The sequence below is a fragment of the Haladaptatus pallidirubidus genome (genome assembly GCF_020700235.1).
GTDB lineage: Archaea > Halobacteriota > Halobacteria > Halobacteriales > Haladaptataceae > Haladaptatus > Haladaptatus pallidirubidus.
The window spans coordinates 225843-276260 of record NZ_CP085304.1 but is presented as its reverse complement, the minus strand read 5'-3'; the positions used below and the strand labels follow the sequence as shown (position 1 = coordinate 276260).

General features: G+C 51.7%; 49 protein-coding genes and 7 pseudogenes. 27 read left to right on the top strand and 29 right to left on the bottom strand.

Annotation, left to right across the window (positions count from 1 at the left end; all coding sequences use genetic code 11):
• Positions 1–209: 209 nt before the first annotated feature.
• Complete coding sequence (locus LIX15_RS26865; protein WP_227777941.1) at positions 210–518, bottom strand: helix-turn-helix domain-containing protein; 309 nt, start codon at positions 516–518, stop codon at positions 210–212.
• Here LIX15_RS26865 and LIX15_RS26860 point away from each other — a divergent pair.
• The 4 genes from LIX15_RS26860 (at position 495) to LIX15_RS26845 (ending at position 1942) form a co-directional block, all read left to right on the top strand.
• Positions 495–914, top strand: coding sequence for a hypothetical protein (locus LIX15_RS26860; protein ID WP_227777940.1), 420 nt, complete (start codon positions 495–497; stop codon positions 912–914). The two genes, LIX15_RS26865 and LIX15_RS26860, sit on opposite strands and share 24 nt — an antisense overlap.
• Positions 915–1108: 194 nt before the next feature.
• The gene (locus LIX15_RS26855) at positions 1109–1345 is read left to right on the top strand and encodes an AAA family ATPase (RefSeq protein ID WP_227777939.1); all 237 of its coding nucleotides are present in this window, start codon (positions 1109–1111) and stop codon (positions 1343–1345) included.
• Between the two features lie 27 nt (positions 1346–1372).
• Positions 1373–1687 carry a hypothetical protein gene (locus tag LIX15_RS26850; RefSeq protein WP_227777938.1) on the top strand — a complete coding sequence of 105 codons (315 nt, stop codon included), beginning with the start codon at positions 1373–1375 and terminating at the stop codon, positions 1685–1687.
• An 87-nt stretch (positions 1688–1774) separates the two neighbouring features.
• Positions 1775–1942: a hypothetical protein gene (locus tag LIX15_RS26845; protein WP_227777937.1), complete on the top strand. Its 168-nt coding sequence runs from the start codon at positions 1775–1777 to the stop codon at positions 1940–1942.
• Between the two features lie 121 nt (positions 1943–2063).
• On the opposite strand, the gene LIX15_RS26840 is transcribed toward LIX15_RS26845, so the two are convergent.
• Together LIX15_RS26840 and LIX15_RS26835 are read right to left on the bottom strand one after the other, a co-directional pair.
• Complete coding sequence (locus tag LIX15_RS26840) at positions 2064–2636, bottom strand: metal-dependent hydrolase (protein ID WP_227777936.1); 573 nt, start codon at positions 2634–2636, stop codon at positions 2064–2066.
• Positions 2637–2758: 122 nt separating this feature from the next.
• Positions 2759–3160: a DUF7522 family protein gene (locus LIX15_RS26835; RefSeq protein WP_227777935.1), complete on the bottom strand. Its 402-nt coding sequence runs from the start codon at positions 3158–3160 to the stop codon at positions 2759–2761.
• 234 nt (positions 3161–3394) lie between these two features.
• On the opposite strand from LIX15_RS26835, the gene LIX15_RS26830 reads away from it, so the two are divergent.
• Positions 3395–3748 carry a geranylgeranylglyceryl/heptaprenylglyceryl phosphate synthase gene (locus LIX15_RS26830; RefSeq protein WP_227777934.1) on the top strand — a complete coding sequence of 118 codons (354 nt, stop codon included), beginning with the start codon at positions 3395–3397 and terminating at the stop codon, positions 3746–3748.
• Between the two features lie 559 nt (positions 3749–4307).
• A pseudogene (locus LIX15_RS26825) lies at positions 4308–4508 on the top strand (transposase); the annotation flags it as partial.
• 94 nt (positions 4509–4602) lie between these two features.
• On the opposite strand, the gene LIX15_RS26820 reads toward LIX15_RS26825, so the two are convergent.
• Positions 4603–6261, bottom strand: a complete 1659-nt coding sequence (locus LIX15_RS26820) for a potassium channel family protein (RefSeq protein ID WP_227777933.1) — start codon at positions 6259–6261, stop codon at positions 4603–4605.
• Positions 6262–6458: 197 nt separating this feature from the next.
• Between LIX15_RS26820 and LIX15_RS26815 the strand changes: the two genes are divergently transcribed.
• Together LIX15_RS26815 and LIX15_RS26810 are read left to right on the top strand one after the other, a co-directional pair.
• Positions 6459–7541, top strand: coding sequence for a CNNM domain-containing protein (locus LIX15_RS26815; RefSeq protein ID WP_227777932.1), 1083 nt, complete (start codon positions 6459–6461; stop codon positions 7539–7541).
• A 64-nt stretch (positions 7542–7605) separates the two neighbouring features.
• Complete coding sequence (locus LIX15_RS26810; RefSeq protein ID WP_227777931.1) at positions 7606–8037, top strand: universal stress protein; 432 nt, start codon at positions 7606–7608, stop codon at positions 8035–8037.
• A 73-nt stretch (positions 8038–8110) separates the two neighbouring features.
• Here LIX15_RS26810 and LIX15_RS26805 read toward each other — a convergent pair whose 3' ends face one another.
• Positions 8111–8323: a cation:proton antiporter regulatory subunit gene (locus LIX15_RS26805; protein ID WP_227778103.1), complete on the bottom strand. Its 213-nt coding sequence runs from the start codon at positions 8321–8323 to the stop codon at positions 8111–8113.
• On the opposite strand from LIX15_RS26805, the pseudogene LIX15_RS26800 reads away from it, so the two are divergent.
• The 7 genes and pseudogenes from LIX15_RS26800 to LIX15_RS26770 all read left to right on the top strand — a co-directional run.
• Positions 8307–8522 (top strand): annotated as a pseudogene (locus LIX15_RS26800) (transposase); the annotation flags it as partial. The gene LIX15_RS26805 and the pseudogene LIX15_RS26800 sit on opposite strands and share 17 nt — an antisense overlap.
• A 183-nt stretch (positions 8523–8705) precedes the next feature.
• Positions 8706–9137: a universal stress protein gene (locus LIX15_RS26795; RefSeq protein ID WP_227777930.1), complete on the top strand. Its 432-nt coding sequence runs from the start codon at positions 8706–8708 to the stop codon at positions 9135–9137.
• A 423-nt stretch (positions 9138–9560) separates the two neighbouring features.
• Complete coding sequence (locus tag LIX15_RS26790; protein ID WP_227777929.1) at positions 9561–11534, top strand: acetylxylan esterase; 1974 nt, start codon at positions 9561–9563, stop codon at positions 11532–11534.
• 695 nt (positions 11535–12229) lie between these two features.
• On the top strand, positions 12230–13453 hold the full coding sequence (locus LIX15_RS26785; protein WP_227777928.1) for a sulfotransferase family protein: 1224 nt from the start codon (positions 12230–12232) through the stop codon (positions 13451–13453).
• Positions 13454–13538: 85 nt separating this feature from the next.
• Positions 13539–13700, top strand: coding sequence for a hypothetical protein (locus LIX15_RS26780; RefSeq protein WP_227777927.1), 162 nt, complete (start codon positions 13539–13541; stop codon positions 13698–13700).
• A complete protein-coding gene (gene cysC / locus LIX15_RS26775; protein ID WP_227777926.1) occupies positions 13700–14557 on the top strand; it encodes an adenylyl-sulfate kinase in 858 nt (285 codons plus the stop codon). The genes LIX15_RS26780 and cysC overlap by 1 nt, the downstream gene beginning before the upstream one ends.
• A 25-nt stretch (positions 14558–14582) precedes the next feature.
• Positions 14583–15326 (top strand): YqcI/YcgG family protein, encoded by a 744-nt coding sequence (locus LIX15_RS26770; RefSeq protein WP_227777925.1) that lies wholly within the window; start codon positions 14583–14585, stop codon positions 15324–15326.
• 103 nt (positions 15327–15429) lie between these two features.
• Here the strand turns inward: LIX15_RS26770 and LIX15_RS26765 are convergent.
• The 3 genes and pseudogenes from LIX15_RS26765 to LIX15_RS26755 form a co-directional block, all read right to left on the bottom strand.
• Positions 15430–15537 (bottom strand): annotated as a pseudogene (locus LIX15_RS26765) (low molecular weight phosphatase family protein); the annotation flags it as partial.
• Between the two features lie 40 nt (positions 15538–15577).
• Positions 15578–15895, bottom strand: a pseudogene (locus tag LIX15_RS26760) (helix-turn-helix domain-containing protein); the annotation flags it as partial.
• A gap of 63 nt (positions 15896–15958) precedes the next feature.
• Positions 15959–17209 carry an RNA-guided endonuclease InsQ/TnpB family protein gene (locus LIX15_RS26755; protein ID WP_227777924.1) on the bottom strand — a complete coding sequence of 417 codons (1251 nt, stop codon included), beginning with the start codon at positions 17207–17209 and terminating at the stop codon, positions 15959–15961.
• Between the two features lie 1090 nt (positions 17210–18299).
• Between LIX15_RS26755 and LIX15_RS26750 the strand changes: the two are divergent.
• Positions 18300–19314: pseudogene (locus LIX15_RS26750) on the top strand (permease); the annotation flags it as partial.
• Positions 19315–19418: 104 nt separating this feature from the next.
• Here the strand turns inward: LIX15_RS26750 and LIX15_RS26745 are convergent.
• Positions 19419–20567 carry an MFS transporter gene (locus LIX15_RS26745; RefSeq protein ID WP_227777923.1) on the bottom strand — a complete coding sequence of 383 codons (1149 nt, stop codon included), beginning with the start codon at positions 20565–20567 and terminating at the stop codon, positions 19419–19421.
• 855 nt (positions 20568–21422) lie between these two features.
• Positions 21423–21620: a heavy-metal-associated domain-containing protein gene (locus LIX15_RS26740; RefSeq protein ID WP_227777922.1), complete on the bottom strand. Its 198-nt coding sequence runs from the start codon at positions 21618–21620 to the stop codon at positions 21423–21425.
• 132 nt (positions 21621–21752) lie between these two features.
• Here LIX15_RS26740 and LIX15_RS26735 point away from each other — a divergent pair, with 132 nt between their 5' ends.
• The 3 genes and pseudogenes from LIX15_RS26735 (at position 21753) to LIX15_RS26725 (ending at position 25561) form a co-directional block, all read left to right on the top strand.
• Positions 21753–22343, top strand: a complete 591-nt coding sequence (locus LIX15_RS26735) for an AsnC family transcriptional regulator (RefSeq protein WP_227777921.1) — start codon at positions 21753–21755, stop codon at positions 22341–22343.
• Positions 22344–22461: 118 nt separating this feature from the next.
• Positions 22462–25053 (top strand): heavy metal translocating P-type ATPase, encoded by a 2592-nt coding sequence (locus tag LIX15_RS26730; protein WP_227777920.1) that lies wholly within the window; start codon positions 22462–22464, stop codon positions 25051–25053.
• A gap of 83 nt (positions 25054–25136) precedes the next feature.
• Positions 25137–25561 (top strand): annotated as a pseudogene (locus LIX15_RS26725) (CopG family ribbon-helix-helix protein).
• On the opposite strand, the gene LIX15_RS33475 reads toward LIX15_RS26725, so the two are convergent.
• Entirely contained in the window at positions 25465–25815 is a 351-nt protein-coding gene (locus LIX15_RS33475) for an AraC family ligand binding domain-containing protein (RefSeq protein WP_227778102.1), read from the bottom strand. The pseudogene LIX15_RS26725 and the gene LIX15_RS33475 overlap by 97 nt on opposite strands.
• A gap of 184 nt (positions 25816–25999) precedes the next feature.
• Between LIX15_RS33475 and LIX15_RS26715 the strand changes: the two genes are divergently transcribed.
• Together LIX15_RS26715 and LIX15_RS26710 are read left to right on the top strand one after the other, a co-directional pair.
• The gene (locus LIX15_RS26715) at positions 26000–27334 is read left to right on the top strand and encodes a M28 family peptidase (protein ID WP_227777919.1); all 1335 of its coding nucleotides are present in this window, start codon (positions 26000–26002) and stop codon (positions 27332–27334) included.
• A gap of 46 nt (positions 27335–27380) precedes the next feature.
• Positions 27381–27608 (top strand): hypothetical protein, encoded by a 228-nt coding sequence (locus LIX15_RS26710; protein WP_227778104.1) that lies wholly within the window; start codon positions 27381–27383, stop codon positions 27606–27608.
• 19 nt (positions 27609–27627) lie between these two features.
• On the opposite strand, the gene LIX15_RS26705 is transcribed toward LIX15_RS26710, so the two are convergent.
• The 7 genes from LIX15_RS26705 to LIX15_RS26675 all read right to left on the bottom strand — a co-directional run bounded on the left by LIX15_RS26705 (position 27628) and on the right by LIX15_RS26675 (position 34767).
• Positions 27628–28113, bottom strand: a complete 486-nt coding sequence (locus LIX15_RS26705) for a hypothetical protein (protein WP_227777918.1) — start codon at positions 28111–28113, stop codon at positions 27628–27630.
• Positions 28110–29144 carry an ABC transporter ATP-binding protein gene (locus LIX15_RS26700; RefSeq protein ID WP_227777917.1) on the bottom strand — a complete coding sequence of 345 codons (1035 nt, stop codon included), beginning with the start codon at positions 29142–29144 and terminating at the stop codon, positions 28110–28112. The genes LIX15_RS26705 and LIX15_RS26700 overlap by 4 nt, the downstream gene beginning before the upstream one ends.
• Entirely contained in the window at positions 29141–30205 is a 1065-nt protein-coding gene (locus tag LIX15_RS26695; protein ID WP_227777916.1) for an ABC transporter ATP-binding protein, read from the bottom strand. Before LIX15_RS26695 ends, LIX15_RS26700 begins: the two co-directional genes overlap by 4 nt.
• Positions 30202–31125, bottom strand: coding sequence for a nickel transporter permease (gene nikC, locus LIX15_RS26690; RefSeq protein ID WP_227777915.1), 924 nt, complete (start codon positions 31123–31125; stop codon positions 30202–30204). The genes LIX15_RS26695 and nikC overlap by 4 nt, the downstream gene beginning before the upstream one ends.
• 1 nt (position 31126) lies before the next feature.
• The gene (gene nikB / locus LIX15_RS26685; RefSeq protein ID WP_227777914.1) at positions 31127–32074 is read right to left on the bottom strand and encodes a nickel ABC transporter permease; all 948 of its coding nucleotides are present in this window, start codon (positions 32072–32074) and stop codon (positions 31127–31129) included.
• A gap of 17 nt (positions 32075–32091) precedes the next feature.
• Entirely contained in the window at positions 32092–33687 is a 1596-nt protein-coding gene (locus tag LIX15_RS26680) for an ABC transporter substrate-binding protein (protein WP_227777913.1), read from the bottom strand.
• A gap of 795 nt (positions 33688–34482) precedes the next feature.
• Positions 34483–34767 (bottom strand): hypothetical protein, encoded by a 285-nt coding sequence (locus LIX15_RS26675; RefSeq protein ID WP_227777912.1) that lies wholly within the window; start codon positions 34765–34767, stop codon positions 34483–34485.
• 582 nt (positions 34768–35349) lie between these two features.
• Between LIX15_RS26675 and LIX15_RS33470 the strand changes: the two genes are divergently transcribed.
• A complete protein-coding gene (locus tag LIX15_RS33470) occupies positions 35350–35430 on the top strand; it encodes a plastocyanin/azurin family copper-binding protein (protein WP_227778101.1) in 81 nt (26 codons plus the stop codon).
• A gap of 30 nt (positions 35431–35460) precedes the next feature.
• On the opposite strand, the gene LIX15_RS26665 is transcribed toward LIX15_RS33470, so the two are convergent.
• The 3 genes and pseudogenes from LIX15_RS26665 to ddfA all read right to left on the bottom strand — a co-directional run bounded on the left by LIX15_RS26665 (position 35461) and on the right by ddfA (position 37039).
• A complete protein-coding gene (locus tag LIX15_RS26665; RefSeq protein ID WP_227777911.1) occupies positions 35461–36072 on the bottom strand; it encodes a hypothetical protein in 612 nt (203 codons plus the stop codon).
• Between the two features lie 105 nt (positions 36073–36177).
• Positions 36178–36354: pseudogene (locus LIX15_RS33850) on the bottom strand (DUF7835 family putative zinc beta-ribbon protein); the annotation flags it as partial.
• Positions 36355–36709: 355 nt separating this feature from the next.
• The gene (ddfA, locus tag LIX15_RS26660) at positions 36710–37039 is read right to left on the bottom strand and encodes a DdfA family disk-determining factor (RefSeq protein WP_227777910.1); all 330 of its coding nucleotides are present in this window, start codon (positions 37037–37039) and stop codon (positions 36710–36712) included.
• Between the two features lie 682 nt (positions 37040–37721).
• Between ddfA and LIX15_RS26655 the strand changes: the two genes are divergently transcribed.
• From LIX15_RS26655 to LIX15_RS26640, 4 genes are all read left to right on the top strand, one after another.
• Positions 37722–38771 (top strand): LEA/WHy family protein, encoded by a 1050-nt coding sequence (locus LIX15_RS26655; RefSeq protein ID WP_227777909.1) that lies wholly within the window; start codon positions 37722–37724, stop codon positions 38769–38771.
• 429 nt (positions 38772–39200) lie between these two features.
• A complete protein-coding gene (locus LIX15_RS26650; protein WP_265338453.1) occupies positions 39201–39326 on the top strand; it encodes a hypothetical protein in 126 nt (41 codons plus the stop codon).
• Positions 39327–39398: 72 nt separating this feature from the next.
• Positions 39399–39737: a site-2 protease family protein gene (locus LIX15_RS26645; RefSeq protein ID WP_227777908.1), complete on the top strand. Its 339-nt coding sequence runs from the start codon at positions 39399–39401 to the stop codon at positions 39735–39737.
• A gap of 11 nt (positions 39738–39748) precedes the next feature.
• Entirely contained in the window at positions 39749–40126 is a 378-nt protein-coding gene (locus LIX15_RS26640) for a CBS domain-containing protein (RefSeq protein ID WP_227777907.1), read from the top strand.
• Positions 40127–40447: 321 nt separating this feature from the next.
• On the opposite strand, the gene LIX15_RS26635 is transcribed toward LIX15_RS26640, so the two are convergent.
• Positions 40448–40654: a hypothetical protein gene (locus LIX15_RS26635; protein WP_227777906.1), complete on the bottom strand. Its 207-nt coding sequence runs from the start codon at positions 40652–40654 to the stop codon at positions 40448–40450.
• Between the two features lie 50 nt (positions 40655–40704).
• Complete coding sequence (locus LIX15_RS26630) at positions 40705–43020, bottom strand: S8 family serine peptidase (RefSeq protein WP_227777905.1); 2316 nt, start codon at positions 43018–43020, stop codon at positions 40705–40707.
• 272 nt (positions 43021–43292) lie between these two features.
• On the opposite strand from LIX15_RS26630, the gene LIX15_RS26625 reads away from it, so the two are divergent.
• Entirely contained in the window at positions 43293–44561 is a 1269-nt protein-coding gene (locus tag LIX15_RS26625) for a DUF7504 family protein (protein WP_227777904.1), read from the top strand.
• 191 nt (positions 44562–44752) lie between these two features.
• Here the strand turns inward: LIX15_RS26625 and LIX15_RS26620 are convergent, their stop codons facing one another.
• The 6 genes from LIX15_RS26620 to gmd form a co-directional block, all read right to left on the bottom strand.
• Positions 44753–45598 (bottom strand): mechanosensitive ion channel family protein, encoded by an 846-nt coding sequence (locus tag LIX15_RS26620; RefSeq protein ID WP_227777903.1) that lies wholly within the window; start codon positions 45596–45598, stop codon positions 44753–44755.
• Positions 45599–45679: 81 nt separating this feature from the next.
• Positions 45680–46273: a YihY/virulence factor BrkB family protein gene (locus tag LIX15_RS26615; protein ID WP_227777902.1), complete on the bottom strand. Its 594-nt coding sequence runs from the start codon at positions 46271–46273 to the stop codon at positions 45680–45682.
• A gap of 443 nt (positions 46274–46716) precedes the next feature.
• Positions 46717–46884: a DUF1931 domain-containing protein gene (locus LIX15_RS26610; RefSeq protein WP_227777901.1), complete on the bottom strand. Its 168-nt coding sequence runs from the start codon at positions 46882–46884 to the stop codon at positions 46717–46719.
• A 396-nt stretch (positions 46885–47280) separates the two neighbouring features.
• The gene (locus LIX15_RS26605; RefSeq protein WP_227777900.1) at positions 47281–48543 is read right to left on the bottom strand and encodes a DegT/DnrJ/EryC1/StrS family aminotransferase; all 1263 of its coding nucleotides are present in this window, start codon (positions 48541–48543) and stop codon (positions 47281–47283) included.
• Positions 48536–49450 (bottom strand): NAD-dependent epimerase/dehydratase family protein, encoded by a 915-nt coding sequence (locus tag LIX15_RS26600; protein ID WP_227777899.1) that lies wholly within the window; start codon positions 49448–49450, stop codon positions 48536–48538. Before LIX15_RS26600 ends, LIX15_RS26605 begins: the two co-directional genes overlap by 8 nt.
• Positions 49443–50411, bottom strand: coding sequence for a GDP-mannose 4,6-dehydratase (gmd, locus tag LIX15_RS26595; RefSeq protein WP_227777898.1), 969 nt, complete (start codon positions 50409–50411; stop codon positions 49443–49445). Before gmd ends, LIX15_RS26600 begins: the two co-directional genes overlap by 8 nt.
• Between the last annotated feature and the right edge of the window lie 7 nt (positions 50412–50418).

Sequence of the window (50418 nt, the reverse complement as noted above, 5' to 3'; positions counted from 1 at the left end):
ATTCGTAAGAATCGTAAACATCGTGCGGATTTTACAGTACCAGACTTCCTGTCGTCAATTCTGAAAATGAAAAACAAAGCTGTGTCAACGAACTCCATAATTCGTACGAATCGCAAACATCGGACGAACTTCTAACATCGTAAACGGTGTTATACCAAGACCCATCCTGAAAGAGCGGCGATAACGCGGATACACTGTCCAAACGTATGCTAGTTTGTGTGGAGTTGCGATAGTTGCGCCATGACTGCATCTGTCCACATGTCCTGCTCGTGTTGTAGCCACTCCCTGGTTTCTGCGAGTGGTTGAGCGACATGAAGATACTTGACACCACCACTAGTGACAGTGCGCGGATATCGAGTGACCAACTCCCGTTCATACAGCGGTTGCAGTTGCTTCCCAATCGTACTCTGATCACGGTCGAGAATGTCCGCGATTTCGGCTCTTGTGCTGTGTGGATGATCGAGAACAGTGAGGTATACACGGAATTCCGCTTTATGGATTCCACAGACTGTGGCCATTGTCGTCGTGAGCTCCACATCGACAGTGATGACCCACTGGTTCTAGACCGATCTCACACGCTTGGTATTGGTATTTATGACGAACGGAAGGTTGCAATCGGCGCGTACAATCAGTTCGGGCGGGGCCAGCACATTGCGATGATTGTAAGTACAGATGATCGTGTTGTTGAATGGGCTAGTGATATGTGTAATCTTGGCTGGCACGGCACCGCCACATCACCATTATCCGTTGTTTCTTCGGCCATCAAGAGACATCTTGTGGTCAGCTATCGGTGGGACAAAGCCGTCTTCGATCTTCTTGAGAAGAGAGACACACGTCGTTTCCTGAGCTATCGGGTGGTAGAGGCTGTTTATTCACCTAATTCAGTCCTAAACAGATACACCAACGATGATTAGACGTGAAGGGGACACACACGTCATTTCCTGAGCTATCTTGAATTAGACTAGCTGTTTACTGAGGACTGGTTGACTTTGGTGGAAAAGCTCGGGAAACGACGTGTGTGGGGGTTACTTAAACTGGACTAGCTCAGGAAGCGGATGAAGCTCGGAAATTCCTACCTTTATGGCATGGTCATACGAGATGCAACCTAATGGGACTGGAGGAGTTCACTTTTGACGACCCGAGCTTCGAGAATGAGGATGTACTCCGCGATCACTACCGACCAGATGATCTCATTGAACGTGATCGGGAACTCGAAGAATACCAAGCCGCACTCAAACCCGTGATCAAGGGGAGCCGACCACGGAATATCTTCCTCTATGGGCAGACCGGTGTCGGAAAAACACTTGCCACCAACATGGTGCTGAATCGCCTACAGACTGACTAAGAGAAATATGACCATCTCGATGTCGAAGTGGTGAAGATCGTCTGTAAGTCGCTCACTTCATCCTATCAAGTCTCAGTCCGTCTCGTCAACGCACTCCGCGACTCGGGCAATAAAATCTCCAAACGTGGCCATGCGCCAGGCGATATCTACGAAATGCTCTGGGAACACCTCAACACCCTAGACGCCACACATTGCTTGTTCGTTCTCGATGAGATCGACAGTGTCGGAGACGACGACGATGTCCTCTACGAACTCCCCCGCTGCAACGACAACAACAACGTCACCGAAACCAAGGTCGGCGTCATTGGCATTTCTGCTTACTCGATGAAGGTGCCAGAATAATTGATGCGCGTCATTTCCGACACAATCACGAGTTGGAACAGTTACGCGAGCAGCGGATTAAAGACCTGAAAGCGCGAATGGATGACAATGAGTAATGAGCATGCCTCACTTGCATTCAAGAAGTTTGTCCTCGGGATAGTGATCGCCCTCATGCTCTTTGCCATCTTTCAGTCGGTCTTCCCACCGTTTGCGGTCGGTCTCACTTCTGCCTTCGTCGGTGGGCTGATCGCGTCCGTTTACTACAAGGACATGTGAACCGATGGCCGTCGTCGGTTCTGCCGGTTCTGCTTAGATCATAAGCGGCAGTGAACACTCTCTGGTACTCTCATCGCGACTATGCAGAGTTCGTGGTGTAGTTCCGCCATGTTCCCCCTTCCTATTTATTATCTGTTTGCCGCGCATATGGGATGCCTGGTGCACCATCGACTATCCAGAGCAGGAATGCCAGGAGATAGGGTATCGAGTAGATCGCCAGAAAAATAAAATGCTCTGGAGTCAGCATCTCATTAGAGAACTCACTAAAAATCCGATTAACTCGCCCGAGCAGTGATGTCTCATACTCGTATGGTGGAAGTGTGACAATGGGCCAGAACAGTCGATCATTTGGTGTCACACCAGATTTTGGAACTGCCAAGATCGCATCCCCGAGAAGATGTGACCAATAACCGACTGTGAACGCGGCACCAAGTTTGAATCGGCTTTTGGCAGTTGCCACGCCTAAAACAAGGAGCCCAATCGGTATGGCAACCAAGATTGAATGAGCGATTGAATACCCCTGTGGGAAGAGATGAAGTCCCCACGAGAGCGTTTTATCCACAAGATCCGGTAATTGAGTGCCAAACAATACTGCGAGGACTATTCCAAGCCCCGCTGGTGGTTTGCGTGTCACAAAACGATGCCCAAGTGAAAAGAGGACATATCCAAAAGCAGCGTGTCCCCATGGCATCATGCTGATATCCCCCCAAGTGCACAATCGCCCAATAATTTAGCGATGCTAGAAATATCTAAAGAACTGTTACTCCCTGGAGGGCTCATCACTAGTGAATAGCGACTCAAGCCGTAAAAGCGCTCTTACCCGACGTGGCGCTCGGACTGCGATGCAATTTCTTCGAGTACACTGCTGACAGCCTCTGCGACATCATTGAATCGATCCATTGTTATCGAATCCGTTGTCACATAGGTACCGTGTGTTCCGACGATGACACGAACGAGATAGCCGTTGTCGAATGTCCGCATCGTGTATCGGTAGTCACCGAGTTCGGACCATTCGTACGTGCGTTGGGAACTAAATCCCCCACGTTCATTTTCAACGAACGAGTGTGGATGGGTTCCGCGCTCAAGATCCTCTCGTAAGTAGAGGTGCTGATAGTCATTCGGTGAAAAGTACGTCACACTCCGGAGTTCATCACCGATTACCGTCCGACAAGTACGGAGCAACTGGTCTGTTTCGTTATCCGTGAGTGGAGGTGCCATACTTCCTCTCGTATGTAGTATGTTATCAATTTTCCTGCCACCTGTGAACCAGCTAACAACGCTACCAGACCACTTAGAATAATCTACCGTGCAAAAATGCTCGTGTATACGCTGGTGTAGTCTTGTGTTCGATTTAGTCTTAGCTAGACATCTCACTCGCACTTCTAGGGAGATACTGTTCAACCTACCTTTTAGAGGAAGAGCGGTTTAGCTGTGATAGCACTACGGTAAGTTATGTCGACTGTGTGGACGCAGTGGAAGCACATCACGAAGATCGACCCAGATAAAGCAATGCGAAACGGTGATTCCTATGATGGCATTGCCGACACAGGAACGGATGCAATCATTGTCGGGGGCACCATAAATGTCACAAAAGCACGCGTACAACTGATTCTCGATACACTCTCTTCTACCGAGATTCCAATATTCGTCGAGCCGACCTATCTTCCATCATCGTCTCATACCGAGGGACTCGCTGGCTATTTGCTTCCAATCGTTCTGAATGCCGATGAAACACTGTGGATTACAAGAGCACACCACGAATGCGTTCGCTCATCCCGATCTTGCCGGGTGGATGCGTGCTCATGAAGCGAACTCGAGAGGGAACTAACCACAAAAGAGCGGATTATACCGTTGTAATCACGGGGGTTCCGGGAACCCCCGTTCGTGGCGGCACCATCACACGAGATTCACACCGCTTTGTCGGTGAAATACGGTGGGAACGGTTGTACGGCTACTGTGGAGTGCGCCTGTTTCTGCGTCTGTTTCTGCGAAACGAGGGGGGTTGGCCGGGACAACCCCCCTTATTACAACGTTGTAATCGATCGTGCCCATTCGTCCCGCACAACCCAGCTACCTATCTTGTCTTCTTCGGTAGAAGGGATGAACGACAATGATTCGAAATAGTTGAATGGAACCAGCGGAGGGTCATCGACCAGGAAGACGTGCTAGCAGGCCGCCAGAGTCGGTGTCAGCGAGTTCTACTGATTAGAGCTTGTTCTCCGGAGTATTTACTTCCAGTTCTCCGTTTGCTCTGATCGTTCTCTCTTGCTCTAACTCTACGTTCTTGATCGAAGATTCGGTGCGAACATATACGCAAGAAGAACCACAGTGCACCTAGTCTCTGTTTTATTCAATAGATAAATAAAAGATGGTCAAACAGTTCGATCCTGAGAACCTAATCGATGGATTTCAACAGGCGACAGACCGGCTTTTGTCGGTAATTCTGTCGGAATCCTCGTTTCGTCGTCCAGTCACAGTAGCGATTGACATCACAACTATCGGCTACTACGGCTATGTCGTCGGAATGCCAATGGTCAGTGGTACGAAAGACGGCGAGGGAAGGTCAATATCGCTTTATGTCTTCGATACAGTACGGCCCGCTCGATATCCGAACTCATCATCAGACGTTTCGGCGATAGCGTACGTTGCGGCACGTCGTCTCACGAACTGTCTACTGTTTTTTTGAACTCCCGGAGCGCAGCATCGCTGCCGGCGACAAATATCTCATCTCCTGGCTCGATCGTGGTCTGCTCGTCGGTGTAGATAGTCCCATTACGGGAGAGACCGACTACAGTCCATCCACGCTCGGTGTCACGACGAGCGTCGATCAGCGACTCGCCAACGAACGGTACTGCATCGCCTCGGACGAGTCGAATCTGATTCACAGGATCCATCATCCGCTCTCCATACACCTCCGCTGCGACCAAACGCGCACACACCTGTTGGATCGAGAGGACGTAGTCAGCCCCCGCCCGGAACGCTGCTGATGCCTTCTCAGTGTCAGAGACACGTGTGAGGATTTCCACGTCGGGGGCGATCGAACGCGCCATCGCCACAGCCAACAGAGCGGTCGCATCGTCGTCGACGGTGACGACAAGCGCCGAGGCGTCACTAATTTTTGCAGCGTGAAGCGTTTCAGGTTCGGTGACATCGCCGATGATATCCGGATCGACATCCGGAGACTCGTCGATAGTTGTGACCGGCACGTCCTCCGGAAACGCCTCGACAGCGGCGGTTCCGCCCTCACCGAGGCCGGCAACGACAACCGCTGCGCGTGTCGAAAGCCGTGGACTCCGGATACCCGCCACCTCACTCGATACGTCGTCAATCGCGCTTTCCGGGCCGGCGACCACGAGCACAGTATTGGGTGTCAGTCGATCGTCGGGCGACGCTGGCAGCCGCAATTCTCCGTCGAACCACCCGGCAACGAGCGTGAGGTTCGGATGGTTCGCAAGGGGTGAATCCCCCACTCGGACGCCATGGAGCGGACTATCCCGCCGGATGAGAATCTCGCGGATAGCGACTGTCTTACTTTCGACCGCCGAATCCACCGAGATCGGTGTCGTTGCTTTCTCAGCGAGTCGTGTCCCGATGAGTGCGTGTGGCGCGACACTTCGGTCGACGCCGATTTCGGCGAGGGCAGCCTTGCGGCGTGTCGAGGCGGTGAAGCTGATGACGCGTAGGTCTTCGTTTGCTTCGAGCGCCGTCAGGACGATGCTCGCAGTCCTGTCTCGGGCGTCAGTGATGAGCAGTGATGCTTTCTCGATGCTGGCGCGGTCGAGGTCGGCCCGTTCCTCAGGATCGCCATTGATCGCTTGATAGCCATCGTCCGATAGACGTTTTGCTTCCGCTTCATCGGATTCGAGCAGTACGTAGTCGATGTCGAGTGCTTCGAGCTCGTCAAGAAGGACCTCGGTGTCGCGCTGATACTCTGCGACGACGACGTGCTCGTCCTTGATCGAAAGCCGATCGTCGAGATTGAGTGGTGTTCGCTCGAAGAGCGGGATGACGAGGACGCGTAACGTGATGAAGCCGATGACGACCCCTGTTACTTGCATCGTCGCCACGAACACGTTCATTGCTGGGGTCAACCACGGTGAATCCGCACCGTACCCCGTCGTGGTCATCGTTTCGATGACCGTATTGAACGCCTGAAAAATTGACCGGGGACGGTCTTCGAGTGAACGCATTCCCCAATAGTAGAGTCCTGTGAAAAGGAGGACAATCGAGACCAGACCAATGAGGTAGACCAGTACGAGGTGCTGGCGGCGCGTAAGATTGCGGGGGTGAACGTCGTCTAGATTCCGGAGTTCACGCATGTGATGATTACCTATCTATCCCTCGATATTGCTGGAGAATCCCTAAAGGCTCCCATTCGAGTTGCTGTTAACCGTACGCATTGAGGTTAAAGTCACTACATCAGGCTGTGGGATAATTAGTAGAGGCAATTGCTGGCCCGCTACCCTTAGCGACACTCATGAACTCATATACGGCTCGAAATCTAACGGTTAGCCTGATGAACTCCTTGGAGGTCGGAATTCGGCTCGTAGCAGGGGTATTCCTCATTCTGACGAATGGGTTCTTCGTCGCTATCGAATTCGCGCTGACGCGGGCCCGGCAGTTCAGTGAGGACGAGTTCGTCGGGGAGAATGACGGCGCATTGGAGCGGGCTTGGGAGATGACGCAGAACTTGGAACTGTACCTTACGACTTGCCAGGTCGGCATCACCGCCTCGAGTATCGCAGTGGGGATCGTCGCCGAGCCCGCACTGGCGGCCATCTTCGAACCGCTTTTTGCGGGTTCTAGACTCGCGGGCATCGGTGCTGGAGCGCTCATCGCGTTCCTGATTATCAACCTCGTCCACCTGACCCACGGTGAGCAGACCCCGACGTACCTTGGCGTCGAGCGGTCGCGGATGGTCTGCCGGTACGGTGCGGGACCACTGTACTGGTTCCATTATGCGATCACTCCCCTCATCAAACTCGGTGACTGGGTCGCGAAGTGGACGCTTCGACTGTTCGGCATCGAGATGACCGGCGCGTGGCTCGAGACCGAAGAGGACGTCATCGAATCGCGGGCCGAGCTCCGAAATCGGCTCGGATCCGTTCTTGAGCAAGGTGATCTCTCGGACGAACGCCACGAAGAGGTGATGAACGCCCTGCAGATCGGCGAGCGTCCCGTCCGTGAGGTGTTGATACCCAAAGACGACATCGTCCCGCTATCCACGGCGGTCGACTCCAAAGAGAACTTCCGGCGGATGGAGAAGAGTCCACATACACGCTATCCATTGGTCGGCGCGGACCTAACTGACTTCCGGGGAATCGTCTACTTCCCGCAGCTAGCCAGACATCGCGAGGAATTCGGGGATGGCAACATCAATTTCGAAGAACTGGCAGCACCGCCAATGACACTCTCTCCGGATGTTGACGTGAGTGATGCCATCGATCAATTCCAGGCCGAGAATCAAGAGCTCGCACTGGCCATCGAGGACGGGGACGTCGTCGGGATGGTAACGATTACTGACCTGCTGGAGTCGGTCACGGGCGATATCGAAGACCCCATCGACAAAGCGGACGGTGCGACGGTTGAAGACGATTGATGGCGTGTGGATCTAGCAGCGTGTCCGATCAATTTTTTTGCCACTCGAAGTCCAACGGTGTATCGTGTACAACGAAATACTGGTACCGACGGATGGGAGCGATGCAAGTATGGAAGCGGTAGAACAGGGAGTCATGATTGCAGACCGGTTCGGGGGGACGATCCACTTTCTGAATGTGGTCGACGTTGGAACGGAGATGTCCGCTTCTGGTGTCGGACATATCGCGGACGAACTCAGTAAATCTCTGGAGCAGATGGCTGATGATGCGCTTACTGACGCTGAGTCACGAGCCGAAGACGCGGACGTCCCATACGAACGGACAATCCTCGAAGGGTTACCACATGAAGCAACCGTCGAGTATAGCGATGGACACGACATCGACCTCATCGTGATGGGGGCGACCGGCCAGTCGGGGATTAAAGAGCACCTATTGGGAAGTACAACTGATCGTGTGACGCAGTCTGTCGATTCATCTGTACTGATAGCGCGACCATAGATGCAGGGGTTCGAGGAAACGCGCTCTCTTACCTATCGATTTCGCAGTAGAGTTCCTACCAGTCAGATAGGGATTAGCCCATTAGTTCATTGAAGTGATAGATGTCTTCATCCGTGCCTGCGATAATGAGTTCGTCTTCCGATTCGATACTGGACTCCAGGCCGATGTCAGTAATGACGTCACCATCACGCTCAACGCCGACGACGGTACACCCGGTCTTCGATCGAACTAATGCATCACCAACCGTCTGTCCAACAGTTGCGGCGCCCGTGTGCGCAAAGCGGATGCAGACCAGCGAGAAAGCCTAGGCGAAGCGACTCCTCCAACGCGGACAGAATCGGTACGAAACCGACCGGAAACTCCACCTCAGGGACAATGAATGGCACTCGACGACGCTGATCTACCGCCGTAAGGAGAACGCTAAGCATGATGATCACCGGCAGTACTCGGTATTTATGACCAACACCGGCAGCGTCTTTCTCACTTAGAGAGACGACTGTGAGTGGCCATATCTGGATACTGAGTCCGTGTTCGAGGAGATACGAACAGCTACACGATACTTATCGGTGAAGCTTCTGGTACGAGGGCGATTGTAACAGGAAGAACCACTCCTGAATATCGTGTGTTAGCCCCCGGTTCTTTGCTCCCCCGTCACGTATTGGGATACAATGTACAATCGGATCCTCGTCGCAACGGATGAGAGTGATAATGCGCAACGGGCTACACATCAGGCTCTCGACTTGGCTCGGCAGTACGGAGCCGAACTCCACGCAATCTACGTTATTGAAACCAGAACAGGGTACGATAATGCAATCGTCGATCCTGACATCGTACGAAAAAATCTTCAAGAGGAAGGAGAAGAAGCACTAACGGCCATCGAAACGGAGGGTGAGCCGGATGTCTCCGTTGTCACATCAATTCGAGAAGGTGTTCCGCATGAAGAGCTTCTCACTTACGTAGAGGATCGGAGGATCGATCTCGTGGTTATGGGTGCCAAAGGACGGTCGGCTTTCAAGACGATACTGCTTGGAAGTACGACAGAGGCGCTTCTACGGGCAGATCAGGTCCCTGTCTTGGTCGTCAATAATACTGATGAGTGAGAATCTACGGGACACTTCAGCGTCTTTGAGCGTACCATATATTGCATTATGATTCTTCGTTCTGCGGGACTTTACGCGTCAAAATAACGGAGCTTGCAGCCGCTCGCCCAACGCCTTCGGCAACCGATCCAACGAGCGGCGAGGGAACGACCATCGTCGCGACCGTCCTCCCCTCGATCGCCACCGACCTCGGATCGCTCAACCAACTCTTCTGGGTTGACCGCCTATCTCATCACATCATCCCTGGCAGAAGTTGAGACCGCTGCTCTCAATGTATACGGTGATTTCTCGTGTTCATTGCAGTATACAGGTACACCGGTCAAAACGACGCTCTAGCGAGGGAGAATCTCACAAAAGAAAAGCATAGCGTGGATCCGGTAGACAGCAGAATATTTATCAAGTTGATTGATCCCATCCAAGATAGTGGACAGCTTTCAGGATGGTGTGAACGGCTATTTCGACACCGAAGACCAGCTATCGCGGTACCTCTTGGATCGCGCAGCCGATTACGCTTCAACGGCTCACGCCGAGAAGAAATCGATTAATACACGTACGGAAGCCGAAGCGCGACGTGAACGCATACGAGAGACGTTCTTATCAGCCATCGGTGGACTACCCGCCCGATCTACAGACCGGTCCGCTGACACTATTGGTCATATCGAACGAGAGGGGTTCTCGATTGAGCACCTCGTATTCGAGAGCCGACCGAACTTCCACGTCACAGCGAACTGTTACGTGCCCGACGATGATGGCCCCCATCCGGGAATCCTCTTTCTCTGTGGCCACTTAGAATCCCCAAAATCCGACCCACTCAATCAACAAGCGTGCGCTGAACTGGCACTGAACGGCTTCGTCGTTCTTATCCTCGATCCGCTGTGCCAAGGTGAACGGACTCAGTACCGCGATCCAGACTCCGGCGAGGCAATCGTAAGCGGTGGGGGCGGTACATTCCCACACATTTACGCAGGACAGAAGTGCTCCATAGCTGGTTGGAATTTGGCGAGATACATGATCGCCGATGCGCAGCGTGCGCTTGACGTCTTGGAACAACGCTCCGACGTTGACGACGGTCGACTAGGTGTGACCGGAACTTCCGGCGGCGGTACGCAAACACTCTACCTTGGACTCGTCGACGATCGCATCGACGTCGCCGCGCCGTGCTGCGCGGTATCGGAACGATACGAACAGTTCAAAACGGGAAATAGGACGCATGCCGAACAGGCGATCACTGGGAGCGTTGCCCACGGCATCGACTACGACGACTACCTTGCAGCATTGGCGCCCCGACCTGTCTGCGTCGGCGCGGCGGCCTCGGATCGGTACTTCCCAATTGAGGGGGTTTATGAGACTGTGAATCGCGTCCAAGACATCTACGGGTTCTACGACGCCGAAGACCGAGTTGACCTCGTCGTCGGTCAAACGACACACTGTGCCGTCTACGACCTCCGTGACGGCGTGTTCGAGTTTCTATGTAACCACCTCAGCGACGACACATACGAGCCACAGGCTGATATCCCGGTTCTCGACCAGCCTGAAATCCGGTGTACCCCCGACGGGAGCGTCCGAAGCGCGTACCCCGACGAGCGAACGATTGACGACCTGATCAGAGCGGACATCGCAGACGCTTACCCTACGGCTGGAACAGATGTTGATGGTGACGGTGAGGACGTTGATCAACTCCGACAGGAGCTCGTCAACCGGTTCGATCTTCGTCGATCGGATTGTGACCTCCAGCCGCGCTTCGTCAAGCGAACCATAAAGAACGATCTAGATGTCGAGTACGTTTGGTTCAAAACCGAACATGAGCCGGATATCGTCGTAACGGGTGTCCTGGTCACAGACCCGTCAGCTGACAGTGAGTCTCCCACCGTCGTGCTGTATGATCAGGGCACGAGTACACTCCCCGAACGAACCGAGGATGTCACTGCGCTCGCCAGCAAGCACGGGACGGTCTTCGTTTTCGACCCACGCGATGTCGGTGCAGTCCGACATCGTATTATCCCTGTTCCGAACTGGGCGGACGACTACGGTGGTTTCTATGGCACCGAGTGCAAGCTTGCAAACGATGCACTGCTCCTCGGGGACTCACTGCTCGCCATGCGTGTGTTCGACACGCTTCGTGCTGTGGAATTTCTGCGATCCGAGACCAACTCTGAGGACGTGTCGTTCGTCGGGGAAGGAATTGGCGCGTATCATGCACTCTATGCCGCTGGAGTCGCTCAGAACGTAGACCATGTGACGCTTCGTGACTTGGAGATGAGTTTCTACGATCTGGTAACCAGTCGGGAGATCCCGTATCATCCCGGGCTTACAGTCTTCGATATTGTCGATGGGTGTGATCTGCCGGACGTGCTAGTCGCACTTACCGAACGTGGTGTCGATGTCAGTCACAAGTAAATTTGAGATGAGCATGCGAGATTGATCCTCTGTATTGAATATTTAAAAACGGCTTCCGAGGTTCAGTTTGAAGCGCTTGCAGAAGGGTGGATTGGCTAAAATCGTGCAATTTGGGGTCTCTATAGCCGGTATAGTCTCAACTTGCAGCGACGCTAATAGTTGAGACTGGTGTGTTCAACGCATAGATTAATGAGCGACCCACTATAGGGTGGCTGCAGTCGCTGTCAGGGTAGTTTGGATTTCAAGCGCATATTTCCGTCTTCAGACGGAGGTCAAGCAACAACTAGCCTCGCTTTCTGCCAGAATCATTTTGGTGTGGCTCGCTGTAACTCAGGCACTATGAAATCGGTGAGAATTCATCCCCAAATAGAAAAAAAGTGGCGACGAACGCGGTCTATTTGTCGTACGGCGATAACACGGTTCCCGACGGGGCCTCATTGGCCGGATCACAGTCCGACAAGGGAGGAAACGAAAGTTTCCCCCCGGTATATCGTCGATTTTCCCCGGATGCGGGTCAAAACCTCGAGGGATGAAGTAGCCGAAATCCGGTTTCCGGATTCCACGATATTTAGGCCGTGGAGGAGGTCAAGGTCGACGAACAACCAACTTATGCCAGCTCCACCACAATCAATGAAACCGAACTGTCGGTTCCGACCATGGGTTGATTCGGTGAACAGGTGGGGGGGTGGGGGGTAGTGAGTTTGGAAGAAGCGCCGGACGATCTTCGAAATCAGGCTAAACGAAACTACGAACATATAAAAAACGAGGTTATCACGGAGGAGAAGCAATCGATTCTGTCGAAGTATCAAGTTAACGACTTTGACAGCGTGCTGCTTATCGCGACGGCTCCGAGAGGTGGCAGTAGTCTCCTTTTCGATATTCTTCGACACCACGAAGAAACGTGTAGTCTCGATGGTGAGCACGACCGATGGCTCACTCTGAACGGGATCTGCTACCCGGCGTTCGAATCCGACGTCATTCCGGCCGACTTCGAGTCGTTCGATAGGGAAAAGCTCCTGACGGATCTCCTCGCCGAGGTCGGTGTAGCCGAACGATCCGGCGGCCGAACTCATCGGGTAGATAACACGCTCGTCCGGCTTCCGTTACAGTTCCCCAATCGAGAGCTCCCATACAAGAGGATACGCGAAAAGTTACTCGAGGGAGTGTCGCTCGATGAGATACTCAAGGAGTTCGGAATCCCGCCGTTGCAATACGATGAATATTCAGAGCAAGACGCAAACAGTCCGTTCGAAACTGAAACGATCGAAGATCGACCGTTTGTCTCCTCGCATAGTCACAAGCGCAGTCTCACAGTAGATGACTTCAAACGGACGCTCGTCCTGAAAGCGAGTGGCGACGCTTACCGACTCCCATGGATCCGCGAGCAGCTATTTCCCGAGACCGATGTCAAAGTCGTTCACCTCACACGGAACCCAGCAGCGTCAATCAACGGACTCTACGACGGGTGGCGGCTGAACAGGGGGTTCCAGACATACAACGTAGGCGATCTCGATCTTGAAGGATACAGTGGCTCGCTGTGGTGCTATGATCTCCCGCCGGGCTGGGTTAGCGAGGGAAAACTCATCGATGTCTGCCTGATGCAGTGGGTCCAAGCCCACCGCCATATCCTTGATGGCCGCGTCGCGTTCGATGACGTCCTCCGAGTCCGGTTCGAGGATGTTCTCACCGACACCAGCTCCACTATCAAGGAAATCATCGAGTTTGCCGATCTCGGCGAGTCGGCACTGCTTACCGAGAACGTCAAAAACCCTAATAAGGTGATGACGACGAAGGACCCGAGACACGCTCGCTGGCGTGACAGGGAGGATCTCGTCAAAAGCGCACTCAATCGAGCCGACAAGACGTATACCGAAGTGGTCGAGAAACTGGAATACACGGAGGAGTCGGAATGGATCTGAGCGAGGCAGCAAAGGACGGTGACAGTGGCGGGGCGACTCGCGTCGGTTGTCAATGTCAAGACGATGACCGCGGAGATCGACAACAATGACCTCCACAATTGTGACAGGCAAGGTGATACTCATGTCCAACGACACACCGAACACAGAGTCGAAACTGGTCGAGGCGTACAATGCCAAAACTACCACCGGCGACAATATTTGGAAAGAAGCAGGCGAGTTCGCCTGTCTCATAGGGGGAATCAATTAATGTCGGGAAAAACTATCTGGCTCTTCGGACTGCCATGTTCCGGAAAGACAACGCTCGCCGAGGGGTTAATCGGCCCGAACACGGTTCACTTGGACGGAGATTATCTTCGAAACACCCTCAATACCGATCTCGGATTTTCGAAGGAGGATCGGAGCGAGAACCTCAGACGGGCTGCTGGAGTTGCACAAGCGTTGAACGAACAGGAGTTTGATGTCGTCGCGTCGTTCATCACGCCTTATCGTTCCCAGCGAGAACTGATCGCGGAGAAGGTTGAGGATGTCTCATTCATCTATGTCAACGCACCCGTTGAAGTGTGCGAGGAACGTGATATAAAGGGAATGTACGAGCAGGCTCGTAAGGGTGAAATCAAGGGATTTACCGGTATTGACGCGCCGTTTGAGGTACCAGAACTAGAGGAGATCGAACTCGAAGTTCGGACGGCGACGGACTCAGAGGAGAAGAGCATCGAGAAGATTAACACAGAACTGGACCTCAAGTTCAATCCAAGCCACATCTTCATCGGTCGCTGGCAACCACTCCACAAGGGCCACCGAACGATCATCGATTCAGCCGCTGACAACGGGAAGAACGTCATTATCGCCATCCGCGACACCGAACTCAGTGAGGATAATCCATTCACCGCACAGGAGCGCCGAAAGCTGATCGAGAACGTCTATGGGGAGCATCCAAACGTTGAGACGATGATTATTCCGGATGTCGATACCGTCGCTATTGGACGGGACGTCGGGTACTCGGTCGTTTCGGTTCCCGAGGAGGTTGCAGAGATTAGCGGAACCAAGACGCGCGAGGAGTATGAGAAGAGCGAACTCCTCACAGGACAGCATTTAGAGGATTAAGCAATATGTAAATGAGATTATAGTTATGAATAATGAATGGAAACTGTTTGACCAATCTGAATTGCAAGATGCGATAGACACAGGGGAGCTAATCGCGTGGAAGAAAAAAAGATATATTGAGTTCAGGAAGACGATGCGGGATACTCATTATCCATGTCATTTTGCAGTAAACGCTGAACGTAACGATTCGGCTCGTTACCTCTTCGCTGGGGATGTTCGTGATCGTGATGCACTTTTTAAAGTGAGAGAGGGATTGCGACAATATCTTGAACGATATCAGTCGATAGCTAAACGAACGACCTTGGTGATATTTTTCAAGCCTCCGCCAGGGGACCAAAGCGAACAGGAATACCGTAGTCAATTTTGGGGAGTTCTCGAATTCCTAAATGCACAGGATCCAGAACCATGGCCGAGCGACATTCCTGCGAACCCAAATGATTCTGAATGGGAATTCTGCTTCTCTGGAGAACCAATGTTCATCGTTGGACGCGCTCCGTTCTATACGGAACGAAAGAGTAGGTATACGCGATATGGGCTAGAAATAACAATTCAACCACGTGGAACACTCGACGACATTAGTGGAGATACGATGAAAGGCCAGCACGCTCGCTCGCTAATCAGAGATCGGTTAAAGGACTATGATGATATCGCTCCTCATCCTGACATCGGTGATTATGGCGACCCCAATACTCGAGAATGGAAACAGTATCTACCTCCAACATCGAACGAGGAAAGTTTGAATGAATTTCCCTTTGAAATCGATACATAGTAATTGTAGAATGCCACTTAAGTGTATCTACAACTGTTATTTCGATAGGGAAATAGCAATTATGACACCTTGGGCATATCCATTCGTAGTTCCGCTTCTCCCTCTATATACAGAACTCATCCCGGATTTCACGCACCTCTTCGGTCGATCTCCCATCTGGATCGTCGAGCCCCCAATCCCGATTGTCACCGTTCCGGGTGGCAGGACAGACACTTTTCCTATGGAATGATGCTACTGGATTAGTGATTGAGTCAGTCTATTTCTACGGTCTCCGACGATACTGATGGTTGACGGGTCCCCAGCACATTGGATGCTTGTGACTCGGTGAGAAGCCGAATGAACGGTTCAACATTCGTGAGGAGTTTGTTTTCGGCTTTTCGGAGGTGTTCCTCGAATGTTGCCCGAGCGATGTTTGTCTGTTCGGCCAGCTCCTTTGTCGATGCGCCTCGCGGTTGAGTGTAGTAGCTGTTGTCCAAAGCCAGTCGGAGAGCGGCGAGCTGTCTATCAGTAAGACCAGCAAACAACCGATCAACCGAGAAGAGCGTGCTGTGTGGGAGTTGGCGTTTCTCAGTGACATCCTCCCCGTCGTAAACGCCGGGGCTTCCCGTCCTGCAGTTGGGATATTTGCCGGTCTACGACACGACCTGCTCTCTCGTCCGAAACGTCCCGCTCTCGCGGTCGAACAGGTGTACCGATGGCTGTGCCACACAGCCGTTACTCCTATCCTCTCCGTGAGGACTCGGAGTTATCTTCTGCCGCATATTCTCCGCTCCGTTGCAATCCGCGTTCCCGACTAACCCACACGACGAGCAGACGTACAAGCCACGTTCGACCCGGTTCGACTTCGTGCCGTCACCACACGTCGAACATGTCTTCGATGTGTCCCACTCGTTTTCTTTCAGTACCTCAACGCCACGTATCTCGCCTTTGTATGCGAGGTACTGGTAGATGCGGTCGAACGCCCACGTATGCAACTTCTTGTTGCCGGTCTTGCCCCAGTCTGACTCTCGAACGTCCTCGGGCCAACTCACCGCGAGCGTGCCAACATCGCGTTCGACACACTCAGTGATGATGGCGTCTGCAAGAGTATGGTAGAAGTGCGTCTCGCGGTTAACGAGTTTTCGACGTGCCCACTTCGCCTTCTCCGATGGGCCGTTCTCACCCTCGGTATCGTACTCTGCTCGCGTGAAGTAGTGCTTGTCTTGCTTGAGTGAGTTGCCGGGGTACAGAACGTATTCGTTGGGGAAGGCGACCGTGGCGATGTTCTTGATTCCAAAGTCGATTCCCGCAACTTCGTCACCTGCTGAGTCGTTGGTTTCGAGGCTGACTTTGCAGACGAAGTGCAGTTTCCACTCGTCGCCGTTCCAGACGACGCGAACGTTCTGCACCTTGTTGACCTCGGTGAGGTCGACGTCTGGGCGGCTCTGGTACTCACAGAGGATGAAGTCCGACCAAGACTCCTTGAGGTTCGAGCCTTTCGAGAGCCGGACGCGGTTGTTCTCGGGATCGTGCTTGAACCCGTCTGCTTTGAACGTGACCGTGCTTCGTGGTCGGGTGTCGCCGTGTTTGCGGTAGCCGGGCGGATTTGCCTTGTCGTCTTTGTGTCGCAGGTCGAACCATGACTGGAAAGCGTCGGAAAGTTCTTCGATGACTTTCTGACTGGATTGTGCGTTCAAGTCTTTCCAGCACGACTGGTTCTTCATGTACGATTTAAGCGGGCCTTCGTCTGGGATTTTACCAATTTCATCCCATACACGGTCGGCTGTCCAGCGTGCGACGTTCCAGATTTTCGAGGCAGAGTCTCCGAGCGAGTCGAGGCCGTCGCAGACCTGTTGGTGGTTCTGGATGGAGCCAACGTAGGTGCGCGTGACCTCAATCGCCATACATAGCCTATTTCAGAGTAGTTACTTAATGGTGGGGATTGCGACAGCGTTGAATATCCAGCCTTGCCATCGACGGTGGACTGTGGAGGGATTGCCGGATTCACTCCCGCCGTAAACGGCGGGATTCTCTCCTTGAAGAAAGATAGGGATCCAAGTTCGATCACCGATCCGAACTCCTCAAATGAGAAATCAGTACGAAATTCCTCCTCTTCGATAACGTTTCCACTTACGAAAAGTGAACCGGGTGGTGCTGCGGGCTAATCAGCCAAAATCGTGCATTTGAGTTGCTCTTGGCTATGTAGTCTCATCTTCCAGCGTCACGAACAACCACATGATCAGGTTAGTATGATCTACTAGCAAGCCTCCGTTGATCGTCGATAATCTCGACTCGAAAGTTTGTGTGTTTGATGTATCGTCATATGGTTTATAGATATGTGAATGGCTGTTATCGGACGCTAGGGGATTTCCACCGACAGATTACACGGGAAGCGGTGGTGTGTGGTGTACTGCTCCATAGTTTTCTAAGCGGAAGTGACCAACCCCCGGAACCCCCGGATCAATCTGTGTGCAGTCCGTGACATTCGAAAGCACTCGGTTATTTTGTGGGTGTTTACGAGTCTGGCTATTCTCGTGGAATCGTCTTATGGCACCCCCGTGATGAAAACGGTGATTGAATGTCGACGTGGATACCTGCCGATCGACGTAGAACGTTATCACTGCTCTCTTAGTAATTGTGGGGGGGGACGGTGGATGGCGCCACGAACACCCCACATTTGTCGGGTAATGATCTCCTTTATGCAAGACCCAACACTGTACTACATGGTATCTAATGACATGGTAGTTTGGACACCGGCAAGAGTGCCGAAACTTGTCTGTTTTGTTTGTCGTGGTGTCTCGAACATAGTACTCCCCCTTCATGACTACATCAGAGGTGACAATAAATCAAACTACTATTGTATACGGATGTCTAATCATAACATGTCATCCATATTGTTTGCACGAACGTTTCTACGAGAACGTTGAGTCGCAATTTCAGTTCGATGGCGATTCGGCGTGGATGACTTCGGCCAGACTGTCGAGTTGCGCGGAAATGTGGAACCTCTTCAAGAAGGGAGGGTCGGCGGCGGCGACCATCGGTGCGTTCATGTTTGCGAGTACGAACCTCGTCATCGAAATCGGCGCGGTCATCTGGATTCTACTCGGCTGGCAGTTCCTGCTCGCGGACATCACCGGCGGCTTCGTGCTCATCGGCCTGATGGTACTCGGTTCGTCTACGTCGTCCCCGACGAAGTCGTCGAACAGGCCCGTCAGAACGCCTCGATGAAGGTGCTCCAACTGTTCAAGACCCAGTTTGTGGGATGGAAGTAAACCCTGATGAAGCTGATTATACCACCGAACACGACGGCCAGACGTACTACTTCTGTTCGCAGTCCTGCAAGGAGAGCTTCGACCCCGAAGAAGCCAACACGACCATCCGAGAACAAGCGACGTCGCTCTCTGGCTGGAAGGCGCTCGCCGACAAACAGTGGAAAGAATGGGGCATGCTCTGGGACGAGATCGCCATCGGATTCATCTTCGCTGGCCTCATCGCTGGCTTCATCCCCGAACAGGTGTGGACATCGGTGTTCTCGGGCGCGACGTTCGGTCTACCCGTCTATGTTTTCTGGACCGCCGTCCTCGGTGCCGTTATCGGTGTCGCGACGTTCGTCTGCTCGGTCGGCAACGTCCCATTCGCTGCAGTCCTCTTCTCAAACGGCCTCCCATTCGGGTCGGTGCTGAGCTACATTTACGCCGACCTCATCGTCCCACCGATCATGGAGGCCTATCGGGAGTACTACGAGACGAAATTCGCGGCCATCCTCTCGGGGATGATCTTCGTCTCCGCAGTCCTTACGGGATTCGTCATCCACTTCCTTTTCCTCGGTGTCGGGGGCATCCCCCCCGCCTCGAGCGTGCAGATCGCAGAGGTGAAAATCGAGATGAACTACAAGATGGTGTTGAACGTGCTGGCAACCGTGTTTTTCTTGTTCCTCTACTGGCTCCACCGCTCGGAATCCATCGGCGACGAGAGCAGCCATGACGAACACACTCATACGGTGAACTGATAAATCTATCCACTTCTGGCATGCTATGAGATGCAGCATATCACGACATGTCGATCGGCTTTGCAACGATGCTGGAAGTCATTCTCATTCACTGAAGACGGATCCTACGTACTTTCGCTCGCCGAGCTTGAGACACCCTCTGCAACTGGCACCTCCCACAGTAGGATTGCTCCCGACCCACCAACGAGGATCACGCCGGCAACAGCCAGCGCGAACAAGGGAGAGACTGAGTCGGAGATAACGCCACTCCCGAGTTGAAACGGAACAACGGCCAAACCGCTGACCATCGCCATCGCACTTAGCACGGTCGCTCGACCAAGGGTGTCAATCTGGTCGTTGACGTACTGACCGGCAAACGACCGCGTCACATCGGACAGGCCTCGGGCAACCAAGAACGTCGGGAGCGCGAGGAGAGGAACGAAGTACATCCCGACCAGCGCCGCTCCCACGATGAATGGCAGAACGAGGAACCACATTCGAACACCGATATGCTCCTTGATTGCACCGGTGTAATAGCTAAGTATGGCCCCGAAGAGGCTGTACCCGGCGTAGAACCACCCCAGCAGCGATTCGACTTGTGACTGCGACACACCGAGATCCACGACGATGGTCTGGAAGATTGGCTGGAGGAATACGAAGATGAGGTACGTGACGGCAGCGTACAGGACGTAGTAGTAGAGGATGAACGATCGGAGATTCCGCCGTGAGAGAGCGTCTTTGACGATTCCAACAGTTCGACGCATACTCAAGTCGTCAGTATTGGTTTCCTTGTACGTCTCTGGCTCATCCATCGTAAGGAGTACCACGGCACCGAGGCCGGTGACGGCAGCCGCCACGAACCACGGGTACGAGAGGTCGATACTACCGAGATAGCCCCCAACGATGGCTGCACCAGCACCGACTGCGAGCGCGGCAGATTCACCACGTCCGCGAACGTGGGCGAACTCGTTTTCGGAGAGATCGTCGGTGAGCGTATCGTAGAGCCACGCATCTTCACTCCCCGACCGGAAATTGTATCCCGTGGACCAAAGAACGTAGAGAACCGCTAACGTGAGAAACGACCCGGCGAGACCGATGCCGAGGAGCGTCACGGAGATCAGGACGGTTCCGATAAGCAGGCTCATCCGACGCCCGACGCGGTCACCGATATACCCAGTCGGAATTTCTCCGAACAGGGTTGTCAGGTTGTAAAGCGCCTCCAGAATCGCGATTTGCGTGAAGCTGAGCTCTTGTGCAAGGAAGAAAAGGTACATGATTGGCCGATAGAATTCGACTGCTTTAGTCGCTTTATAGAGATAGTATTTCAGGATGCCTCTTCGCGCCGAATCCCACGAACGACTCCAAGAGAGAACACTCATAGGAAAGGTATTAATTAGATACTTATAATTAGATTCCGTTATTACGTTTCACTAATATCGTAATAATTTGGTGGTGCGAAAGTGTGAGCACGCTTAGAAGAGCTTGTAGGATGGTTCTATGATGCCCATCGCTTTCTTGGAGCTACACTCAGCTACTATACCGGAACGACCAAGGAGTATATTGGGCTGAAACAGTGGTTTTTTGGGGTGCCGTTTATTGTCGAAGTCGCGCTCGTCGGAATGTACTTTGTTCTTTTAATTCCCCTTCTAACCTTGTTTTTTACGCACGGTATCGCCAATGCGACTCACTCATTTACCAATCATTACCTCAATGATCGAATTGCCTAACTTGGCCGTGCGACGGTTCTAAGAGTAATGGACATGGTGAGTAGACTCGCTATCATTCCGTTTCAACTTGGTAGCCGGATTCTTTCGGATTTGACAACCCTTATTTTCGTTCTGGCTCTCGGCGGCGGAGCAATAATCCTTATGTCGACACTCGTAGTTGCTGGGGAATCGCCGATCGCGGGTTCTCAAAAACACCTTGAACTTGACCGATTAGTGTCCGTTTCAGAATCATTATCTCATATTAGAGGTGGTATGATACTATCATCTTTGAAATCAAACCGTATCTCAAATTAGCCGCTTAGTCATTCAAACGGAGGCTCTTGCTTAGTCATCTCTGATGATAACGAACTCCTGTTAAAGATGGTGGAAATAAATGACAGTCAATGCGACGCAGAGTGTAATCTAAGCTGATGCAGAGTAACCTGCATCTTCAACAACGGTAACTAAGGAATCTGCGTTCGTATTTCCTTCGACTGTTGCGCTCTCAGTCGATCGATCAACGTTAACAGTAGTTACGCCTTCGACATTGAGAAGTGCATCTTCAACAGTTTGTTCACAGCTGCCACAACTCATACCTTCGACGGTAATGGTGGTTGCCATAATACTCACTACACAGGCCTAACTTTAGCCAATTACTCTTTCGATATCGCTACTAAACCTGCGCGTAGATTTAGAATATTAACCACACTCTCACCTAGGTATTTGTATTCAGGATATGTACCAGCTTGTGCTATGCGTAAACTTGACGAAGTGGATATGGAGATACTCAGAGTGCTAATTGAGGATGCTCGCCGTCCGTACAGTAGCATCGCGGAGATGGTTAATCTTTCCGCACCAACCGTCTCAGATCGGATTGACCGTCTTGAAGAAGAAGGTATCATTCGTCAATTCACTGTTGACGTCGATCGACATAAACTCGAAGAAGGAATTCCCGTGTTGGTTGATCTCAGTATTGAGTCCACTGCAGTTGAGTCGGTTTCTGCCGATCTCGAAGCCACAGATGTCGTTGAGCACCTGTTTATGACAGCAGACTCACGTGTTGTGTTTCAAGCCCATGTCAAAAACGCAGATATCCGGGGTTTTCTAGCAAGCGTTGTGGATACAACAGTGATACAGGAGTTTGATGTCGACTTACTGGTTAAAGTAACATGGGCACCACAGATGAATGGAACGCGGTTCGCGCTCGACTGTGACGAATGTGGGAACAACGTTACAAGTGAGGGAGTAACAACACAACTCAATGGATCAGTGTACCATTTCTGTTGCACTTCTTGTCAGGGGAATTTTGAGTCTCGCTATGATCGGTTTGACGAAGCGGCATAACAACGGTAAAAGCCGGTGAAAATCTCCCTTTCATTCGAAACTCTGATCCATAGTATTTCTTTGATTCACAGTGACAATCCACATTAATATGGAGACCATATCTTAGGTCGACTAGAGTATGGGTTCTACAACACAGATGCAACTCGACATCGGTGGGATGAGTTGCGCCAATTGTTCACAGGCGGTGACGAAGGCTCTCGACGATATTGAAGGTGTTAAAACGGCGAATGTTAACTTCGCTACCGATGAGGGGCACGTCGAATACAATCCCAAGCAAACGTCGGCATCAGAGATCTATTCCACCATCAAAGATGCCGGTTATGACCCGAACAGCCGGACAATCTCCATCGGCGTGACTGGAATGAGCTGTGCGAACTGTTCAGAGAGTATCGAAAAGGCACTCAGGTCGGTTCCCGGTGTAATCTCAGCTACTGCCAATTTCGCGACCGACGAAGCGACCGTCGAATACAACCCTGTGGAGACGAGCACCCCACAGTTGTACGAAACCATCGAGGACGTCGGATACAATCCCATCAGAGACGATGATGACGGTGTATCGGAACGAGAGCGACGAGATGCAGCACGCCAAGCCGAGATTCGACACCAACTCCACCTCACCCTGTTCGGTACGGCGCTCTCGTTGCCGCTGCTTGGATTCATGGCAATCCGCCTCCTTGTCTCCCCCGACCTCCTTCCGGAGTCCGTTTTCGGTGTTGAGTTTGGATGGGTTGAGTTCCTCCTTACCACCCCCGTTCAGGCGGTTCTCGGCTGGGTTTTCTACCGGAACGCGTACAAAGCCATCGTCAAGAATCGAACCGCAAACATGGACGTCCTTATCGCACTCGGATCGTCTACCGCCTATCTCTACAGCGTCGCTGTCCTTCTTGGGCTAATCAGCGGAAGCCTCTACTTCGACACGGCAGCGCTCATCCTCGTGTTCATCACGTTGGGCAACTACCTCGAGGCCCGATCGAAAGGCCGTGCGAGTGAGGCACTCCAGGCGCTCCTCGAGATGGAAGCCGACACCGCGATGGTTGTTGAAGACAACGAAGAACGGGAAGTGTCTCTCGACGAAGTCACGGTCGGGGATCGATTCAAGGTGCGACCAGGAGAGAAAATCCCAACTGACGGTATTGTCGTGGACGGTGAGAGCGCGGTTGACGAGTCGATGGTTACAGGTGAATCAGTGCCCGTCGAGAAGATCGAAGGTGACGAGGTGGTGGGCTCGACGATCAACGAGAATGGTGTGCTCATCATCGAAGCTACAAAGGTCGGCGACGAAACCGCTCTCCAACAGATCGTCCAGACGGTCAAGGAGGCACAGAGTCGTCAACCTGAAATCCAAAACGTTGCCGACCGTATTAGTGCATACTTCGTTCCCGCCGTTATCATCAACGCGTTGTTCTGGGGCACTGTCTGGTATCTCTTTCCGGAGACACTCGCCGGGTTCGTGAACGGTCTTCCCCTCTGGGATCCCGTGGCGGGGGGACCACAAGTCGCCGGCGGCACTGTCTCGACGTTCGAATTTGGAGTCATTGTCTTCGCCAGCGCAGTGCTCATTGCCTGCCCTTGCGCCCTTGGCCTCGCTACTCCCGCCGCGACGATGGTGGGTACGGCTATTGGTGCACAGAATGGCGTCCTGTTCAAGGGTGGCGACATCCTTGAGCGCGTCAAGGACACAGACAGCGTCGTTTTCGACAAGACTGGTACGCTTACGAAAGGGGAAATGCGCCTCACAGATGTCGTCGTGCTTGATGAGTCGACGGTTACTGATGGTGGGACGTTCACACAGCAAGAGTTGGACGCATCTCCCGATCGAGACGACGCCTTCGTCCTTCGGATCGCTGCCAGTGCCGAGAGCGGAAGTGAACACCCACTTGCCAAAGCGATCGTCGAAGCCGCCAAGGAACGGGATATCAATGTCGACTCGCCCGTGTCGTTCGAGAATGTTCCGGGTCACGGAATCCGGGCGACCCTCGATGAGGGAGAGGTCTTGATTGGAAATCGAAAGCTCATGCGTGATTCAGATATCGATCCCGAACCGGCCGAAGGGACGATGGAGCGCCTCGAAGAAGAAGGAAAGACGGCGATGCTCGTCGCACTCAATGGCCGACTGATCGGTGTTATCGCGAACGCGGACACGATCAAAAATAGTGCTAAGAAAGCGGTATCCGCGCTTCAAGATCGGGGCGTTGAGGTTATGATGATCACGGGTGACAACGAGCGAACCGCGCATGCGGTCGCCAACGAGGTCGGCATCAGTCGAGAGAACGTTCGTGCAGAGGTTCTCCCGGAGGACAAGTCTAATGCAGTCGATGCAATCCAGTCAGATGGACGGCACGCGATGATGGTCGGTGATGGGGTCAACGACGCACCTGCACTCGCTGCGGCGTACGTTGGTACCGCCATTGGATCGGGCACAGATGTTGCTATCGAGGCCGCCGATGTGACTCTGATGCGCGACGATCCTGTAGATGTCGTGAAAGCCATCCGTATTTCCGATGCGACGATCTCGAAGATCAAACAGAATCTCGTGTGGGCGCTCGGCTACAATACCGCAATGATTCCTCTAGCATCACTTGGATTACTCCAGCCGATGCTAGCGGCCGGTGCGATGGCGATCTCCAGTGTCTCCGTTCTCACGAACAGCCTACTCTTCCGGCAGTATGTTCCGGATCACGACTATCAACTGTTCGGATGGAATCGGTGACGTTACCAATACACCCACTTCGACTGACAATACTCAACAACCGGAAGCCGGATTTATGACCAAAACCCCGTAACCTCTATACAATGCGAACGAGTCTCAGCATACCTGACGACGTTCTTGATGAGTTCGACGAAACATGGCAAGCCGAAGGGCTGGCTCACGATCCCGTGCGGTTCGAGAGGCTATGCAAGAGTATATCGAAGGGCACGCTTGCCTCGAAGAAGCACAAGGCGATATCGTCGCCGCCGTCATTTTCGACTATGAACATCACGACGTCATCGAAGAACTCCACACGATCCAACACGCCTACCAGGACGTGATCAATACGACGTCCCATGTCCATCAAGGCGAGTGGTGTCTCGAAACGGTGTTCTGTACCGGTGAAGCTGCGCGCATCCGCCAACTCGTCTATCAGATACGTGATTTCGACGCGGTTGGCCGAGTGAAACTCATGTTGCTACAGCGATTCAGAAATCGTTCGGCGACTGATCTGTTCGCTGGCCCTTGAGATGAAGGTGAACGCGCCGCCTTCGAACGGTACCTCGTCCCGGTTGGGACGCCAGGGTTGAACCAGAACATGTCACTGGCGGTCATGTGCCTGCGCTCACCACGATCACAGAGCACCCATTCGCCGCGCAGGATCATGATGATTGACTCCGTCTCGTGTGTGTTCGTCCGTGTAGAGGCCCGCTGGAATCTCGATGAAGTGGCTCTACATGTCCTCGCCTTGAAGGAGTAAGCCGACCTGTCCCTTGAGCGTATCCACCGCTGACATTCTCAACGATATCGACGCCATCGGCCAAGGTCTCGTAATCCGGAAGCGGCATAAATTCGTCCATATGATGATCACTGATATGATTTGTCAAACAGGACATACAGATTATTAATACCGAACCAGAGGTTACGTAATAACAAGAACAAAGCCAAGTGGTTGGTATGGTCTGATATGGCAGACTGGATTAGAAAAACATTTCGGAGTGATACTGGCTGGAATCACCTCGAAACACTTGTCGATATCGAGAACCGAATGGCCGGCAGCGACGGCGAACGCGAGGGTGCGGAACGCACTTGCGAGAACCTCGCCGAAGTCGGTGCACGAAACGCCCATCTGGAGGCGTTCGACCTACAAGGGTGGCTTCGTGGCACGAGTTCGCTTATCCATCAGGGCTCAGGTGAATCGTTCGACTGTATTACCCTTCCCCGGAGCCCAAGTGAAGCAGTAATCGCGGAGTTCGTTGACCTGGGCTACGGGGTTGAAGAGGACTTTGCGGACGCCAATATTAAGGGGAAGGTCGTTATGGTCGCATCGAATGCACCGCCCTACTACGACCGATTTCCACATCGGACGGAGAAATACTACCATGCGGTCGAGAACGGTGCCGTCGGATTCATCTTCCAAAATCATGTTGAGGGCTGTCTTCCTCCGACGGGAAGTGTCGGTCGGCCAAGTACACCAATTGGAGACATTCCCGCACTCGGTGTCAGTAAGGAAGTCGGGACGCAGTTGGCACGAGTTGCACAAGGCGAAGACATCGAACTATTAGTCAATGCCGAGATCTACGATGGGACGAGCCAGAACGTCCATGCTGAGATCGGCCCAGAAACTGATATGGCCGTGCTCATTACGAGTCACGTTGATGCACACGATATCTCCGAGGGAGCCGCGGACAATGGTGCGGGAACCGCGATGCTTGTCGAGATCGCGAATGCCTTGGCAGAGCGAGAAAGCGACTTAGAGACGCGTGTGGAGTTCATCGCGTTTGGTGCCGAGGAAGGTGGACTCTGCGGATCCGAATATCACGATAGCGTGACCGATACGGAGGATATCAAGGTGATCGTCAATTGTGATGGGGTGGTCGGCGGGCGGACGCTCCAGTTTTTCACGCATACCTTCGATGAACTCGAATCCGCGGTGGAGCGCGTCGCTGGTCGGTTCGATCACCCCGTCAGGATCATTCACGGAGAAGGCTGGCGTGGCGACCAGTGGCCTCTTGTTCGCTGGGGCGTCCCGGGCTACTTCGTATCGGGTTACCGTGACACCGAAGGACGGGGATGGGGTCACACTTACGCAGATACCCTTGATAAGCTCGAGAGTCGGAACCTCCGTGAGCAGGCGATCCTGCTCACGGAACTCGCTGTCGATCTCGCCCGAAGCGACGTGGACATTGAACACCGGACTCCCGAAGAGGTCGCGGCCTCGTTCGAGCAGGAGGGTCGGGCCGAGGGTATTAAACACGTTGGGGAGTGGCCTTACGAATTCGAATATTCCCCGTTTACTTGATACTCCGTTCGTCTGTGATAACCCTCATTCACACAATCATGGCTCGATGGAGGAGGCATCCGACCGAGGGCTTCTCGGAATCGTCGAAGTTGTGTTCATGCTCGGATTCACATACGAAGAAAAGTTTGTGATCATTGCACTTTGTACAGGTTCGAACTACAGTTTGGTTGACCCGATTCAGATCATGGGCTATGGATTTCTTCAAGAATCCACGTCCACTAGAATGGATCCGGTGAAAGATGGGGATGAGGCCGACTGTATCGTCAAAAATTGAACGTCGTGAAATCTACCGTTTATGGATCGCTTGGATCGTCGATCCAATTGTAACACCGGAATATCTCCTTCTCGGAGGTGAGCATTTGGATCGGAATGAATCCTCGTCGGCCTCGCGCACCCACCTTTTGCTTTGTGGGATCGTCGGCCACAAACATTGCTTTGGCGTTGAGTCGAAATGTGATCTCGAGATCTCCTCGAAAGTCATCGTCGGGACTAAACTGCATCTCCACATCCTTCGGGGAGACACCGAATCGAACGTGACCACCAGGGGACTCGACGGCGATGTCATGGCTAGTTAGTCCGCCGCTGATGTCGTCCAGCCACTGAATCATTTCCTCACGTGAGATTGATCGACTGAGGTCGAACTCCCCTCGATCCCCGACATCGCCCTCTTCGAACGTGAACTCGGGATACAGAAGATCTTCCGACGGGAGGACGTGGTCGTCCTCTTCGTCGATCTCGAGGTCTTCCGACACCACTTCGTCAGCATCTTCGTTACTCATCGGTCACTATACTCCTCGGCGAACTTTTGTGCGAATAGGCATTTCGACTGTGCATTATCGACCTGCTCGAAGTTAGGTACCGTCGTACCGCATTCGTCCTCGGCGACGGGGCACCGTGTATGGAACACGCATCCGCTCGGTGGGTGGACAGGGCTCGGAACGTCTCCTTCGAGGATGATCCGACCATCAGTTGTTCCTGTTTCGAGGCTCGGGATTGCCGAGAGAAGCGTGTACGTGTATGGGTGTGTGGGCTGTTCGAATAGCTGTTCAGCGGGGGCAATCTCCATTAGATTTCCTAGATACATCACTGCGACTCGGTCAGCGATGTGTTCGATGACGTTGAGGTCGTGGGCGATAAACAGATACGTTAGTCCCATCTCCTCCTGTAATTTCATCAGTAGGTTGAGAATCTTCGCCTGGACGGATGCGTCGAGTGCCGAGACGGGTTCGTCGAGAACGAGCACGCGTGGATCCAGGGCGACCGCGCGAGCGATGGCGACACGTTGAGCCTGCCCGCCCGAGAGTTCGTGTGGGTACCTGTCAGCGTGCGTGTCCGAGAGGTTCACGAGGTCGAGCAGTTCGTCGACCCTTTCCTCTCGGCGTTGCTTGTTCCACTCCTGCGAGTGTAGCGGTTCAGCGATCGAACGTCTGATCGTTAGGCGGGGGTCGAGGCTTGCCTTCGGATCCTGGAAGACCATTCCGATCTCCGAGAGGATATCTGCTGGTCGAGCTTTGACGCTCTCGATGGGTTTGTCTTCGAACAGAACCTGCCCGCTCGTCGGCGCGTACAAACCGGTGACGAGGTTCGCGACCGTCGATTTCCCGCTTCCGCTCTCGCCAACTAATGCCAGGGTTTCGCCCTCGGCAATGCTGAATGAAACATCGGAGACTGCCTCAACGTATTCATCGTTGCCCAGGAAATTGTCTAGAAACGAGTCGTTGAGCGAAAAGTGTTTCACTAGGTTTCGTACTTCGATGACGGCCCGCTCACTCGATGAAGTACGTGTCTCACTTTGGTTTATATTACTCATTGACGGTCTCCCACCGTTTCCGGGTTCGAATCTGGAACTTTGTGGAGATGGCAGCATGTCGCATCGTGATCTTCCTCGACATCAATGGATGGAATCTGACCATTACGACACTCCTCGCTTGCGTACGAGCAGCGAGAGGCGAACGGACAGCCCCCAACGTCACCAATCATATCCGGAACCTGCCCCTCTATGACGTTCAGCGGTTCCTTACGAGAGGTATTTTGGGGCATACATTCGAGCAGTGACCGGGTATACGGGTGAGATGGATTAGTGAGCACTTGTTCTGTGTGACCTGTCTCCATTACCTCACCGCCGTACATGACGATGACACGGTCACAGAGCTCCGCGACGACGCCAAGGTCGTGTGTAATCATCAGGACGGCCATTCCGAGTTCCTCGTTTAGGGTGCGAATGCGATCGAGTATTTGCGCTTGGATCGTCACGTCGAGTGCTGTCGTCGGCTCGTCCGCGATCAATAGATCCGGTTCGCGAGCAAGAGCGATTGCCAGCATCGCGCGCTGGCGCATACCACCCGAGAACTCGTGGGGGTACGCGTCGAGTCGCTGTTCTGGGTGAGGGATGCCGACCTGTGCCATTAGGTCGACAGCTCGCTCTTCCATCGACTTCCATCCCTTTCGACTGCTGAATATTGGTATTTTTAGGTAGTCGAGCAACCGCTGGTTATCAGACGATTGGTGAACCTTCATCGATTCAACTATTTGTTCACTCACCTTGTAAACGGGGTTGAGCGTTGTCATTGGGTCCTGGAATACCATTGCCATTCCATCACCTCTCACTTGCCTGATCGTCCGATCGTTGGCGGTTGTCATCTCTGTGTCGCGGAAGCGAATCGATCCACTAGTGATCTCCCCCGGATCTTCTAGTCGAACAAGCGAGAGTGCAGTCACCGATTTTCCGCTTCCGCTCTCACCGACAATACCAACGATTTCGCCATCATTGACCGTGAATGACATACCATTGACTGCGTGAACCGACCCTTCGATCGTATTGAATCGCGTATTCAGGTTCTCAACTTCGAGGAGTGGCTTATCACTGCTCATAGGCTCTTCCCCTCCACGTCACCGAGGTCGCGGGGATCAAGCACGTCACGAAGGCCATCACCCAGCAAGTTGAATCCCAAGACCGTTATCATGATAACGAGTCCGGGAAAGTTCACGACCCACCAAGCGGTTTGAATATGGTTCCGACCCTGTGAGAGCATCGCGCCCCACTCGGGTGTCGGCGGTTGTGCGCCAAGCCCGAGGAATGAGAGACCAGCGGTTCCAAGGATGACGTAGGCCATGTCCATCGTTGCGAGAACAACGACTGGTGTAATGACGTTCGGAAGAACGTGACGCCAGATAATCCGTGGTTTTGAGACGTCCATCAAACGGGCAGCCTTGATGAACTCCTTTTCTTTGATCGAGAGGACGCTCCCACGGATGATGCGTGCATACTGAGTCCATCCAACGACGGCAAGAGCGATCATAATGTTGGTGAGACTCGGACCAAGAATCCCGGCGATGACGAGTGCAAGTAAGATTCCAGGAAAAGCAAGAAGGATATCTACAAATCGCATTAATGCTTCATCAACCCATCCACCGGCATACCCTGCAACAACCCCTACAAACGTTCCAATCATGAGCGTAATTGCCACAACAACAAGCGCCACCCGCAATGAGATCTGGGCACCGTAGAGTAGACGGGAGAACATATCTCGACCGAGTTGATCAGTTCCCATTATGTGCTCTGACGACGGCGAATCAAGCCGGTTTAGGAGGTCTTGTTCGTTCGGCTCGTAGGGAGCAATCCATGGAGCTAACAGTGCTGATGAGACAACGAGCAGTACGAGTGCTAATCCGATTAGATTGAGTCGATTCGATTTGAACTGGCGAAGTTTCCGAGACTGAACGATTGCCTGATACTGTGAATGTGCTCGTTCGAAGGGCGTCGGTTCTTTAAGATCGGATTCTAAACTCATCTCATGCATCACCTCCTTCGAACGAAATCCGGGGGTCAATGTATCGGTAGGTAATATCGACGAAGAAATTCGTCAAGACAAAGATAACTGCGATGAGCAATACCAATCCCTGGACGACTGGATAGTTGCGGGCAAAAATCGCGTTGATTAGGAGGTCACCTAATCCTGGTCGCTGGAAGACAATCTCAACGATTACGGCGCCGTTAAGAAGATATCCAAACTGTAATCCAATGATGGTTACGACGGGAATGAGTGCGTTCCGCAACGCATGTTTGTAGACGACAATCCGTTCACGCAGTCCTTTCGAGCGTGCTGTCCGGACGTAGTCCTCATCGAGTACCTCCAACATCGATGAGCGAACGAGGCGTGTAATAATGGCTGCCATCCCTGTCCCAAGGGTCACTGCCGGCAGGACGAGGTGTTTGATGCCACCAACGCCGTATGTGGGGAGTAGATCAAGGTTCAATGCAAAAACGATGATGAGGAGATAGCCAAGCCAGAAATTTGGCATTGAGACCCCGAGAAGTGCAGTCAACTGACTCACATAGTCTGGGAACTGACCTTTATGAACTGCACTGATGACCCCCGCAGGTAGTGAGATGACTAACGCTACGAGGAGCCCAGCTACTGCGAGTTCGAATGTTGCTGGGAGTCGATCAGCAATGAGTGATGTTACTGAGGTCTCCTCGTAGTATGATTCACGAAGGTCGCCGTGAAGGACGTCCCACATCCAATTTGCGTACTGAATTGGGATCGGATCATTGAGCCCATGTTCCTCGCGAAAATCCATTACCGCCGCATCGGACGGTGGCCGGCCACCAGCCTGCTGTCGAAGGATTGTTCGTGCTGGATCGCCCGGAGTGAAAAACATGAGTCCATACGTCAGTATGGACACGCCTACAAGTACGAGGAGGACGGTCGCGGATCGTCGAATGAGGAAATTGAGCATTGGAATATTAGAGGTGATTAGTTTCCGTGTTTAAGTCCAGACCACTGAACCATCTCTGGGATGGGCCGTAAATCAAGACTTTCAACGTCGTTGTACGTCCCAACGATATACTCTCCATAGTACAGTGGGATGACTGCCGCTTGACTCATTACGATCTGCAGAGCTTCCTCATAGTGTCGTCCTTTCTTCTGCTTGTTGGCAGTCTGGAACCCTTTCTCGATAAGGTTGTCAACCTTCTTTCCGGGGTTGTAAAGCCCAGTACCCTCTTTTTCCTTGAGACGCTCGTTCATATCGCCCTCTGAATGGAACGATTCGTAGATGAGGTAGTCTGCAGCGCCGCTGTTTGTACCGGATTCGTTAAGTTCAATGTGAGCCTTGCCGTTCCGGACGGCATCGTCAAATGCCGATTCTTCCATAATTTGGATCTCGATGGAGACACCGATCTGATCGAACTGTTGTTGAAGGACTTGGGCGATCAAATTCCCGTCGACCATGTCCTTGCCCACCAACATCTTCAGCTTCTGGCCGCTGTACTTTGACTCCTTGACCAAGCTCTTGGCTTTGTCCATATTAGGGCCATAATTCGGGAGTTTATCATGTGCTGACCAATAGATACTCTTTGCAATCGGTCCCTTTGCTGGAACTCCAACACCGTTGAGAACCTCATCAACGATGAGCTTCTGTGGAACAGCGTAATTGAGCGCCTTCCGGAGTTTCACGTCATCGGTTGGTGATTTATACATATTGAGTCGGGCAGCGCCAGCACCTGGTGAGAGTTGCGTGATCGCGTTTGTTTTCTCCGAATTCTTCAGGTTTTTAAGCTGGCTTTTTGGCGGTTCGTACGCAATGTCCACCTCGTGGTCTTTTAAGGCTAGTGCGCGTGTGTTCGGATCTGAAATCACTTGGAATGTAAGCGATGAAAGGCCCACATCACCGTTCCAGTAGTCATCGAATGCTTTCGTCTCAACGAACTGCTTGTTCTTCCTATTGGTCACTTGGAATGGACCAGTTCCGATGACCTCATTCTTTTTCCGATCACGACTTGGATGCTGAATCGCGATCATGTTATGTGCGATTGTCCCCGGGAACGAGGGGAATGGATCTGTTGTAGTAAACTCGACCGTGTGTTCATCAAGAACCTTTACACTATTTTTCGGTTCAAGGTGAACCCATCCTGGCGCCCACGACCACTCGTTGAGGATGGCCTCGAACGAGAACTTGACAGCCTCTGCCGTGAGTAGTTCACCGTTGTGGAACGTCACATCGTCGCGGAGCGTGAATTCCCACGTTTTCTCGCCGGTCGCTTCCCATTCCGTGGCGAGCCATGGCTTGAGTTTCATGTCGTCCGTCACCCAAATCAGCGGCTCTAGAATATTGGTATAGTACGGCGTCACTCCGCCGTAGACTTTCCACGTTCCGTCAGTCGGATCAGTCGCGAGTGCAACCGTCGTTGAGCCTTTGTGGCTTCCTTGACCCGAAGAACCATCGTTAGAGTTTGATTGCTGTGACTGTTCATTGTTCCCGTTACCACCTGTACAACCAGCGAGCCCTATGACACCAGTTGCACCTAAAATCCGTAACCAGTCTCGACGGGTTTTGGGATGTTTTGACATACCTTCCCATCCCTCTATTCTGTAATTAGAAATAGTTTGCCCTCAGTAAGCCAAGACGGCATATAAATGATATGGCTGCACCTCCTTCCTTTATGCTGCAATTGGTTTAGATATGGCCGAATATCTGGTTTGAAATCTTTGATTCGAAATTCAAAAAAGTTAGGATCATGTTCTCTTCTGTGTCGTTCTTTCATATATTTAGTTCTACCCTAATATAAATATAATTTTCTATTTATTATATATAAATTAAAATTATTTATTTAAATAATAATTATATATTAATTATGTCCGATAGATTATTCTCCGGCAGCTCTTAGTGCATTCGCTGAGAACCTCTTTAACACCTGTTTTAAGTACTCGTGAAAAGCAGACGCATCGAGCAAGTGAACCAACGAACATAGGTGTTGACAGCACTTCGCCGTGACTATGTAGATGTCTGATTCCAGCGACCTGTTTCCTTTTTTAGGTACGCCGAGAGGGAGAGTAAATCTGACTCATCTATTCCGAACGCATCGACCTGGTTATGCTCGGTAACATTGGTCATCTCGAGGGCCCGTGCCTGGTTGATCCCAAAGGGTATCTGTGGGATAGGATCAACTGCGTACAACCCTATCCGAGTAAGGTGATCCGGCACTGAGAAAATTTTGACTGGCGTCCCTTCCGCTTGATAGAGCATCCGCGTCACTTCCCTAAACGTGATGAGCCGACTTTCCGCTCTCTAACCTCATAAGCGGTAGTAAAATGACCCGTAACCCCAAATCGATTCGTGACTAGTCAGTGGCGAATTGTCGATCCTTATCTCCTCTCTGCTCGGTGCTTCTCGTGAATTCGAGATGCATGGTATACTGTAGTGGTGACTGTGTACAGACCAAAGAGAATGGCACTCACACCGACTATTGCAAACACGCAGGGAACCAGCCACTCGGGGTGTGAAACTGTCCGGCCAAGAGCTGTGAATGGGTATGACCAGATATACTCGCCGAAACTTGCCATATTTCTCCAATTAATGTTCTGTATGACCAAAATTCCTAGTAAAGTGATGATGGCACCGAAGTAGAGTGAGTGGTGGTCTTCAGTCATGAGTAAAATACGGGCCACCACTATTAAACTGTAGCTTCAATAAACGCTCCATATTGTTCCCCAGTCACGTACAGCTAGTCAGTTCGTCGTGTAGAGTGAGTAAACTGCTGGAATACTAGATCCTATCTCATCGCCAAATCTCGATAATCTTCTAAGTGGCAATGGTGGGGTGTGTAGTCGACTACGAATCTATGCACAAATGCTTCCCATCGCCGAACTCAGTGGCGACTATCTGAAGTCGTTAGGTACTTCCTCAATTTGCTCGACGTGAGAATAGAACCCTATTTCTTCTACCTGTCTCTTTCATCGGGAATTATCCCCCCGCCCCCCAGACCTCCAGAAAACAGGGAATAGATCCCATTATTCAACTTGCATCGCTCCGGGAGTACTGCATGCAGAAGCAGTTCAAAAGAGTGTGATCAGCTCGGGAGAATCTCATCTATTCGTCTACCAATTCCGTCAATGTTTTCTTATATAATTTCCAGAATGGGAGAAAAAGAACAAGACCGGTCATAATAAGGACGAGAAGGAACGCACCACCACCAGCATCGAATGTGAAGGCAACCACGGTCGCAAGGTCGACTGTATACCCCCGGAACATACGAATATTATTGCCAACCGCACAAGAGTGCTGGAATGGAGGGGATGTTGATCGTCGAGTAACCCGCCATCACTACCTCTTTCTTACTCATATCATTGAGTTTTCTCGGTACTTACGTCATCGACTCGGAGCGTGAATCCCCACGTGAACGTCTCATCATACCCGTTTTCGTCGCTGATGTTGTACTGGTCCTCAAATATGTACTCCCCGGTCGGAATACACCCGCCAACAGTGGGATCGTCAACAACAATCAGTTCCTCGTTTGATGATTCGTCTGGTTCGAGGGTTTCTGTCCCGGAGTACTCATTTGACCAACGTAGATTTTTCTGTGATTTGCCGTCTGACCCGATGCAGTCAGGCGCGGAATCGGCTGGCGGACTATCAGGGGCGCGGAGAGAATACAGGAGGATGCCTGAATCACTCGCCCGTGAGCTTGCACCTTTGTAGTAGGCTGGCTCGAATTCTCTTGTTGCTTCGCCTGTATTCTTCGCTGTCGCTTTCAGATGAGCAGTTTGTGTTTTGGTGATTTCCGCCTGAACGGCTTCGATAGTTAAGTCAACAGGGTAGTGTTCTGGAATCGCGTCGGTCTGTTGTACGGAAACTCGCTTTCGGAATGGTAAGTTACCTGATGATGTGCTCCCAAGGCAGCCAGTAGAGACTGAGAAGAGTGATAGGAAGCTAAGGAGTGTGGTTCGGCGTTTCATGAACAGAACTGTCTCTATTAGACAATAAGCTTCGTGTACAGTGAAATATCTCTTTTACACTTCTGCACAAAATCACAAGCAGAAGTGGGTAGTGCTGAGCAATGATCATGCGCTGTTCATTCGTTGGTTTGTTGTTGCTCCACACTGTTGGCATTCTGTGATGTGATACGGTTCCCGCGACAACGCAGCGTTTTCACTTCCTTCATTTTCGGTTCGAATTTCAATTTTGACCGAGTGAGATGTCTCTTGCAGGCAGTGCTGACACAGTTCAGTGGTATCTGTGAATGAGTCTGCTTTAACTCCCCTTTTAGCTAGGACAGGTACTCATGAGGGTTAGTATTGTATACTAGCCATAGTGTATTCACTTCTAACCAGGCTGACGATCATCCTGGAGGAGACACGAGACAAACGACGATGCGAAACCAATAGAGTGCAATTGTGACGGGTTGAATGACTTCCCGTGCTGGGAGTACATGCAAATGGGAAAGGAACTGCCGGATTAACCTCGATCTCTAGTTGAATACCGTGGATACCCGCTACTGAAACTCACCAATCAGCGAACACTATGGTGTCTACAGGGGGAGCAACCGAAGAGTGGGCCTTTTACTCTTTTGTATTATGATTATCACAAATGTATTTAACTGTCCGTTGTTGATTCGGCGTACTCAAGAGTAATCGTCCCACCGCTGTCGACCGTGACGTGATACGAGTCATAGGTGAACTCAACCTGGCCGTTGGTTTCACGTGGCGTACCATCCATTCGTGGCTTGAACAGTGCATCAAGAGCGTCTGGGTCGATACAATCCGCCAAAAGTACCAACTCGGCAGGATCTGTGTCATTGAGTGTTGCAACAGCCGTGATGAGTTCTTCACTGACGCTGTCTGCGATGGGATCAAACGCCAGAGAATGGGTGGTAGTGGTTACCTGCTCCCTATTCTCGGTATCCAGCGGAGTGTTATTACTCATGGTAAAATACGATCGGATAGTTTGTAGTATGGTACTTAAACAGAACACCGGCTATATTTGGTGTTGTCAAGTCAATACTGTCTGATCAATCGAAACCTCCCGCGCAAAACAGTCCGCCAAATTCAGAATGCAATAAATCGCTCACAGAGTACCACGGTGACATTTTCGGACGCACCCCACACTAACCATGCGGACAAACGGGGCGCACCGCAGAGCCAACCTAATTCGCTTTCGACTTTTTTACCCCATGCCACGCCAACCAACGCTGGCCGATGGGGCCGCCCAGCGACCGCTGACCGAGTGCGCGGCTGGTTCAAGCGAACGTTGACGGAAAGCGCAGATGCTGCGACCGACGATACCCTTAAAACACCGACGACCCCACTTGATCAAGCACAACGAGCTAGATATCATCACATTGCACTTCTCGGACTTGTAAACTGAATCGGTTGACGGACAGATCTCGAAGTGTGGGCAACGACAAGATGCAAAAACTAGCGAGCCAATTATTGAATAACAGTAAAGTGTGTCATAACAGGTATTATATAATATTTTATTCGGTTAAAATTATATATACAAAATAATCTTGAAAATGGCCAGTGGAATCATATTCTCCGAATTTCATCGTCCCTCTATTAGCAGATAATCGTCTCTGCTAATGTAATTCAAAAAATATAGATTGTACATGAAGCGAAGTAAAACTCTCATTGTTAGTTGTATTGTGGTGGTACTTGTCCTTGCTGGAAGTGGTTTTCTCGCGATCAATAGTGGGCAAATTCCTAAACCCTCCGCTGGCATTCAGGATTTCGGTGATTGGGGTACTGTCACCGACCAACACACAGAGATCATCACGACGTTCTGGACAAATAATCCCTATCCAATCGATCTCACGACTGGGAAAATCCTTCACCTACGCTATTCACTTTCTCTCAACGGAGTCACTATTGCCGAAGGTACTCGAGACAGAGTTGACCTCCCACGTGGGAATACGACGCAGACTCAATCCACATATCTTCAGAATAGCCGACTGAAAGAGTGGTGGGTGAATTTCTTGAGAGCAAATGAAACAGTTCATGCGACTGCCAACGGTCGCGCTCGCATTATTACACCGGTCAAAACCTGGACGTACCAAACGTCTACCACCCATACGCAGTTTGAAAATCAGACGCCAATTCTTGATTCCTTCTCACAAGCCGCCCAGCGAACTGAAGGAAAATACGTACGCACCCAGCGTCTCAACATTGGCCCCATTCGTCGAAATGTAACTGTCGGAGCAGAGGTGCAGGATGCACAAGCGAGGTGGGGGCGCGTAAATCAGAATCAAACGACTTTGTTACTTCGATTCCGAATCCACAATCCGAGTAAAACAATACCCATTATTGTTGAGCCAACTGGGCTCAGGATGCGTGCTGATGTCAATGGTGTCAGAATGTTTCATTCAGGACGTGGCGTAATTTCTGCAAACAATACTAAACAAACACTGCTTTTGCCAGGAGAAACCCGTGAGGTCATCATCCCAGTTACAATGGACAATGACAAGGTCGACGAGTGGTTTCGATCACACGCTCAAAACGGAGAACGGTCTACAATTGCGGTGCATCTGCAGCTTGTTCTTGATCCGCTTGGAATTGGCACACCAATTCGTGTACCTAGTGGAAACGGTATCACCTATCGGTGTCACATGCAAACCGCAATTTTCGAAGATAACCAAACTGCAGCAACAACATGTGGATAAAATTAGTGACCTATTCAATTCACAGATATCTTCTTGAGAAGTACATTTAACACCATCAGTGGGATGAGTAACAGGTAGGTACTATTTTGCTGCACAATGCCTTGAGAGTTAGATCCGACAATCAAACAATAAGGTCAAAAATAAACCATAAGTTCGGTTGGCGATAACTCTCTTGTATACGCCCCCTCCAGACACACGTAACTCATGCGCAATTATACGCTGACAACTGTTTAGGGCATTCCAATCCGGATCAATATCTCGTTATTAGTATTCCTTCTCGTATTAGCGTGGCTCATTGGGAGTAGTGAACAGATCGGGGTATACGCAGAGATTATTAATGGATTCTCGTCTGGAGCACTTGATGTACCATCGTTACGAGCTGGACTCGCGCCCTGGACTATCGGTATTACCACCGCAATTGGATTATTCGTGAGTGTCACGCTCCACGAACTCGGTCATGTCTGGGTCGCCCGCCACTACCAATTGCAGGTGGAATCAATCACTCTCTGGATTCTCGGAGGGCTTGCAAATCTCACGACGATCCAACGAGAGTGACAGAAAGAATTCTGGATTGCAATTGTCGGTCCGATAACAAGTATCCTTGTTGCTGTAGGGTGCTATCTACTTGTGCAGGTTCTTCCGCCATCTCTCCCAATCACAAATTTTGTCATCGGATGGCTTGCAGTCACAAATGTCTCGCTTGCTTTCTTTAATTTGTTTCCCGCGTTCCCCATGGACGGTGGTCGCATCCTTCGAGCCCTTCTCGCACGTTCACGACCATATACTGCTGCAACCCGAACAGCAGCCCGCGTCGGAACTGTATTTGCCCTGCTCTTCGCCATACTAGGTGTCCTATCATTCAGTCCGATAATGATCGTACTCGCACTGTTTATTTATGCTGTAACATCAGAATCTCGCATCATGGCGCTTTCTGACTTACTGGAAGGAGTGACGGTCGCAATCTAATTTCTCGGAATATGCCAACCGTTTCAGTTGACGCAACCGTCACTGATTTCGTCGATCAAATGCTCCATGATCGACAAACAAACCATCCTGTGGTTGATACCACTGGCAATATCGTCGGGATCGTCACACTGCATTCAATTCGTCAGTCACACCGTCGCAACCCTGAATTAACGACGATTGGAGAAATCATGATCCGAGACGTTCCACAGATTTCTGTTACCGAAGATGCATTCACAGCACTAACTCTTTTGGGTGAGAAAAAAGCCGAGGTTGCGCTTGTTGAGGATCAAGGAGCAATCATCGGTATAATCACTCAGGCGGATTTAACGATGTTACTCAAAGTACGACAGACTGAATCCGGTGGCGTAACACCGCGTGTCGCAATGTAGTGATTGTCCTTATCCATAAGTAAGGGAGAGTATTGTTGCAGCAGTTACCGGTAGCTCTGAGACACCGACAGCTCTTCCCTACGCCTTAGAACACTGCGAGTGATTCACTTCGCCAAAGTGGTGGCTTATTTGCGAGGACTGTGACGGTCGGATTGCCCAGTATCGACGCTCGAAAACCGTCCGCAATCCAGAACAGTACTGCTGTAGTGAATGATTGCATGATCGATGGAATCGACCGAAAGTGTCCTGTCTGTCACTACGTCTTTCAGCGTAATTCGTAAATCAGGGAATCTATTCGCTCGTTCTCTGAAATCCACCAAATCACAACCTGCGGACTCGGTTTCCCCTACTCCAAGTTCGCTCTCCGTTGACGTCGTAGGTAGGGTATTCGCGGATTCGCGTCGGCTTCGCGACGGTTGTCACGTCGGCATCGAGGCAGGTACCGCTTGTGTCGCTCACGGCGCTAGCGGCGTCGGCCGTCAGCGCTGACACCCCGGCCACGCCGACCGTTCCGGTCGTCTTCAGCACTCCCCGCCGCGTCGTGCGAATATCTTCGGTTATGGTTGTCTCCCGTTGGATTAGCTGCCCTCTCCGACTACAGTGTTCGTCTCCGTCTCAGTGATGGTGAGGAACGCCCCCGCACCATCAGCGGGCGAAGCTTCCGCCGGGCCGAATTCGTACTCGCCGGACGCGTCAGCACCGCTCGGAGCTTCGATGAAATACGAAAGCGTGTCACTATCGCTCGCCTCCACGGTGAATTCGACGTAGCGGTGACCGTCGTCCGTATAGACGACGTGATCGTCGCCGCCGACAACCTCCCAATTCCATGGGATCTCGTCGCGGACCGTTGCGGCCTCGGTCGCCTCGTCTAGCGTTAGCTCGACCTGATTCGTCTGGCCTGCCGTGAACGCCGACCCGTCGTCTACACGGGTTCCCTGCGCGTGGAAAATTGATTCGGTCACTTCCCCGTCCACTGCGAGGTTCACCTCGTTGAATGTCGCGAGGTTGCCGGATTCGGCACGCTCGACGGCTGTCGTCGCATCGGCGAACCCCGCTCCGATGTTCCACGTGTTATGGCCCGTCCGCGCATCGGTCGCAGTCGCTTCGACGAGTTTCACTACGTCGAGCGGGTCGGGGAACTCGCCGTGATTCTGGTAGTAGGCGTCGTAGACGAGCGTCGAAATGCCACAGAGTACGGGGCTGGCCATCGAGGTACCCGAGAGGCGACCATACCATACCTCCGTTCCCTGTTTCTCAGGATGTTCAGTGATGGTCGGGTACGTCTGGTAAGCGTCGTTCTCCGACAGCGTGCTCATCACGTAATCGCCGGGTGTCCCCACCGACGGCCGATAGATGCCGTACGGGCCGCTCGGCTGTTTTGCGAGCGCCTTCCGGGCGGTCAACGTCGCCGTGTACGTAGCGGTGACGTTGGTGTATGGCTTGATTTCGAGGAAGTACATCGTCCCGCCGTCGACCTGTCCAGATAACTTCTCGGGATTCTGTAGGCTCGCACCACTAGCGACGACCGGACCGTCTTTCGCCCCTTCGTGGAGATAGACATCGATGTCCTCCCCCTGCGGTGTCCACGAAACTGTTCCCTCAATGTAGCCTGCATCCGCCGGAACCGTCCACTTCTCGTAGGCGCTCTCACCTGCCGAGATTCCAGTGGTCGAGTCCTCTGCGCCCGGCCCGACCGTTCCCTCACGGCTGATGTTCCCAACTTTTGGCTGGTCGTCGTAATCGCTCGCGTAGAAATCAGAGAGGTTCCGGTAAGCTGTCGCGCGGTCCCAATGGGAACCCTCCCCCTGCCCCGAGTAGTCGGGCGAGCGACCTCGTGAGGAGAAGTTAGTTACGTTCATGTCGTCATCGGTCGCGGCCGCAGCGAGAAGGTGGGGCCCGGCGGCGTAGTTTGAGAAGGTGTTCGTGTCAGGACCGCTATTCCCGGCGGCGAAAACCGGCAGGATGCCGAGTTCGGCCGCCCTCCACGTTGCCGTCTCCAGCGCCCCGTTCGGGTTGTAGTCGCCGCCGATGTTTGCACCAAAGGAATTGTTGACCAGCTGCACGTCGTGTTTCCCGGCACGCTGCTTGTCGAGCATGTCGTCGTACGCGCCGACGACGTTCAACAGGGCGGCAGCAGCATCGGTCGAATAGACCGACACGTCGGCATCGGGAGCCATCCCTCTGTATCGACCGTCACTGGCGCTCCCATTGCCCGCGATGGATCCCGTGACGTGGGTTCCATGGCCCCCGCTGGCGGTGTCGGCAGATCCGACGTCCATCCACATCGACTCGGCGTCGAGCGGGTCAACGAACCGGTAGTGGCCCTGTAGATTCTCCTTGAGGTCTGGATGATCACCATCTACGCCGGAGTCAATGACGACGACGTGAACCGATTCGCCGGTGTAATAATACTCGTCTTGGATCGTATCGACACCGGTTACGTCTCGAGCGTCGTCGTTGAGCAACTCTATCCCGTGATTAGCTTCGACGTATCGAACGTCGCTCCAACCGGCGACCGTTGCTATTTGATCACCCGTCAGGAGTGTGTAGCCGATCGGTAGCACATTGAACTTGTAATATCCCTTCTCGAGGTCGAGGTGCCGAAGGTGGTCTACGGCGGCATTGGATTCGAACACCACCAAGGCTTGTTGAAGACTGCCCGACGTATCGAGCATGGAATCGATTGTCAGTGTCTCGGCTGCTGTCACAGGAGTGGTTGCACCAAGGAGACCGGCCGCGCCGACCGCGCCGGTCGTCTTCAACAGACTCCGACGGGTGATATCGAGTCCCAATGTCGCACGGTCAGTGGTCGAGCCGTACTGCGTATTTTCCCCCGTCCTCTGCTGGGTGTCCTCGTCTGATAGATAGTTTATCTCGCTCTTTTGTTCCTGCATAACACTATTCAGGAAAGCTTCGATAAAAAAATAAGGGTCCAATACGATAGGAAAATGAGCAATTTTCACCCACCACGTTCTGATACTTGGGTGACGGAGTACCTGAGAAGTGAGACCAACTACTGATGCAAGCGTCACTAAGGATCGCAAATGCAGTATGGAAATCCCAAGTCTATTAAAGGTAATACTTACTCAGGTACCACAAAGAGTCAAGATACCACAGCTCACACCAACAAGCTTTCAATTGTGCAACGCGATAGACCTATACTACTATGACCAGCGAGCAGCACACGATACACGAAATCTTCCAGCCAAAGCATTGTCAACACTTCAGTTCGACCGAAGGGACCACCGATACCCTCGGTATTCGGCTTAGTGAAGCTATGGGAACTGTGCTGGATACCGATCCACGCACACTTGACCCACTCTATAATGTAATCAATCCCGAGGCTCTCAACGAACTATTCACTCTGAATTCTTCTCACCAATCCTCAACTGAAATTATCTTCTCGTGGTATGATCATGCCATCCGAATTCAGCAACCAGGCAAAATTCACATTACAAACGAACCACTCGTTCCAGAGCTTGACGCAGACCTTCCATTGGCGACTGAGTTCGTTGGCGCTCCATTCGGATCAACAGATGCGATCTCATACGAGTATGCACCAACCGATGATCTCGGGACAGAGGTTGTCCTCGCTGTTGCTAATGCGAGTGGGATTGATACTCAGGAGGTAACAGAACGACTCGCCGATCGGATCAACACAGATGCGCTCAACGAGCTCTTCCAGCCTTTGGCTGACGGTACTCCGCGAACAGATGGTTATGTCTCGTTCGGATTTGAGGGGTACTTCGTCACCGTTTCAGGAGATGGAGTGATTACAATCCGGTCTGAACTTGCACAACTCAAAGAGCAGGGTGGGAACATTTTGGTCGTCGGGGACGTTCCTAGTGATGTTTTCAACGCTGAACGTGCCTATCTCATGAACGATCCTGATTCGATCCGCCATGATTTAGTTGCTTTACTCGATCGCACTCCGACCGCCTTTCAACGCCAAGCGACACCAGTTCGGCCAGGGCCGAGCAACATTGAGATCTTTGATTATCAAACAGCAGTACGATCAACAGCTGCGCCAACAAGCAGTCCACAAGAAAAAGTCCAAATTACACCGATCAGTGGAACTCTGACCGATCTTCAAAACACCCTCATTCAATCAGTAGCAATGCAGGATGATCTCATAAGAGATAATCGATCTACTGATATACAGGTCTACGTCGACTCACTACAGCCAGTGATAGAAGCGACATCGATCGACATAGGGTCGTTTTTAACTCCCATCTGTCGTGCTATTCGCGGTGTTGAGGGACTTGGCTACTACACCCTTCCGCATGATCGGGGCTCGCTTGCAGTACATGAAATTGAATCCACATTCGACGCAGTAATTGAGCTTCGTGTAAGTGAACGCGGTCCCAAGCAACGATGGATTCTTCCACAAACAGGATATACGACAGAGTGGTTCGCAATAATCGAGCGTAGGTAGCGAAACGAAGTGTAATTTCACCATTTGATAGTTGCTATCGTCTTCCTGTGCTCCAAATGTGATTGCTGCCGGACGTAGTGATTTGTTTTAGGATATCTCTATGAATTCGTCATCGATATTTTCGATCATGTATCGGCGAAAACTAGTAAAATAGGCTCTTTGTTAGAAGAATGATGTCAGGTCGTATCAAGTTACTCCGAGATCTCAACCGATCCTTCGAGCGTTCGGACTGGATACGGCATATCGATTGCCTCGGCATCAAGCCGCTCTTTCACTGCCTGCACTAATTCTGACCGAATTCGCGTAAAGTCTCCTCGTCCCGGTTCACCAATCCAGAACCGAGTTTGTAGGCCGACATACGAATCAGCGAGTTCGGTCACCCGAATATCGGGTGCTGGGTCTGCAAGAATTTCATCGTGCTGTCGTGCCTCGTCGAGAATCACAGCCTTTGCATGGTCAATATCGTCATCGTAGCCGATTCCAAAGACGAATTTTTGCCGAAGCTTATCATAGGCAACCGGATTCTTCACCGCATCATTCGCCAAATCACCATTTGGAACCGTAATTCGCTCATTATCGAACGTTCGCACTCGAGTCACACGTAGGTCGATATCCTCGACCTTTCCCTCGCCGTCACTCCATTCGATCCAATCCCCAATCGTGAATGGCCTGTCTTTGAGGAGAAAGATTCCAGCAACAAAATTGCCAAGCAATTCCTGTGCGGCAAAGCCGATAGCGAGAACGATAGCACCAGCAAACACACCAAATGCGGCAATGACACCACCAAAGCCGGCGACCGTAAACGCAAGGGCAATGGCAAGGACCCAAACGAGAACCCCAGCCACATTCTCGGCGAGGCTCCGAACAGCTGGGTCATGTCCTTGCTCTTTTAGCACTCGGCTAATCAATGGAATGAGGACGCTCCGCCCGATCAAGTACACGACAACGAGTGTTACGAGGAACAGTGCAGCGGGAATGACATAATTGCTGACGATTGACGAAGTTGAGAGTGTGTTACTTGCCTGCAGTGGAATCATCGAACCATTCTCCAGGACAAAATTCAGTACCATAATTCGAATCGAAAATCGAAGAGCCATCTAATGAACGCTTTGCCCACATTATTCTCCATTCTCGTCGCTGCCTTCGTTCCACCGCACTTGAATTTCGTATTGCTTGCCATCGTCCGTTTTCAAGACTTCCTCAATCAGCTCGACTGTAGCAGGTCGATCCGTAATCGAATTCAAGAAAGACTCTTCAGTTGGCACTTCTATCGCTTCCATTCGCTCATAGCGTCCGAACACTCGTTGGCGAAAGCGGCGAAAATACCGAGCAGCTTCATCGTAGGTTAGTGACCGCTGTCGTGTTTCTTCCTGTTTATCTGCTGTTTCCGTTCGGTGTGAAAGGACGGCATTCAGCACTGCCCCAATGAGCAATACCAACCCACTGAAATAGAGCCACGTGACCAAAAGAAGTACTGCACCAAGCACACCCGAGGCACTTGAGCCAACCACTTGCACATAGATTTGAAACAGGCCCTGGAGTGCTGTCCATCCCACTGCCGCAAATACTGTCCCAGGAAGAACCCCACGTGGAGTGGTTTCGACACTAGGAAAGAGATAATACATCGGGAAAAATGAAATGACGAGTGCTACAACCAACACAATTGGGTTGAGGAGTTCGATGAAGGGAACCGCAGAAAAGAAGGCAAGCACAGAGCCTGCAGGAAACGTCGCCTGCGAAGTACGGCCTTTTGAAAGCGTACCACGAGAGTGTCCGAGAAGCGCTCGAAGTCTGCTCGCGGAACTATCCCTCTACCAAACAACTGAGTGAAAATCTTCCCGATTCCAGCCTGACACCGCAAATGCTGGGGAATCTGCTAGCGTTACTCGTGCAGTTTGAGATCATAGAGGTATTCAGTGAACGCAATAATAGCAACCGCTACGACCTCACCCACTATGATCGCAAGCGAATGGACATTCTCAGTCATATTCTTCAGCGAGTGTCCGCAAGTTCGTAGTAAGCAACAAGATTCGCAAGAAGAAGCCCGAGGCTCGTCGGATGATTTGGATTCGACCAGAGTAGCGGTCAGTCCCTAGAGAACAGAGTTCTGTGTAGCGACAAAAACAGGTTGATGCTACAGTGAAGCGGTGAACCGTTACAAATCGCGCGGTTGGACGGTTTTGCGATCGTTTTCTTCAGCCCGGCGGGCGGCATTGTCGAGGACTGAAGCGACTTCGTCATCGAGTGCATCATAGAAGTCACTCGCCACATTCTGTCCTTCAAGCTGTTCTTTCACTGCCGCTTTGACAATCAAATCAGCCATACAAGCGCCCAGACGGGATAATACTACAAAAGACCAGTGGCGGAATAGTTGAAAAAGGACTATTAAGTTTGAGAGATTGGAGAAGGTATTGGCGTCCGATTGAGATATTACCGCCCTCCGTAATGGTGCTACCACTTTGATTCCCGGCCTGATAAGCACCAACCGTTGAGGCGACCCTGAATAGGGCAACAAGGGTTGGTAAAATGACCACTGCCCGTCAGCTTGTTGGCGCGGTTCCAGTAGTCATTCTTGAATCTGATTAGGTAATTCAAGCAATGCAAGTATCTGCCGACGACTCAGATCACTAATATCGACTGGTCTATATTTTTATTTTATTGTTATCCTGTAGTAATCGACGAAAGCTGCAATTTGAGAAAGGAGATTGCCTTGACAGTGTCATGTAGTATTTTCAACGAAGGTTGTAATCGTCTCGACAATATAGTTCAATCTCTGTTGATCCAGTGCGTGATGGTTGCCGATGAAGAGCCCATCAAAGTGGAGATGACGAGACCCTGCTAGGTCACCATGAATTCGGTGAGGAATTTGGTTCATCACAGGTTGGCGAGTTAGGTCACCTGCAAGGATAGGTCGGGTTTCGATGAGGTTATCTTCGAGATAGTCCTGAAGATCGTTCCGACTGAATGGGGCGGGCTCTTTGATGAGCAGCGGATAAGCAAACCAGGAACAACGTGTCCCATTTCGTTCGTTGAGCAGGTCGAAGTACCTATCATGCTGTTCTAGTTGTTCGTTTAGGTACGACGCGTTTTCGCGGCGCTTTTCGACGAACGGTTCTAGTTTTTCGAGTTGATGGATGCCGAATGCACCTTGGATTTCCGTCGGGCGGAGATTATAGCCCTGCGCCGCAAACAGGAATCGCTCGTCGATTTCAGAGTGTTCTGCCGAGAACGACTGATCTTCGATGTCCCGAACCCACCCGTGAGCACGAGCCATTCGCGTTCTGTCTCGGTATTCAGGCTGGTTCGTTACGATCATCCCACCTTCAATTGTCGAGATATGATGTGAGAAAAAGAAACTAAACGTCCCCATATCACCAAACGTACCAACTTTTTGCCCTCGGTACTCGGCCCCGTGAGCCTCACAACAGTCCTCCATGATCGCTAGGTCGTGATCGTCGACCAGTTCGAGTATAGGGTTCATCTCACAGGGATTGCCGAGCAGGTGGACCGGAACAATACCCGCTGTTTTTTCGGTTATTGCCTCGTTCAGGCTCTCTACATCGATTGTGTATGTTTCCGGGTCGACGTCGACCAACACCGGTTTTGCGCCGATATCGAGGATAGGAAACAGGCTAGTCGACCATGAAACCGCTGGGACGATAATCTCGTCATCCGAGTCGATGTGATCTTGCGCAAGTGCTTTCATCGCCAAAAGGTTAGCTGAAGATCCAGAATTAACCATCGTAGCATGATTTACACCGACGTAATCGGCCCACTCACGTTCAAACTGCTCAACCTTATCTCCCATCGTAACCCATGTCGAAAGGAGCGATTCGATGGCCTCTACGACCTCTTCGCTGCCAAATGTGGGGCGGCTTAATCGAATTGGTGTTTGACCCGGTGTAAATTCCTCTTGTTGCTGTTGAAAGTGATTTTCGACTTCCGTTCGAATTCGCTCTAATCGTTCGTCTAAGTTACTCATAATGCACTTGTTTGATCGTTTGCTTTAATCCTGATTCGAGATTAACCGTCGGCTGCCAACCCAAGTTCTTGAGTCGTGAGCAATCCGAAACCATCCGTGGAATTTCGACTTTTTTATCACGTTTATCGCTCGATTTAACCTCAGCGTCACTGTCCATCAGTTCCTGAATGTATTCGACAACTTTCCGTACTGTTACCTCCTGCTCACTACCCACATTGTACACGTCCATAGTCGCTTGATTACTATCGATGATGGTTCGAATTGCTGATGCAACATCTCGTACGTGAACAAAATCTCTCGTCGGCGAAAGATTTCCAAGCTCAAGCACACTTACACCCTCCTGGAGTTGCGAGATGACCTCTGGTATCAGGTTGTCTGATTGTTGCCCAGCACCATACGTTGTGAACGGACGTATGACAGAAATGTCAAGCTCGTACGCATTGGACGTCGCTTTAGCGATTTGTTCACCCATGAGCTTGCTTGCCGCATAGGGATGGAGCGCATCAACTGGATGTGTTTCGGAAATCGGCAGCTGTTCGGGGATACCGTAGACTGCTGCACTACTTATGTACACGACCACGTCGACGTTTCCTTCGCGCGAGCGCTCAAAGATGTTCACCGTTCCGGTCGTATTGACATCGTATGTCTGCTTGGGATTTCTGAGAGATTCATCGACTGAAACGATTCCCGCAAGATGGACGACTATGTCGTAGGAGTCGAACGCAGGCAGTGTCTCGAGCCGGGTTATATCACCGCTAACGGTTTCAGCCGTTGTAATTTCCGGGTAGTCGGGAAGCGACGAAGAGTGGGTCAATGCTGTGATTGAGTATCCCGCACTCTCTAGCTCTTTTAGTACGTGGCGCCCGATAAACCCCGATCCACCGGTAACGAGAACGGAATCACTCATTGGACTGTAAATCTGCGAGGTCTTTCTGTACCATCTCTCGAATCATTTCTTCGAACGAGATTTTCGGTTCCCACTTTAGCTTTTGTTTTGCACGAGACGGGTCTGCCTTGAGTGCATCCACTTCAGTCGCCCGGAAATATTTTTCGTCGATTGTGACAAATTCTTGCCAGTCAAGTCCCACTTCGTCGAACGCAATCCGGGCGCATTCGCGTACGGTATGGTGTTCGCCTGTACCAACCACATAATCGTCCGGGTCGTCCTGCTGAAGCATTAAGTGCATCGCTTTGACATAATCGCGGGCATGCCCCCAATCACGTTTGGCATCGAGATTCCCTAGACGGAGTTCGTCCTGCTTATCGAGAGCAATTCGGGCGGCAGCTCGCGTTATTTTACGAGTAACGAATTGTTTGCCTCGTCGTGGTGATTCATGATTAAATAGGATTCCATTAGTTGCATACATATCGTGCGCCTCTCGGTAATTTATTGTCATCCAATAGGCATAAAGTTTCGAAACGCCATACGGACTTCGTGGATAAAAGCGAGTGTCGATCGATTGACGTTCATCTGGCGCGTTGCCGAACATTTCGCTCGTTCCAGCTTGATAAAATCTAATATCTGGGTTATATCTTCGTATTGCCTCAAGCATCCGAGTCGTCCCTAATCCGGTGACGTCCGCGGTGGTGATTGGTTGCGTAAAACTTTCCGGGACAAATGAAAGCGCGCCAAGGTGATATACTTCGTCCGGATCTGCCGTCTCAATTGCACGGTCAAGCGATGTCTGATCCGTCAAATCACCCGTAATTATATGAATATTGTCGGAAACATGTTCTATTCGATCTTCGTTTGACGTGCTAGTCCAACGTGCTAAACCGTATACTTCGTAGTTTTCGTTCAAAAGATGTTCTGCCAAATAGCTACCATCCTGTCCTGTTATCCCTGTAATCAACGCTCGGTTGCCCATCACGCTC

Coding starts and splice junctions, on each gene's coding strand:
- LIX15_RS26865 (WP_227777941.1), bottom strand. CDS start 518: ATGGCCACAGTCTGTGGAATCCATAAAGCGGAATTCCGTGTATACCTC.
- cysC (WP_227777926.1), top strand. CDS start 13,700: ATGTCGGGAAAAACTATCTGGCTCTTCGGACTGCCATGTTCCGGAAAG.
- nikB (WP_227777914.1), bottom strand. CDS start 32,074: ATGCTCAATTTCCTCATTCGACGATCCGCGACCGTCCTCCTCGTACTT.
- gmd (WP_227777898.1), bottom strand. CDS start 50,411: ATGGGCAACCGAGCGTTGATTACAGGGATAACAGGACAGGATGGTAGC.
- LIX15_RS26620 (WP_227777903.1), bottom strand. CDS start 45,598: ATGATTCCACTGCAGGCAAGTAACACACTCTCAACTTCGTCAATCGTC.
- LIX15_RS26735 (WP_227777921.1), top strand. CDS start 21,753: ATGCGTAAACTTGACGAAGTGGATATGGAGATACTCAGAGTGCTAATT.
- LIX15_RS26605 (WP_227777900.1), bottom strand. CDS start 48,543: ATGAGTAACTTAGACGAACGATTAGAGCGAATTCGAACGGAAGTCGAA.
- nikC (WP_227777915.1), bottom strand. CDS start 31,125: ATGAGTTTAGAATCCGATCTTAAAGAACCGACGCCCTTCGAACGAGCA.
- LIX15_RS26830 (WP_227777934.1), top strand. CDS start 3,395: ATGTCGACTGTGTGGACGCAGTGGAAGCACATCACGAAGATCGACCCA.
- ddfA (WP_227777910.1), bottom strand. CDS start 37,039: ATGAGTAATAACACTCCGCTGGATACCGAGAATAGGGAGCAGGTAACC.
- LIX15_RS26640 (WP_227777907.1), top strand. CDS start 39,749: ATGCCAACCGTTTCAGTTGACGCAACCGTCACTGATTTCGTCGATCAA.
- LIX15_RS26715 (WP_227777919.1), top strand. CDS start 26,000: ATGGCAGACTGGATTAGAAAAACATTTCGGAGTGATACTGGCTGGAAT.
- LIX15_RS26625 (WP_227777904.1), top strand. CDS start 43,293: ATGACCAGCGAGCAGCACACGATACACGAAATCTTCCAGCCAAAGCAT.
- LIX15_RS26795 (WP_227777930.1), top strand. CDS start 8,706: ATGTACAATCGGATCCTCGTCGCAACGGATGAGAGTGATAATGCGCAA.
- LIX15_RS26730 (WP_227777920.1), top strand. CDS start 22,462: ATGGGTTCTACAACACAGATGCAACTCGACATCGGTGGGATGAGTTGC.
- LIX15_RS26655 (WP_227777909.1), top strand. CDS start 37,722: ATGAAGCGAAGTAAAACTCTCATTGTTAGTTGTATTGTGGTGGTACTT.
- LIX15_RS26745 (WP_227777923.1), bottom strand. CDS start 20,567: ATGTACCTTTTCTTCCTTGCACAAGAGCTCAGCTTCACGCAAATCGCG.
- LIX15_RS26710 (WP_227778104.1), top strand. CDS start 27,381: ATGGAGGAGGCATCCGACCGAGGGCTTCTCGGAATCGTCGAAGTTGTG.
- LIX15_RS26860 (WP_227777940.1), top strand. CDS start 495: ATGGATTCCACAGACTGTGGCCATTGTCGTCGTGAGCTCCACATCGAC.
- LIX15_RS26815 (WP_227777932.1), top strand. CDS start 6,459: ATGAACTCCTTGGAGGTCGGAATTCGGCTCGTAGCAGGGGTATTCCTC.
- LIX15_RS26705 (WP_227777918.1), bottom strand. CDS start 28,113: ATGAGTAACGAAGATGCTGACGAAGTGGTGTCGGAAGACCTCGAGATC.
- LIX15_RS26835 (WP_227777935.1), bottom strand. CDS start 3,160: ATGGCACCTCCACTCACGGATAACGAAACAGACCAGTTGCTCCGTACT.
- LIX15_RS26845 (WP_227777937.1), top strand. CDS start 1,775: ATGAGTAATGAGCATGCCTCACTTGCATTCAAGAAGTTTGTCCTCGGG.
- LIX15_RS26610 (WP_227777901.1), bottom strand. CDS start 46,884: ATGGCTGATTTGATTGTCAAAGCGGCAGTGAAAGAACAGCTTGAAGGA.
- LIX15_RS26770 (WP_227777925.1), top strand. CDS start 14,583: ATGAATAATGAATGGAAACTGTTTGACCAATCTGAATTGCAAGATGCG.
- LIX15_RS26695 (WP_227777916.1), bottom strand. CDS start 30,205: ATGAGCAGTGATAAGCCACTCCTCGAAGTTGAGAACCTGAATACGCGA.
- LIX15_RS26680 (WP_227777913.1), bottom strand. CDS start 33,687: ATGTCAAAACATCCCAAAACCCGTCGAGACTGGTTACGGATTTTAGGT.
- LIX15_RS26675 (WP_227777912.1), bottom strand. CDS start 34,767: ATGACTGAAGACCACCACTCACTCTACTTCGGTGCCATCATCACTTTA.
- LIX15_RS26820 (WP_227777933.1), bottom strand. CDS start 6,261: ATGCGTGAACTCCGGAATCTAGACGACGTTCACCCCCGCAATCTTACG.
- LIX15_RS26840 (WP_227777936.1), bottom strand. CDS start 2,636: ATGATGCCATGGGGACACGCTGCTTTTGGATATGTCCTCTTTTCACTT.
- LIX15_RS26780 (WP_227777927.1), top strand. CDS start 13,539: ATGACCTCCACAATTGTGACAGGCAAGGTGATACTCATGTCCAACGAC.
- LIX15_RS26740 (WP_227777922.1), bottom strand. CDS start 21,620: ATGGCAACCACCATTACCGTCGAAGGTATGAGTTGTGGCAGCTGTGAA.
- LIX15_RS26700 (WP_227777917.1), bottom strand. CDS start 29,144: ATGAGTAATATAAACCAAAGTGAGACACGTACTTCATCGAGTGAGCGG.
- LIX15_RS26755 (WP_227777924.1), bottom strand. CDS start 17,209: ATGGCGATTGAGGTCACGCGCACCTACGTTGGCTCCATCCAGAACCAC.
- LIX15_RS26600 (WP_227777899.1), bottom strand. CDS start 49,450: ATGAGTGATTCCGTTCTCGTTACCGGTGGATCGGGGTTTATCGGGCGC.
- LIX15_RS26665 (WP_227777911.1), bottom strand. CDS start 36,072: ATGAAACGCCGAACCACACTCCTTAGCTTCCTATCACTCTTCTCAGTC.
- LIX15_RS26855 (WP_227777939.1), top strand. CDS start 1,109: ATGGGACTGGAGGAGTTCACTTTTGACGACCCGAGCTTCGAGAATGAG.
- LIX15_RS26630 (WP_227777905.1), bottom strand. CDS start 43,020: ATGCAGGAACAAAAGAGCGAGATAAACTATCTATCAGACGAGGACACC.